56 protein-coding genes (2 of these 56 cut by a window edge) are annotated in these 57,671 nt (G+C 54.4%); 35 read left to right on the top strand and 21 right to left on the bottom strand.

All coding sequences use genetic code 11. The features are described 5' to 3' along the window. Positions 1-441 carry the 5' end (the start) of an MFS transporter gene (locus N1249_RS06990; RefSeq protein WP_259835987.1) on the bottom strand. The gene continues 774 nt to the left of window position 1, outside the view, so the window shows 441 of its 1,215 coding nt (coding positions 1-441); it begins with the start codon at positions 439-441; its stop codon lies off the left edge, out of view. Positions 442-523: 82 nt separating this feature from the next. On the opposite strand from N1249_RS06990, the gene N1249_RS06995 reads away from it, so the two are divergent. Beyond that, on the top strand, positions 524-1,078 hold the full coding sequence (locus N1249_RS06995; RefSeq protein WP_259835990.1) for a TetR/AcrR family transcriptional regulator: 555 nt from the start codon (positions 524-526) through the stop codon (positions 1,076-1,078). 162 nt (positions 1,079-1,240) lie between these two features. Next, the gene (locus tag N1249_RS07000) at positions 1,241-2,722 is read left to right on the top strand and encodes a GGDEF domain-containing protein (RefSeq protein ID WP_259835993.1); all 1,482 of its coding nucleotides are present in this window, start codon (positions 1,241-1,243) and stop codon (positions 2,720-2,722) included. Here N1249_RS07000 and N1249_RS07005 read toward each other — a convergent pair. After that, positions 2,719-3,495, bottom strand: a complete 777-nt coding sequence (locus N1249_RS07005; RefSeq protein ID WP_259835996.1) for an SDR family NAD(P)-dependent oxidoreductase — start codon at positions 3,493-3,495, stop codon at positions 2,719-2,721. The genes N1249_RS07000 and N1249_RS07005 overlap by 4 nt on opposite strands. Positions 3,496-3,733: 238 nt before the next feature. Further along, entirely contained in the window at positions 3,734-5,419 is a 1,686-nt protein-coding gene (locus N1249_RS07010) for an aspartate:alanine antiporter (RefSeq protein ID WP_014069502.1), read from the bottom strand. 274 nt (positions 5,420-5,693) lie between these two features. Between N1249_RS07010 and N1249_RS07015 the strand changes: the two genes are divergently transcribed. Then, a complete protein-coding gene (locus tag N1249_RS07015) occupies positions 5,694-6,068 on the top strand; it encodes an inner membrane protein YbjM (protein ID WP_014069503.1) in 375 nt (124 codons plus the stop codon). Positions 6,069-6,098: 30 nt separating this feature from the next. On the opposite strand, the gene N1249_RS07020 is transcribed toward N1249_RS07015, so the two are convergent. Then, the gene (locus N1249_RS07020) at positions 6,099-6,368 is read right to left on the bottom strand and encodes a GrxA family glutaredoxin (protein WP_014069504.1); all 270 of its coding nucleotides are present in this window, start codon (positions 6,366-6,368) and stop codon (positions 6,099-6,101) included. A 187-nt stretch (positions 6,369-6,555) separates the two neighbouring features. Here N1249_RS07020 and nfsA point away from each other — a divergent pair, with 187 nt between their 5' ends. From nfsA to N1249_RS07075, 11 genes are all read left to right on the top strand, one after another. Next, a complete protein-coding gene (gene nfsA / locus N1249_RS07025; protein ID WP_259836002.1) occupies positions 6,556-7,278 on the top strand; it encodes a nitroreductase NfsA in 723 nt (240 codons plus the stop codon). Positions 7,279-7,399: 121 nt separating this feature from the next. Continuing rightward, on the top strand, positions 7,400-8,302 hold the full coding sequence (gene rimK, locus N1249_RS07030; protein ID WP_259836005.1) for a 30S ribosomal protein S6--L-glutamate ligase: 903 nt from the start codon (positions 7,400-7,402) through the stop codon (positions 8,300-8,302). A 63-nt stretch (positions 8,303-8,365) separates the two neighbouring features. Next, positions 8,366-8,842, top strand: a complete 477-nt coding sequence (locus N1249_RS07035) for a YbjN domain-containing protein (protein WP_259836008.1) — start codon at positions 8,366-8,368, stop codon at positions 8,840-8,842. 351 nt (positions 8,843-9,193) lie between these two features. Beyond that, on the top strand, positions 9,194-10,306 hold the full coding sequence (gene potF / locus N1249_RS07040) for a spermidine/putrescine ABC transporter substrate-binding protein PotF (protein ID WP_259836011.1): 1,113 nt from the start codon (positions 9,194-9,196) through the stop codon (positions 10,304-10,306). A gap of 143 nt (positions 10,307-10,449) precedes the next feature. After that, positions 10,450-11,583: a putrescine ABC transporter ATP-binding subunit PotG gene (gene potG, locus N1249_RS07045; RefSeq protein WP_014069509.1), complete on the top strand. Its 1,134-nt coding sequence runs from the start codon at positions 10,450-10,452 to the stop codon at positions 11,581-11,583. A gap of 10 nt (positions 11,584-11,593) precedes the next feature. Beyond that, positions 11,594-12,547, top strand: a complete 954-nt coding sequence (potH, locus tag N1249_RS07050; RefSeq protein ID WP_166717117.1) for a putrescine ABC transporter permease PotH — start codon at positions 11,594-11,596, stop codon at positions 12,545-12,547. Next, positions 12,544-13,389: a putrescine ABC transporter permease PotI gene (gene potI / locus N1249_RS07055; protein ID WP_182060167.1), complete on the top strand. Its 846-nt coding sequence runs from the start codon at positions 12,544-12,546 to the stop codon at positions 13,387-13,389. The genes potH and potI overlap by 4 nt, the downstream gene beginning before the upstream one ends. A gap of 42 nt (positions 13,390-13,431) precedes the next feature. Continuing rightward, the gene (locus N1249_RS07060; RefSeq protein WP_259838019.1) at positions 13,432-13,929 is read left to right on the top strand and encodes a YbjO family protein; all 498 of its coding nucleotides are present in this window, start codon (positions 13,432-13,434) and stop codon (positions 13,927-13,929) included. Positions 13,930-13,969: 40 nt separating this feature from the next. Beyond that, positions 13,970-15,097: a 23S rRNA (uracil(747)-C(5))-methyltransferase RlmC gene (gene rlmC, locus N1249_RS07065; RefSeq protein WP_259836017.1), complete on the top strand. Its 1,128-nt coding sequence runs from the start codon at positions 13,970-13,972 to the stop codon at positions 15,095-15,097. Between the two features lie 71 nt (positions 15,098-15,168). Then, positions 15,169-15,876 (top strand): response regulator transcription factor, encoded by a 708-nt coding sequence (locus N1249_RS07070; RefSeq protein ID WP_259836020.1) that lies wholly within the window; start codon positions 15,169-15,171, stop codon positions 15,874-15,876. Beyond that, positions 15,860-17,329, top strand: coding sequence for an ATP-binding protein (locus N1249_RS07075; RefSeq protein WP_259836024.1), 1,470 nt, complete (start codon positions 15,860-15,862; stop codon positions 17,327-17,329). The genes N1249_RS07070 and N1249_RS07075 overlap by 17 nt, the downstream gene beginning before the upstream one ends. 84 nt (positions 17,330-17,413) lie before the next feature. Here the strand turns inward: N1249_RS07075 and artJ are convergent, their stop codons facing one another. The 6 genes from artJ to N1249_RS07105 all read right to left on the bottom strand — a co-directional run bounded on the left by artJ (position 17,414) and on the right by N1249_RS07105 (position 21,937). Then, on the bottom strand, positions 17,414-18,145 hold the full coding sequence (gene artJ, locus N1249_RS07080) for an arginine ABC transporter substrate-binding protein ArtJ (protein ID WP_259836027.1): 732 nt from the start codon (positions 18,143-18,145) through the stop codon (positions 17,414-17,416). A 177-nt stretch (positions 18,146-18,322) separates the two neighbouring features. Continuing rightward, positions 18,323-18,991 (bottom strand): arginine ABC transporter permease ArtM, encoded by a 669-nt coding sequence (artM, locus tag N1249_RS07085; protein ID WP_259836031.1) that lies wholly within the window; start codon positions 18,989-18,991, stop codon positions 18,323-18,325. Beyond that, complete coding sequence (artQ, locus tag N1249_RS07090; RefSeq protein WP_182060174.1) at positions 18,991-19,707, bottom strand: arginine ABC transporter permease ArtQ; 717 nt, start codon at positions 19,705-19,707, stop codon at positions 18,991-18,993. Before artQ ends, artM begins: the two co-directional genes overlap by 1 nt. Before the next feature lie 6 nt (positions 19,708-19,713). Next, the gene (gene artI, locus N1249_RS07095; protein WP_259836036.1) at positions 19,714-20,445 is read right to left on the bottom strand and encodes an arginine ABC transporter substrate-binding protein ArtI; all 732 of its coding nucleotides are present in this window, start codon (positions 20,443-20,445) and stop codon (positions 19,714-19,716) included. 18 nt (positions 20,446-20,463) lie between these two features. Further along, positions 20,464-21,192 (bottom strand): arginine ABC transporter ATP-binding protein ArtP, encoded by a 729-nt coding sequence (artP, locus tag N1249_RS07100; protein ID WP_014069520.1) that lies wholly within the window; start codon positions 21,190-21,192, stop codon positions 20,464-20,466. Positions 21,193-21,418: 226 nt separating this feature from the next. After that, on the bottom strand, positions 21,419-21,937 hold the full coding sequence (locus N1249_RS07105; RefSeq protein ID WP_259836039.1) for a lipoprotein: 519 nt from the start codon (positions 21,935-21,937) through the stop codon (positions 21,419-21,421). Positions 21,938-22,044: 107 nt separating this feature from the next. Between N1249_RS07105 and N1249_RS07110 the strand changes: the two genes are divergently transcribed. The 3 genes from N1249_RS07110 (at position 22,045) to N1249_RS07120 (ending at position 24,093) form a co-directional block, all read left to right on the top strand. Further along, positions 22,045-22,368, top strand: a complete 324-nt coding sequence (locus tag N1249_RS07110; RefSeq protein WP_112012253.1) for a heavy metal-binding domain-containing protein — start codon at positions 22,045-22,047, stop codon at positions 22,366-22,368. Further along, complete coding sequence (locus N1249_RS07115; protein ID WP_259836044.1) at positions 22,365-23,195, top strand: N-acetylmuramoyl-L-alanine amidase; 831 nt, start codon at positions 22,365-22,367, stop codon at positions 23,193-23,195. The genes N1249_RS07110 and N1249_RS07115 overlap by 4 nt, the downstream gene beginning before the upstream one ends. A 274-nt stretch (positions 23,196-23,469) precedes the next feature. After that, entirely contained in the window at positions 23,470-24,093 is a 624-nt protein-coding gene (locus N1249_RS07120) for a helix-turn-helix domain-containing protein (RefSeq protein WP_259836047.1), read from the top strand. Here N1249_RS07120 and N1249_RS07125 read toward each other — a convergent pair whose 3' ends face one another. After that, positions 24,094-24,726 carry a hypothetical protein gene (locus N1249_RS07125; RefSeq protein ID WP_259836049.1) on the bottom strand — a complete coding sequence of 211 codons (633 nt, stop codon included), beginning with the start codon at positions 24,724-24,726 and terminating at the stop codon, positions 24,094-24,096. Then, positions 24,726-26,303 carry a peptidoglycan-binding protein gene (locus N1249_RS07130; RefSeq protein ID WP_259836057.1) on the bottom strand — a complete coding sequence of 526 codons (1,578 nt, stop codon included), beginning with the start codon at positions 26,301-26,303 and terminating at the stop codon, positions 24,726-24,728. The genes N1249_RS07125 and N1249_RS07130 overlap by 1 nt, the downstream gene beginning before the upstream one ends. 300 nt (positions 26,304-26,603) lie before the next feature. Between N1249_RS07130 and gspC the strand changes: the two genes are divergently transcribed. From gspC to N1249_RS07205, 15 genes are all read left to right on the top strand, one after another. Next, entirely contained in the window at positions 26,604-27,335 is a 732-nt protein-coding gene (gspC, locus tag N1249_RS07135) for a type II secretion system protein GspC (RefSeq protein WP_259836059.1), read from the top strand. A 13-nt stretch (positions 27,336-27,348) separates the two neighbouring features. Continuing rightward, the gene (gene gspD, locus N1249_RS07140) at positions 27,349-29,268 is read left to right on the top strand and encodes a type II secretion system secretin GspD (protein WP_259836070.1); all 1,920 of its coding nucleotides are present in this window, start codon (positions 27,349-27,351) and stop codon (positions 29,266-29,268) included. A gap of 12 nt (positions 29,269-29,280) precedes the next feature. After that, positions 29,281-30,759: a type II secretion system ATPase GspE gene (gene gspE / locus N1249_RS07145; protein ID WP_311202539.1), complete on the top strand. Its 1,479-nt coding sequence runs from the start codon at positions 29,281-29,283 to the stop codon at positions 30,757-30,759. Then, the gene (gspF, locus tag N1249_RS07150) at positions 30,759-31,967 is read left to right on the top strand and encodes a type II secretion system inner membrane protein GspF (protein ID WP_259836073.1); all 1,209 of its coding nucleotides are present in this window, start codon (positions 30,759-30,761) and stop codon (positions 31,965-31,967) included. The genes gspE and gspF overlap by 1 nt, the downstream gene beginning before the upstream one ends. 4 nt (positions 31,968-31,971) lie before the next feature. Further along, complete coding sequence (gene gspG, locus N1249_RS07155) at positions 31,972-32,421, top strand: type II secretion system major pseudopilin GspG (RefSeq protein WP_259836076.1); 450 nt, start codon at positions 31,972-31,974, stop codon at positions 32,419-32,421. Further along, positions 32,421-32,906 (top strand): type II secretion system minor pseudopilin GspH, encoded by a 486-nt coding sequence (gene gspH, locus N1249_RS07160; protein ID WP_259836099.1) that lies wholly within the window; start codon positions 32,421-32,423, stop codon positions 32,904-32,906. The genes gspG and gspH overlap by 1 nt, the downstream gene beginning before the upstream one ends. Beyond that, complete coding sequence (gene gspI, locus N1249_RS07165; protein WP_259836101.1) at positions 32,899-33,279, top strand: type II secretion system minor pseudopilin GspI; 381 nt, start codon at positions 32,899-32,901, stop codon at positions 33,277-33,279. The genes gspH and gspI overlap by 8 nt, the downstream gene beginning before the upstream one ends. Further along, positions 33,276-33,938 carry a type II secretion system minor pseudopilin GspJ gene (gene gspJ / locus N1249_RS07170; protein WP_259836104.1) on the top strand — a complete coding sequence of 221 codons (663 nt, stop codon included), beginning with the start codon at positions 33,276-33,278 and terminating at the stop codon, positions 33,936-33,938. The genes gspI and gspJ overlap by 4 nt, the downstream gene beginning before the upstream one ends. Then, on the top strand, positions 33,935-34,945 hold the full coding sequence (gene gspK / locus N1249_RS07175; protein WP_259836107.1) for a type II secretion system minor pseudopilin GspK: 1,011 nt from the start codon (positions 33,935-33,937) through the stop codon (positions 34,943-34,945). Before gspJ ends, gspK begins: the two co-directional genes overlap by 4 nt. A gap of 15 nt (positions 34,946-34,960) precedes the next feature. After that, positions 34,961-36,106 carry a type II secretion system protein GspL gene (gspL, locus tag N1249_RS07180; RefSeq protein ID WP_259836110.1) on the top strand — a complete coding sequence of 382 codons (1,146 nt, stop codon included), beginning with the start codon at positions 34,961-34,963 and terminating at the stop codon, positions 36,104-36,106. After that, positions 36,103-36,588 carry a type II secretion system protein M gene (locus tag N1249_RS07185; RefSeq protein ID WP_259836113.1) on the top strand — a complete coding sequence of 162 codons (486 nt, stop codon included), beginning with the start codon at positions 36,103-36,105 and terminating at the stop codon, positions 36,586-36,588. Before gspL ends, N1249_RS07185 begins: the two co-directional genes overlap by 4 nt. Beyond that, on the top strand, positions 36,585-37,382 hold the full coding sequence (locus N1249_RS07190) for an A24 family peptidase (RefSeq protein WP_259836116.1): 798 nt from the start codon (positions 36,585-36,587) through the stop codon (positions 37,380-37,382). Before N1249_RS07185 ends, N1249_RS07190 begins: the two co-directional genes overlap by 4 nt. Positions 37,383-37,641: 259 nt before the next feature. After that, complete coding sequence (locus N1249_RS07195) at positions 37,642-40,371, top strand: glycosyl hydrolase family 18 protein (RefSeq protein ID WP_259836118.1); 2,730 nt, start codon at positions 37,642-37,644, stop codon at positions 40,369-40,371. 130 nt (positions 40,372-40,501) lie between these two features. Continuing rightward, the gene (iagB, locus tag N1249_RS07200) at positions 40,502-40,942 is read left to right on the top strand and encodes a type III secretion system invasion protein IagB (protein ID WP_259836121.1); all 441 of its coding nucleotides are present in this window, start codon (positions 40,502-40,504) and stop codon (positions 40,940-40,942) included. A 140-nt stretch (positions 40,943-41,082) separates the two neighbouring features. Continuing rightward, complete coding sequence (locus N1249_RS07205) at positions 41,083-42,915, top strand: chitinase (protein ID WP_259836122.1); 1,833 nt, start codon at positions 41,083-41,085, stop codon at positions 42,913-42,915. Positions 42,916-42,999: 84 nt separating this feature from the next. On the opposite strand, the gene N1249_RS07210 is transcribed toward N1249_RS07205, so the two are convergent. The 4 genes from N1249_RS07210 to poxB all read right to left on the bottom strand — a co-directional run bounded on the left by N1249_RS07210 (position 43,000) and on the right by poxB (position 48,316). Further along, positions 43,000-44,013: an NAD(P)-dependent oxidoreductase gene (locus N1249_RS07210; protein WP_259836125.1), complete on the bottom strand. Its 1,014-nt coding sequence runs from the start codon at positions 44,011-44,013 to the stop codon at positions 43,000-43,002. 93 nt (positions 44,014-44,106) lie between these two features. Next, positions 44,107-45,543 carry an SDR family oxidoreductase gene (locus N1249_RS07215; protein ID WP_259836128.1) on the bottom strand — a complete coding sequence of 479 codons (1,437 nt, stop codon included), beginning with the start codon at positions 45,541-45,543 and terminating at the stop codon, positions 44,107-44,109. A gap of 14 nt (positions 45,544-45,557) precedes the next feature. Continuing rightward, positions 45,558-46,559, bottom strand: coding sequence for a low-specificity L-threonine aldolase (gene ltaE / locus N1249_RS07220; protein WP_259836130.1), 1,002 nt, complete (start codon positions 46,557-46,559; stop codon positions 45,558-45,560). Positions 46,560-46,597: 38 nt separating this feature from the next. Continuing rightward, positions 46,598-48,316: a ubiquinone-dependent pyruvate dehydrogenase gene (poxB, locus tag N1249_RS07225; protein WP_259836133.1), complete on the bottom strand. Its 1,719-nt coding sequence runs from the start codon at positions 48,314-48,316 to the stop codon at positions 46,598-46,600. Between the two features lie 152 nt (positions 48,317-48,468). Between poxB and N1249_RS07230 the strand changes: the two genes are divergently transcribed. Beyond that, positions 48,469-48,903, top strand: coding sequence for a DoxX family protein (locus N1249_RS07230; protein ID WP_259836135.1), 435 nt, complete (start codon positions 48,469-48,471; stop codon positions 48,901-48,903). A gap of 93 nt (positions 48,904-48,996) precedes the next feature. Here the strand turns inward: N1249_RS07230 and hcr are convergent, their stop codons facing one another. From hcr to aqpZ, 4 genes are all read right to left on the bottom strand, one after another. Beyond that, positions 48,997-49,965: an NADH oxidoreductase gene (gene hcr, locus N1249_RS07235; RefSeq protein WP_259836137.1), complete on the bottom strand. Its 969-nt coding sequence runs from the start codon at positions 49,963-49,965 to the stop codon at positions 48,997-48,999. Positions 49,966-49,975: 10 nt separating this feature from the next. After that, positions 49,976-51,628 carry a hydroxylamine reductase gene (hcp, locus tag N1249_RS07240; protein WP_182060204.1) on the bottom strand — a complete coding sequence of 551 codons (1,653 nt, stop codon included), beginning with the start codon at positions 51,626-51,628 and terminating at the stop codon, positions 49,976-49,978. 144 nt (positions 51,629-51,772) lie between these two features. Next, complete coding sequence (locus N1249_RS07245; protein ID WP_259836141.1) at positions 51,773-52,672, bottom strand: lysine exporter LysO family protein; 900 nt, start codon at positions 52,670-52,672, stop codon at positions 51,773-51,775. Positions 52,673-52,842: 170 nt separating this feature from the next. Then, positions 52,843-53,538 (bottom strand): aquaporin Z, encoded by a 696-nt coding sequence (gene aqpZ / locus N1249_RS07250; RefSeq protein WP_014069553.1) that lies wholly within the window; start codon positions 53,536-53,538, stop codon positions 52,843-52,845. Between the two features lie 374 nt (positions 53,539-53,912). Here aqpZ and N1249_RS07255 point away from each other — a divergent pair, with 374 nt between their 5' ends. Continuing rightward, a complete protein-coding gene (locus N1249_RS07255; protein ID WP_259836145.1) occupies positions 53,913-55,571 on the top strand; it encodes an ATP-dependent endonuclease in 1,659 nt (552 codons plus the stop codon). Here N1249_RS07255 and N1249_RS07260 read toward each other — a convergent pair. Then, positions 55,568-56,524 (bottom strand): VirK/YbjX family protein, encoded by a 957-nt coding sequence (locus tag N1249_RS07260; RefSeq protein WP_259836148.1) that lies wholly within the window; start codon positions 56,522-56,524, stop codon positions 55,568-55,570. The two genes, N1249_RS07255 and N1249_RS07260, sit on opposite strands and share 4 nt — an antisense overlap. Before the next feature lie 159 nt (positions 56,525-56,683). On the opposite strand from N1249_RS07260, the gene macA reads away from it, so the two are divergent. After that, positions 56,684-57,671: the 5' portion of a macrolide transporter subunit MacA gene (gene macA, locus N1249_RS07265; RefSeq protein WP_259836151.1), read on the top strand. The gene runs 128 nt beyond the window's last position; 988 of the gene's 1,116 nt are visible here — the first part of the coding sequence; it begins with the start codon at positions 56,684-56,686; the stop codon falls past the right edge of the window.

Genomic DNA, 57,671 nt, shown 5'->3' on the forward strand with positions numbered 1-57,671 from the left:
GTAAAAGCCATGCATCATGGGCAGCACGGTTTTGTTCATCTCGCGCTCAACGGCCGCCCCTTCAACGTTTATTGCCACTTCAGCAGCACCAAAACTGCCGCCAAACACCGTCAGACCCAGGGCAAACAGAACAGGGGAGGCGAACCACAACGCCAGGCTCAGGACCATCATCCCGAATACCGCGCAGCACATGGTGGTGCGAATAACTGCGCGGGTACCAAAACGCTTCACCAGCCATGCGGAGCAGAGAATACCGCTCATTGAGCCTACCGACAGGCCAAACAGCACAATGCCCATTTCCGCGGTGGATACCGACAAAATGTCGCGGATGGCGGGCGTGCGCGTTGCCCAGGAGGCCATAAGCAGCCCGGGAATAAAGAAGAACATAAAGAGTGCCCACATGCGTAGTCGCAGGGCTTTACGGGGTGAGGTTAGCGTCATTGAGGTAAGCACCAGAAGTACAACAATAGCGACAACACTACCAAGTTTGTGTACATTTGTACACAAACGAGATGAGGATTTTATGAGCAGACCACCGAACGATCCTAACCGCCGGGAGAAGATCCTCCAGGCCACGCTGGATACCATTGCTGAACATGGGATCCATGCGGTTACGCACCGTAAAATTGCCAGTTGTGCAGGCGTGCCGCTGGGATCGATGACCTACTATTTCGACGGTAAGGAATCGCTGCTTGAAGAGGCGTTCACGTGGTTTACGCGGCAGATGTCGCAGCAGTATCGTGAGTACTTTGCCGGCGTTAACGGCCCGGAAATGGCCTGTGAGTCTATCACCACCCTGATCCACAGTTCTGAAGTCACCACGCCGCACAATATGGAGCTGATGTATCAACTGTATGCTTTTATGAACCGCAGCCCGGCGCTCAAAACGGTGATGCAGGACTGGATGAAAATGAGCCAGAACACGCTTGAGCAATGGTTTGACCCGGTGACTGCCCGCGCGCTGGATGCGTTTATTGAAGGCATGACCCTGCACTTCGTGACAGACCGACAGCCGCTATCCCGGGAAGAGATCCGCATGATGGTGGGAAGGATTGCGGGTATTCATAACGACGGATAATCAGTTTTTTATTATAAAATAATTTATATTTTTCAATGTGTTATTGATTTTTGCGATATTGACAACCTTGGGTGCGTGAAGGAATAATCGATACGTTGGTTATTTACCGTGCAGCAATCGGGGTGGATGTTGGGTGGAAAAGTCAGTGCCTGGTTTGTGCAGGTGAGTTTGGCAAAAAAGAGATGTCTGCTGGTGCTGATTATCCTGGTTCAGGCCGGACTGCTTCTCGGGCACTTGTTCTATCAGCGGAGCTATATCGAAAATAATGCCGCGCGTATTCTGCGCAATACCGCTTTACTTCAGTCTCAGCAGTTTGAAACCAGCCTTGATGCAATGCGCTACCAGATGCGTGTTATCGGCAATGCTTTCCTTCTGAATCACACCGTTACCCCTGATAATGCCCAGCCTTTCCTGCAAGAGGAGCTGAAACGTGTCTGGCTTGATGGCGTGATTGTCTTTAATGAGCAGGGGGATTTTGTCGCGAGCCGCGCTTTATTTCCGCTTGAGCACGCATTAAGTGCCACCACGCTTGCGCAGGCAAGCTTCCGGGAGCGTCCGTTGTTTAAGGATTTGCGGAGGGATGAGGTCAGTGAAGACCTGATTTCCTGGCAGAGTAACGGTACGGATAAAAATCTGTTCGGATTTGTTATGTATCGCGCAGTGCGTGACGCCAGCGGGCGCTATCTCGGCGGCATTGTCGGCTTTTTTAATAGTCAGTCGATGAACGCCATCTTTCGTAAGATGGAGAGCCAGGGGTTTGATCTCGGTCCTGGTGGGGCGATGGCGGTACTGGATCGCGACAATGCCCTTCAGCTTGCCCGGATGGGTGCAAATGATTTAACGCGTACAACTCAATCTGACCCCCGGCTGGTAAAACTGCTGGAGTATGCCAATGACTCTGCGCAGGTTCACCAGTATGTATCACCGCTTGATGGCGTCCCTCGCTTCGGGGTGTTTCTTAATCTGAACCAGCGAAAGTGGGTGCTTGCAGTGGGGCTGGCCAGAGATGATGTTTTCCATGGCTGGTATATTCAGGCTGGCTGGACGGCGCTTGCCATACTGATTATCTCTGTCAGTCAGTGGCTGTTACTCCATTACATGCATACTAATGCTTTGCAGAGAGAACGATTTGCACAAGAAGCGCGGCATGACCCGCTGACCGGGCTTTCAAACCGTCGACAGTTTGATGAGTGGTCGAAGCGCGCCTGTAATCTGGCCCGACGCCACCAGCAACCGCTGTGCGTGATGAGTCTGGATCTGGATTTCTTCAAACAGATAAACGATACCTGGGGCCATGATGGCGGCGACGCGGTACTGCGGCATATCGGGCAATTACTGCCTGCGCTGGTGAGAGGCGGTGATATCGTCGCCCGTTTTGGTGGGGAAGAATTCGTGGTGGCGATGCCGCAGACCATGATAGAGACCGCCGCTGAGATTGCCGAGCGCGTGCGGGCCAGCTTTGCCCGCCAGCAGCTGGAGTTCGGTGGAGATATTATCCACTTCACCACCAGCATCGGCATAACCCGTATGACGCCGGATGAACTGGAAGTCAGCAATGGGATGCAGTCAGCGCTCGCCCGCGCAGACCAGGCGCTTTACCAGGCTAAACAGGAAGGGCGAAACCGCGTCTGCGTGATGGTTTAACTGGTGGTTGCCCCGGCCGTCATATTCACCACCGTACCCGTCATCGCATTGGCCTCATCCGAGGCCAGAAACGCGATGGTATTTGCCACCTGCGCCAGCGTCGGCAGGCGTTTTAGCATGGTGCTTTGCGCCGCGCCGCCTAAAAACGCATCCACCGAAATGCCCATGCCCTTTGCCTTAAGGGCAAACAATTCACCCACATACGAGCCCGCCTGAACCGCATCGGCAATGGCGTGGGAGCGTACGCACAGCACCCGGATATTTTTCGGCCCCAGCTCACCGGCAAGCGCCCGTGTAAAAGCCTCTGTTCCCGCACACCCCACGATATGCCCGAGGTGACCCGGCATGGCCATATTCGCCGCCGGTGCGACGACAGTGATGATACAACCTGCACGCTCAGCGCCCATTTTCGGTGAAACGGCTTTTGCGATATTGAAGTACGCGGTGAGGAAAGGATCGAACCCCTGTCTGAATTCGGACAGGGTTAATTCATCGATGCGTTTACCCTGGTCGTGCATAAAACCGGTGGCGTTAACCACCACGTCGATGCTGGTGAGGGCCGGAAGCGGGTCAGAGCCGCGGAGGGCATCGAAGATAAACGTACTGGCCGTGCCGCCCGCGGCGCGGATACTTTCTGCAGTGGCGTCCAGTCTGGCCTGGTCACGCGCGCCGAGGTAAACGTGCGCGCCGTCGCGTGCCAGAGCGTGCGCCACCGCGCTGCCGATTGCACCGCTGCCGCCGAAGATGAGCGCGGTCTGGTGTTTGAGTTGCATGTGTCCACCTTTGTCAGTTCGGGTGAACCAAAAGTATGTGCGATGGGCGGGGAATTGACGAGGGACGGGGAATTTCAGGCAACAAAAAACCCATCAACCTTGAACCAAAACGGCGGGGTTGATGGGCTCCACAAATTGGGGACATCAAAGAAAAGCAGTGGCACTAATTATGACTACCCCCTGAAAGAAAAGTTCTGCGCATATCTAAAATATTTTCGACTATGCGCTAATTTTCTTTTTATCCCAGTCCTGGCCAGATTATGATGATGAGTGTACCGGCGAGTGTCAGCAGGACGTTGGCGATAGCGTAGGTGCCCGCGTAGCCCAGCGCCGGGATGTTGCTGCGCGCGGTGTCGCTGATAATTTCCATCGCCGGAGCACAGGTACGCGCCCCCATCATGGCGCCGAACAGCAGGGCGCGGTTCATGCGCAGTACATAGGCGCCAAACAGGAAACAAATCACGACCGGCACCAGGCTGACGATAAGTCCGGAAACCAACATTTGCCAGCCGACGGCACCCAGGCTGTGGCCAATGCCGCTACCGGCGCTTAAACCTACTCCAGCCATAAACACCATCAGACCAAACTCTTTCACCATGTTCAGCGCACCCTGCGGGATATAACCGAAGGTTGGGTGGTTGGCTCGCAGGAAGCCAAGCATAATCCCGGCGAACAGCAGACCGGCAGCGTTACCGATGCCAAAACTAAAGTTGCTGAACTGGAAGGTGATCATCCCGATCATCAGGCCAACAATAAAGAAGGCGCAAAATGCCAGCAGGTCGGTCACCTGGCTGTGAATGGAGATAAAGCCGATGCGGTCAGCAACGGTTTTCACGCGGCGCGCGTCACCGCTCACTTGCAGCACATCACCTTTGTTCAGTACCACGTTATCGTCGATTGGCATCTCAATCTGGCTGCGGATCACGCGGTTTAAGAAACAACCGTGATCGGTCAGCTTCAGCTGCGCCAGGCGGCGGCCGACGGCGTTATGGTTTTTCACCACAATCTCTTCGGTGACGATACGCATGTCGAGCAGATCGCGGTCGAACACCTCTTTACCGTTACGGAAGCTGGGGTCGAGGCGGGCGTGGGCATCAGGGTAGCCCACCAGTGCGATATCATCGCCCATCTGCAATACGGCATCGCCGTCCGGGTTTGCCAGAATGCCGTTACGGCGGATACGTTCGATGTAACAACCTGTCTGGCGATAAATGCCCAGCTCGCGCAGATTTTTACCATCGGCCCAGGCAACCAGCTCTGGCCCCACTCGATAGGCGCGAATAACCGGGAGATAGACTTTGCGTTTGCTGTCGGTGTCCAGGCCGCGCTCGCGGGCAATTTGCTGCGCGCTGGTCTGCAAATCCTGGTGCTGGAGTTTTGGCAGGTAACGCGCGCCAACAATCAGGCTCACCAGACCAATCAGATAGGTCAGGGCATAACCCAGGCTCAGGTGATCGAGTGCAGTTGAAAGGGAATCGCCTGCCATACCGGAGTGGCGAAGGGTGTCGCCCGCGCCAACCAGCACCGGCGTGGAGGTCATGGAGCCTGCCAGCATCCCGGCCGTTAAGCCGATATCCCAGCCAAACAGTTTACCCAGCCCCAACGCTATCAGCAGCGCGCTGCCGACCATCACCAGGGCCAGCATCAGGTAGTTTTTGCCGTCACGGAAGAAAATTGAAAAAAAGTTCGGGCCCGCTTCCACGCCAACACAAAAAATAAACAGCATAAAACCTAAGTTGAGCGCGTCCGTGTTAATGCTGAAATGCTGCTGACCTAATAATAAAGAAACGACTAAAACGCCAATCGAATTACCAAGTTGAACTGAACCCAGGCGTAATTTACCCAGACAAAGGCCCAGTGCCAGTACCACAAATAATAACAGGATGTAATTCCCGTTTAACAAGTCTGCGACGTTTATATTCACGGAGGCTAACTTCTTGTTTACCAGTAAGTTGTTGAATGAAGGGGCTATTTGGGCTACTGTTTTGGGCGTCAGGGAAAAATCCTAAATCCCATACACCCTTAATTAATTCAGTAAAACAATCGCCGCGGGTTAGTTTAATCGTATTAGCGATCGGCGGCTACCTATTATCGCATTACCCTGTGCGGGCTTCGGCAAGGATTGCCACACTGCTTTATCTGACTGGGCGTCCACTGGACGAAAGTGTATTTGATAGAGAAGAAGTCAGGAGGATAGTTTGAACATTAAACGAAACTGGGCGGGCGTGATCAGCTGCTTTTTGCTGTTCACGGTGGTTTGCCTGTCTTTGGCCTTTAATGTGAAAGGGGCATTCAGGGCCTCAGGCCATCCGGAACTGGGGTTACTCTTCTTCACACTTCCGGGGGCGGCGGCCAGTTTTCTCTCTCGCCGGGGAGAGGTGGTCAGGCCGTTGTTAGGGGCAATGCTGGCAGCGCCATTGTGTCTGTTGCTGATGCGTCTGCTGTTTGTCACGACAAGAAGCTTCTGGCAGGAGCTGGCCTGGTTACTGAGCGGGGTTTTCTGGTGTGCGTTGGGCGCGCTGTGTTTCTTGTTCGTTCGTAGTCTGATGCGCCAGCGGCGTCACCACAAATAAAAACGCCCTCGCGTTGAGGGCATCTTACCATTACTGAGCGGCGAACAGGCCCAGGTTTTCTTTGGCATAGGCTTCAAAATCAGTGCAGCCGCCAATGTGTTTCTGATCGAGGAAAATCTGCGGTACGGTTTCAACCGGTTTACCCACGGTTTTTTCCAGATCGGCTTTGCTGATCCCTTCCGCATGGATATCCACATAACGGAAGTTGAAGTCATCACGCTCTTCGGTCAGTTTTTCTGCCAGTTCTTTAGCGCGCACACAGTAAGGGCATCCTGGACGACCAAAAATTACTGCAAACATTTCTCTCTCCTCAAAAAACAAGCCTGACGGCGAATGACGCTTATATTGCACGATAACCAGCCGGAATGAAAAGAAGGTTTCACCTGTCGCTTTAATATCTTCAGGCTATGTTTGGCCAATTACATGCCCGGCATCTTTGCCTATACTGGCTGCCATACCGCGTACAGACCGACCAAAGAGAGACACTATGACGCCAACGATTGACCTGCTGCGTTCCCACCGTTCAATTCGCCATTTCACTGATGAACCTATTACTCAGGCGCAGCGCGAGGCGATCCTCGACAGCGCAAGAGGCACCTCAAGCTCCAGTTTTTTGCAGTGCTCCAGCATTATCCGCATCACCGACGCACAACTGCGTGAGCAGCTGGTCACGCTGACGGGCGGGCAGAAGCACGTCGCCCAGGCAGCGGAATTCTGGGTTTTCTGCGCTGACTTTAACCGCCACCTGCAAATCTGCCCGGAGGCCGAGCTGGGCCTTGCTGAACAACTGTTGCTGGGCGTGGTCGATACCGCGCTGATGGCGCAAAACGCGCTGACGGCGGCAGAGTCTTTGGGGCTTGGTGGCGTGTATATCGGTGGCCTGCGTAATAACATTGAGGCCGTCACTGAACTGCTGCATCTGCCAAAACATGTGTTGCCACTGTTTGGCCTGTGCCTTGGCTGGCCGGCTGATAACCCGGATGTGAAGCCGCGTTTGCCTGCGGCGATGATCATGCATGAAAACCGCTACCAGCCTGTCGATCAGGGCGTGCTGGCGCAATACGATGAAGAGCTGGCGCACTACTACATGACGCGCGGCAGCAATACGCGTCGTGATACCTGGAGCGACCACATTCGCCGTACGATCATCAAAGAAAACCGCCCGTTTATTCTCGATTATTTACATAAACAGGGTTGGGCGACGCGCTAGCACATTTATCCTGCGCCTCTCTGCTGTTATACACGTCATCCTTCAGGCTGCCTTGATTCAACTTGGATGATTTTGTGTATATGATACGCAGGCTTTTCCCATGTCTTTAGAGAGGTGCAGGGTGAAAATTGCCATTTTGTCCCGGGATGGAACGCTCTATTCATGTAAACGCCTGCGAGAAGCAGCGTCAACGCGCGGCCATCAGGTTGAAATCCTCGATCCGCTGTCCTGTTATATGAACATCGATCCGGCAGCGTCGTCCATTCACTATAAAGGCCGACAGCTCCCGCTTTTCGATGCGGTGATCCCGCGCATTGGATCTCAGATTACCTATTACGGCACCGCGGCGCTTCGCCAGTTCGAAATGCTCGGCAGCTATCCGCTTAACGAATCCGTCGCGATTTCCCGCGCCCGCGATAAGCTGCGCTCCCTGCAACTGCTGGCCCGTCAGGGCATCGATCTGCCCGTTACCGGGATTGCCCACTCGCCGGACGATACCAGCGATCTGATCGACATGGTGGGCGGCGCGCCGCTGGTGATCAAGCTGGTGGAAGGCACGCAGGGTATTGGCGTGGTGCTGGCCGAAACGCGGCAGGCGGCGGAAAGCGTGATTGATGCGTTTCGCGGCCTCAATGCGCATATCCTGGTGCAGGAATATATTGAAGAAGCCAAAGGTTGCGATATCCGCTGTCTGGTGGTGGGGGATGAAGTGGTTGCGGCCATTGAGCGCCAGGCGAAAAACGGGGACTTCCGTTCTAACCTGCACCGTGGCGGCGTGGCGCGGGTCGCCAGCATCAGCGAACGCGAGCGTGAAATAGCCGTGAAAGCGGCGCAGACGTTAGGCCTGGACGTGGCGGGCGTCGATATTCTGCGCGCATCCCGCGGCCCGCTGGTGATGGAAGTGAATGCTTCTCCTGGGCTTGAAGGCATTGAGAAAACCACAGGCATTGATATCGCAGGGAAAATGATCGCCTGGATCGAACTCCACGCGACCCCTGGGTTTTGCCTGAAAACGGGCGGTTAAATGGATTAGCACGCGCTTTTTGCGTACTCTATGCGAAGTTATTTTTTAAGAGGCTGCACAGCTATGGATTTACAGGTCGTTCCTACACTGGATACGTTACGTCAATGGCTTGATGATGCGGGTATCACCTACTTTGAGTGCGATTCTTGCCAGGCGCTGCATCTGCCGCATATGCAAAATTTCGACGGCGTGTTCGATGCCAAAATCGATCTGATCAACGACGTGATCCTTTTCTCGGCCCTTGCTGAAGTTAAACCTTCTGCGCTGCTGGCGCTGGCCTCCGATCTTTCTGCGATCAATGCCAGTTCTTTGACGGTGAAAGCATTTCTCGATATTCAGGATGATAATCTGCCAAAACTGGTCGTTTGCCAGTCTTTATTCGCCGGGGCAGGGGTCTCCTTCAAACAATTTTCCTGGTTTATGCGCCTGAGCGAAGAGCAGATTTCAATGGTTATGCTGGAAGCCAGTGCACATCATCTGCTCTTTAGCAGTGAAGAGGAATCAGAGAATAATGATGCATCTCCCAATTTTCTCCACTAGTGCTGTCTGACTTTTGCGCAGTCGCTGCCAGAGCGGCTGCATAACACCATTTTTTCTGCTGCCATTAACCTTTCTTTAAAGAATATTTCACCTCCCCGAAGGCCATTTCGGCTTATCACGTAGACATAACCTGCATAAAAAATTGATAAAAGGCGTTTTTTCGTCTGGGCTATAGCCGGAGACACGGGCTACAGTTATTCTTGCGATGCTTAAAAAAGCGAGCGGAAGCTGCCGGGTAAAGAGGTTTCCTTTTATTTTGGGCAGAGCGACAAACTATGCATGATTATTGCATATCTTCAGATTGCACAGTTTTAGTTCGTTTGTTAACGAGCTTTCAGAAGGAATAAAGATATGATCGCCTTGAATAAAAAATGGTTATCGGGTCTGGTTGCGGGTGCTCTGATGGCCGTCTCTGCCGGCACGCTCGCTGCGGAACAAAAAACGCTGCACGTTTACAACTGGTCTGACTATATTGCGCCAGACACGGTCGCAAATTTTGAAAAAGAGACCGGCATTAAAGTGGTCTACGACGTTTTCGATTCCAACGAGGTGCTGGAAGGAAAACTGATGGCGGGCAGCACCGGTTTTGACCTGGTGGTCCCTTCCGCCAGCTTCCTGGAGCGTCAGCTTACGGCAGGCGTCTTCCAGCCGCTGGATAAGAGCAAATTATCGAACTGGAAAAATCTCGATCCAGAAGTCCTGAAGCTGGTGGCCAAACACGATCCGGACAACAAATACGCGATGCCGTATCTGTGGGCGACCACCGGTATCGGTTTCAACGTTGATAAAGTCAAAGCGGCGCTGGGCCCGGACGTCAAGCTGGACAGCTGGGACGTTGTGCTGAAGCCGGAAAACCTTGAGAAGCTGAAAAGCTGCGGCGTTTCTTTCCTCGATGCGCCGGAAGAGATTTTCGCCACCGTCCTGAACTATCTGGGCAAAGATCCTAACAGCAACAAAGCTGATGACTACACAGGCCCGGCGACCGATCTGCTACTGAAACTGCGTCCAAATATTCGCTACTTCCACTCCTCTCAGTACATTAACGACCTGGCAAACGGCGACATCTGCGTCGCGATTGGCTGGGCAGGCGATGTCTGGCAGGCGGCTAACCGCGCGAAAGAGGCGAAAAACGGTGTGAACGTGTCGTACTTCATTCCGAAAGAGGGGGCGCTGGCCTTCTTTGACGTCTTCGCGATGCCGGCTGATGCCAAAAACAAAGACGAAGCGTATCAGTTCCTCAACTACCTGATGCGTCCTGATGTGATTGCTCACATCAGCGACCACGTATACTACGCGAACGGTAATAAGGCCTCCGTGCCGCTGGTGAGCGAAGAGATCCGCAATAACCCGGCTATCTATCCGCCAGCGGATGTGTTCGCCAAGCTCTTCACCCTGAAAGTCCAGGATCCAAAAATTGACCGCGTACGTACCCGTGCGTGGACCAAGGTGAAAAGCGGTAAATAACGGCGTTTGGTATTGTTGCCCGGTGGCGCTTGCGCTTACCGGGCCTACACAACCCGTAGGCCGGGCAAGCGTAAGTACCGCCCGGCGATGCGCACCCTGAAGGTGCGTTTGCACCAGTATTGATCTATGCCGGAGAACACCCCGTGAATGACGCTACCCCCCGCCCGCAGGCGAAAGTCCGTAAAGCGCTGACCCCGCTTCTTGAAATCCGCAACCTCACCAAATCCTTTGATGGCCAACATGCCGTAGACGATGTCAGCCTGACTATCTATAAAGGCGAAATTTTTGCCCTGCTTGGTGCATCTGGCTGCGGTAAATCCACGCTGCTGCGAATGCTGGCGGGCTTTGAGCAACCCACCGCCGGGCAGATTGTGCTCGATGGTGTCGACCTCTCCAGCGTGCCGCCGTATCAGCGTCCGATCAACATGATGTTCCAGTCTTACGCCCTGTTCCCGCATATGACGGTAGAGCAGAACATCGCGTTTGGCCTGAAGCAGGACAAACTGCCGAAAGCCGAAATTACCGCGCGTGTGGCCGAAATGCTGAGCCTTGTTCACATGCAGGAGTTCGCGAAGCGTAAACCGCATCAGCTCTCTGGCGGGCAACGTCAGCGTGTGGCGCTGGCGCGAAGCCTGGCGAAACGCCCGAAACTGCTGCTGCTTGACGAACCGATGGGTGCGCTGGATAAAAAACTGCGCGACCGGATGCAGCTCGAAGTGGTGGATATCCTTGAGCGCGTGGGCGTGACCTGCGTGATGGTGACCCACGACCAGGAAGAGGCGATGACCATGGCCGGACGTATCGCGATCATGAATCGCGGTAAATTCGTGCAGATTGGCGAGCCGGAAGAGATTTATGAACACCCGACCACCCGCTACAGCGCGGAGTTTATCGGTTCTGTCAACGTCTTCGAAGGGCTGCTGAAAGAGCGCCAGGAAGACGGGCTGGTGATTGAATCCCCGGGGCTGGTGCACCCGATTAAGGTCGACCCGGATAACTCCGTGGTGGACAACGTGCCGGTGTATATCGCGCTACGTCCTGAGAAAATCATGCTCTGTGAAGATCCGCCAGCCGATGGCTATAACTTTGCCGTGGGGGAAGTGGTGCACATTGCTTATCTGGGTGACCTCTCTATCTACCATGTCCGTCTGAAAAGTGGACAGATGCTCAGCGCCCAGTTGCAAAACGAACATCGCTATCGCAAAGGGTTGCCGACCTGGGGCGATGAAGTGCGTCTTTGCTGGGATGCGGATAGCTGCGTCGTACTGACGGTATAAGGAGCGGACAATGAGTACACTTGAACCTCCAGCCCGCGTACAAAAACCGGGTGGTTTTGCGCACGGACTGACGCGCTTTAAGATGGCGCACGGACGCAAGCTGGTGATCGCCATGCCTTATATCTGGCTGATCCTGCTGTTCCTGATGCCGTTTTTGATCGTTTTCAAAATCAGCCTGGCAGAGATGGCGCGGGCGATCCCGCCGTATACCAACCTGATGGATTGGGCCGACGGACAGCTGACCCTGACGCTGAATCTGGGTAACTTCCTGCAACTTACCGACGATCCGCTCTATTTTGAGGCCTATTTGCAGTCATTGCAGGTGGCGGCGATCTCGACGATCTGTTGTCTGCTGTTGGGTTATCCGCTCGCGTGGGCGGTGGCGCACAGTAAGCCATCGACGCGTAATATTCTGCTGCTGCTGGTGATTTTGCCGTCGTGGACCTCGTTCCTGATCCGTGTGTATGCGTGGATGGGGATCCTGAAAAATAACGGCGTGCTGAATAACGTCCTGATGTGGCTTGGGGTTATCGATCAGCCGCTGACGATCCTGCATACCAACCTCGCGGTCTATATCGGCATTGTGTATGCCTATCTGCCGTTTATGGTGCTGCCAATTTATACGGCGCTGACGCGTATTGATTACTCGCTGGTGGAAGCCTCCCTTGATTTGGGCGCTCGTCCGTTGAAAACCTTCTTTAGCGTGATTGTACCGCTCACCAAAGGCGGGATTATTGCCGGTTCGATGCTGGTGTTTATCCCGGCGGTAGGGGAGTTTGTTATCCCTGAACTGCTCGGCGGCCCGGACAGCATCATGATTGGCCGCGTGCTGTGGCAGGAGTTCTTCAACAACCGCGACTGGCCGGTGGCGTCTGCGGTGGCGATTGTGATGTTGCTGCTGCTGATCGTGCCGATCATGTGGTTCCACAAGTACCAGCAAAAACAGATGGGGGATCACGGATGAACAACTTACCGGTAGTGCGCTCCCCGTGGCGCATTCTGATCCTGGTGCTCGGGTTTACCTTCCTGTATGCGCCGATGCTGATGCTGGTTATCTACTCCTTTAACAGCTCGAAGCTGGTGACGGTGTGGGCGGGCTGGTCAACGCGCTGGTACAGCGAATTGTTCCACGATGATGCAATGATGAGCGCGGTGGGGCTGAGCCTGACCATTGCGGCGTGCGCCGCCACCATGGCATCGATCCTCGGTACCATTGCGGCAATGGTGATGGTGCGTTTTGGTCGTTTCCGCGGGTCTAACGGTTTTGCGTTTATGATCACCGCGCCGCTGGTTATGCCGGATGTGATAACCGGTCTGTCGCTGTTACTGCTGTTTGTGGCGCTGGCTCATGCGATTGGCTGGCCTGCGGACCGCGGGATGCTGACCATCTGGCTGGCTCATGTCACCTTCTGTACCGCCTACGTGGCCGTAGTGATCTCCTCGCGCCTGCGGGAACTGGATCATTCTATTGAAGAGGCCGCCATGGATCTTGGCGCCACGCCGCTGAAGGTGTTTTTCATCATTACCCTGCCGATGATTATGCCTGCGGTGATCTCCGGCTGGCTGCTGGCGTTTACCCTGTCTCTGGACGATCTGGTGATTGCCAGCTTCGTGTCTGGCCCGGGGGCGACAACCCTGCCGATGCTGGTCTTCTCCAGCGTGCGTATGGGGGTTAACCCTGAGATTAACGCCCTGGCCTCTATCATCCTTGGTGTGGTCGGCGTTGTCGGTTTTATCGCCTGGTATCTGATGGCGCGTGCTGAAAAACAACGCGTGCGTGATATCCAGCGTGCAAGACGCGGCTGAAGCATTTAAAATTTCCAGTGAAGTGCCGCGCGTGTCGCGGCACTGTTTTTCAGGGAAGCAAAAACATTGGGATTCTTTAAAAAATCACGTCAAACGCACGCCCGTCTGAACGTACCTGCGCTGGTGCAGGTGGCGGCGCTCGCCATTATTATGATCCGCTGTCTTGATGTGCTGATGATTCTGAATACGCTGGGTGCGCGGGGTATCGGTGAATTCATCCACCGCAGCGTGCAGACGTGGAATCTGACGCTGGTTTTTTTGAGTAGCCTGGTGCTGGTGTTTGTTGAAATTTACTGTGCGTTTTCTCTGGTTAAAGGGCGTAACTGGGCGCGCTGGGTTTACCTGCTTACGCAGGTTGTGGCCACGGGTTACCTGTGGGCAGCCTCTCTGGGTTATGGCTACCCGGAGCTGTTCAGCATTGCAGGGGAATCTAAACGTGAGATTTTGCGCGCGCTGTTTATGCAAAAACTGCCGGATATGCTGGTTCTGTTCCTGCTTTTTATCCCCGCTTCCAGCCGGAGATTCTTCCGTCTGCAATAATGTGTATAATCGCAGCCCTCGTTATTCTTAAGGTTTTCATATGCAGTGCGCACTCTATGACGCGGGTCGCTGCCGCTCCTGTCAGTGGATAGAACAGCCCGTCTCGCAACAACTCACCGCCAAAATGGCCGACCTGCAACAGCTGCTGGCTGAACACGCGGTGGGGGAGTGGTGCGCACCTGTCAGTGGGCCGGAGCAGGGTTTTCGCAATAAAGCCAAAATGGTGGTCAGCGGCAGCGTGGAAAAACCGCTGCTGGGGATGCTGCACCGCGACGGCACGCCGGAAGATTTAACCGATTGCCCGCTCTATCCTGCTTCGTTTGAACCGGTTTTCGCCGCGCTGAAGCCTTTTATCGCCCGCGCCGGGTTAACGCCCTATAACGTGGCCCGCAAACGCGGCGAGCTGAAATACCTCTTACTCACCGAAAGCCAGCGCGATGGCGGCATGATGCTGCGTTTTGTGTTGCGCTCAGAAGCCAAGCTGGAACAGCTGCGCGCGGCACTGCCGTGGCTTCAGGAACAGTTACCGCAGCTTAAGGTGATTACGGCAAATATTCAGCCGGTGCATATGGCAATCATGGAAGGGGACCAGGAAATCTTCTTCACCGGGCAGCACGCACTGGGCGAAAGCTTTAACGATGTGCCGCTGTGGATCCGCCCGCAGAGCTTCTTCCAGACTAACCCGGTAGTGGCGAGCGCCCTGTACGCCACCGCCCGCGACTGGGTGCGGGCGCTGAACATCAAGCATATGTGGGATCTGTTCTGCGGCGTGGGCGGGTTTGGCCTGCACTGCGCCACGCCAGAGATGCAGCTCACCGGAATTGAGATCTCCGCCGAGGCTATCGCCTGCGCAACGCAATCGGCGGCCGAGCTTGGGTTAACGAATCTTCATTTCCAGGCGCTGGACTCCACGCAGTTTGCCACCGGCCAGGGCAAGGTGCCGGAGCTGGTGCTGGTGAATCCTCCGCGTCGTGGCATCGGTAAAGCGCTGTGCGACTACCTGAGCCAGATGGCGCCGGATTACATTGTCTATTCCAGCTGCAACGCGCAGACCATGGCGAAAGATATCGCTAACCTGCCTGGCTACCGCATTGAACGCGTGCAGCTTTTCGATATGTTCCCGCATACCGCGCATTATGAAGTGCTGACGTTGCTCGTTAAATATTAAACAAAATGTGAACTCTTCCACCCCGTGAAATCAGGTAAGCTTACGTCATAAGAAATGAATAAGGCTTACCCATGAAGCAGATCCTGCTGGTGGAAGACGACCACGACATCGCGGCGCTTCTGCGACTCAATTTAGAAGATGAAGGCTACGCCATCACCCACGAGCCCGACGGGGGCAACGCCCTGCAGCGTCTTGAAAAACAGCCGTGGGATGCGGTGATCCTCGACCTGATGCTGCCCAACGTTGACGGGCTGGAGATTTGCCGCCGCATCCGTCAGATGACGCGCTACCTGCCGGTCATTATTATCAGCGCCCGCAGCAGCGAAACCGACCGTATTACCGGGCTGGAAACCGGCGCCGATGATTATCTGGCTAAGCCGTTCTCGGTGCAGGAGCTGATTGCGCGCATTAAAGCGCTGTTTCGCCGCCAGCAGGCTATGGGGCAGGCGCAAACCGACGGTCAAATTCAGGCTCACGGGCTGACTATCGACCCACTTGCGCGCAGCGTGCTGCTTCACGGCCAGGTAGTGGATCTCACGCCGCGTGAATTCGAGCTGCTGTACTTCTTTGCCCGTCATCCCGGCGAGGTGTTTTCCCGGTTAGCGCTGCTGGAGCAGGTCTGGGGCTATCAGCACGAAGGCTATGAGCACACCGTTAACACCCACATCAATCGCCTGCGCATCAAGATTGAGAAGGACGCCGCCGAGCCGGAGATTATTCGCACCGTCTGGGGCAAGGGCTATAAATTTGCGGAGCCAAATCATGATGCGACGCTTTAGCCTGAGCCAGCGCCTGACGCTGCTGTTCATCCTGCTGATGATGCTCTGCGCCACCGTCGCCTGCGCGGTACAGCTCTACAGCAGCACGCAGTACGGTAACGCGATGGTGCAGCGGCTGTCGGGCGGGCTGGCGCAGCAGATCGTCCAGCGCGAACCGATTCTGGACGCGCAGGGCAGGGTCGACCGAACGTCACTCAAGCCGCTGTTTGACCGGCTGATGACCTTTAATCCGAGCGTTGAGCTGTACGTCGTCTCCCCGGATGGTGATATCCTGGCCGATGCCGCACCGCCGGGGCATATTCAGCGGCAAAAAATCGACCTGGCGCCGGTTCAGACCTTCCTGAGCGGTACCGCTATACCGATCCTGGGCGACGATCCGCGCAGCCAGAATAAAAAAGTCTTTAGCGCCACGCCGCTGCGGCAGGACGGCGAGCTAAAAGGCTATCTGTACATTATTTTGCAGGGCGAGGAGTCGAACGCGCTGGCGGAGATGGCCTGGCATAAGGCGCTGTGGAGCACGGTGCTGTGGTCATTGCTGTGGGTCGCGCTGTTTGGCCTGCTGGCGGGCCTGCTGATCTGGTACTGGGTCACGCGCCCGGTAAAACAGCTGACGGTCGAAGTCGCCGGGCTGGATCGGGACAGCATGAGCGCAATCAGGCAGCTGGCGGTAGAAATGCCTGACGCGACGGCAAAGGATGAAGTGGCGCTCCTGCGCAACAGCTTTATCGAGCTGGCGCGCAAAATCACCTCCCAGTGGGATCAGCTGGCTGACAGCGATCGCCAGCGCCGGGAATTTATCGCCAATATCTCTCATGATTTACGCACACCGCTGACCTCGCTCCTGGGCTACCTGGAAACGTTGTCGCTGAAATCCGCCACCCTGACCCCGCAGGAGCATCAGCAGTATCTGACGACTGCGTTGCGCCAGGGGCAAAAAGTACGCCATCTTTCACAGCAGTTGTTTGAGCTGGCGCGCCTGGAGCACGGCGGCATAAAGCCGCAGCGCGAGCGGTTCGCGATGGCGGAACTGATTTCCGACGTGGCGCAGAAGTTTGAGCTCACCGCCCGCACGCGCGAGGTGAATCTGCATATTGACGTGCCGGGACCGCTGCCGCAGGTGTTTGCCGACGTGTCGATGATTGAGCGCGTGGTGACCAATCTGCTGGATAACGCTATCCGCCATACGCCAACTGGTGGAGAAATTCGTCTGGCGGTATGGCAAGAAGGCGAGCAGTTGCAGGTGGAAGTGGCGGATAGCGGCATGGGTGTGGATGCAGCGTTGCGGGACGATCTGTTTGTGCGGCCTTCGGCGTTAAACACGCAGGCGTCGCGGGATAACCGTGGCGGGCTGGGGTTGTTGATTGTGAAGCGGATGCTGGAGCTACACGGCGGTGGGATCAGGCTGATGGAGTCGGTGAGTGGGGCGCGTTTTCGTTTCTTTGTGCCCTTATAGAGTTGCCGGATGGCGTTGCGCTTATCCGGCCTACAATTCCCCCCGTAGGCCGGGTAAGGCGAAGCCGTCACCCGGCAAAAACAATTACTGCGGGAACCACTGATCGCTGATTTTCTGATAGGTGCCGTCAGCTTTAATGGCTTTCAGGGCGCCGTTCAGTTTTTCCAGCAAGGCTTTGTTATCCGGGCGAACCGCGATACCCAGACCGGTACCGAAGTACTGTGGATCGGTGACTTTCCCGGTTGCTGTACCCAGCTGCGGGTTGGTTTTCAGCCACTCGTTCACCACGGCGGTGTCACCGAACACGCCATCAATACGGCCGTTTTTCAGGTCGATAATCGCATTCTGATAGCTGTCATAGGCCACGGTTTTCACTTCCGGATGTTTGTCCTGAAGGTATTTCTGGTGCGTGGTGCCGTTTTCCATACCGATGCGTTTGCCTTTCAGCTCGTCAAAGGATTTATAAGCACCTTTCTTCGCAATCACCACGGCGGAGTTCGCGTAGTACGGGTCGGTGAAGGAAACCTGTTTGCTACGCTCTGGCGTGATATCCATACCGGAGATCACTGCGTCGTATTTTTTGAATTTCAGCGACGGGATCAGGCTGTCAAAGGCGTGGTTGGTGAAAGTGCAGTCGGCCTGCATCTGTTTGCACAGCGCTTTTGCCAGGTCGATATCAAAACCGACGATCTGGTTGCTGGCATCCAGGGATTCAAAAGGTGGGTAAGTGGCAGATACGCCGAAATTGATTTTATCTGCGGCTGCTGCGCCAGCGGCGAAAGTTGCCAGTAATGCGGCCAGAACTAACTTTTTCATTTTAATGCTCCCGTCTGTCAATCTGTCTTATGCGCCGTGTCTGCGGCATGGACGTACAATGCCAGTGATTGAATTTATATGCAATAAAAATGATTAAATATTACTTAATAAATAAAAAAAGACGGGCAGTGTTTAGACTTGCCCGTCTTCGTAATTTGTGATTATGCAAATGCTGATTTAATTACGGCGTTCAAACGCCAGCGCTTTACGCTCGATTAAACGCATCATCAGCGTCAGCAAACCATTCACTACCAGATACACCAGGCCCGCTGCGCCAAACACCATGACATCGTAGGTGCGTCCATACAGAAGCTGCCCGTGGCCCATCACTTCCATCAGCGTAATGGTGTAGGCCAGAGAGGTACTCTTGAACACCAGCACCACTTCGTTGGAATACGATGAGAGCGCACGTTTAAACGCATACGGCAGCAGGATCGCCAGCGTGTCTTTCTTGCTCATCCCCAGCGCGCCGCAGGACTGCCATTGTCCTTGCGGGATCGCGCGGATCGCACCGTAAAACAGCTGCGTGGTATAGGCCGCGCTGTTCAGCGAGAGAGCAATCAGGGCACACAGCCACGGCTCGGAGAGCAGGTGCCAGATAACCGGGTAGTTCTGCAAAGACGGGAACTGCCCAGGCCCGTAGTAAATCAGGAAGATCTGCACCAGCAGCGGCGTACCGGTAAACAGGGTGATATAGCCGCGCACAATCCACACCAGCACCGGCGTTTTCAGCGTCAGGATGATGGTAAAAATGAGTGCCAGGATCAGCGCCACGATGATGGACGCCACGGTCAGCGTCAGGCTGGTGTGCAGCCCTTTCATCAGCTCGGGTAAATACTCAAGCATCAGCCTGGTCTCCGTTCAAAACGCGTTGCACGCAGGTCAATACGCTTAAGGATGTACTGACTCAGCAACGTGATCACCAGGTAGATAGCCGCAGCCACAATGTACCAGGTAAATGGCTCCTGGGTGCGGGTCGCGATACTTTTGGTTTGCAGCATCAGGTCGTTCACGCTGATAAGGCTCACCAGAGCCGTATCTTTCAGCAGAACCAGCCACTGATTGCCCAGCCCCGGCAGGGCATGTCGCCACATCTGTGGCATCACCAGACGGAAGAAGATCGCTGATTTCGACAACCCCAGCGCCTGGCCGGATTCCCACTGCCCCTGAGGCACCGCTTTTAGCGCGCCGCGCAGCGTCTGCGACGCATAGGCGGAATAGAGCAGGGAGAGCGCGATCACGCCACACAGGAACGGGCTGACGTCAAAATTCTCAATCTGCATCTGAATCGGGATCTGTACCACACCAAGATTGATGGTGAAGCCGTCAGACAGCATTAGCAGCAGCTGCGAGGAGCCGAAATAGATGAACAGGACTACCAGAATTTCGGGTAGCCCACGCAGCACGGTGACCAGCGCTGAGCCCGTCCAGGCGACGGGGAACCATTTAGCCGATTCCCACACCGCGAAGAACATCGCCAGCACCAGGCCGATAATGAGTGCACAAACGGCAAGGCCGACGGTCATCCCAGCGGCGCTTGCTAAAGGAAAAATTTCATTCATCAGGAATTACTTCTGGAACCATTTTTTGTAGATGGTTTCGTAGGTGCCGTCTTTCTTCACTTTTTCCAGCGCAGCGTTGAATTTCTGCTGCAGCTCAGTGTTGCCCTGACGAACGGCAATCCCCAGACCTGTGCCGAAGTAGTCCTTATCGGTCACTTTGTCGCCCACAGCGGCCAGTTTATCGTTGGCTTTCAGCCATTCGGTCACCACGGCGGTATCACCAAATACGCCATCGATACGGCCGTTCTGCAGATCCAGCTTCGCATTCTGATAGCTGTCGTAAGGAACGGTGGTGATTTCCGGATGTTTATCCATGATGAATTTCTGGTGCGTGGTGCCGTTCTGTACGCCCACTTTCTTGCCTTTCAGCTGATCAACAGAGGTGTACTTCCCTTTCTGACCAATGAACAGGGCAGAGTTGTCATAGTAAGGGGTAGTGAACAGAACCTGTTTTTCACGCTCAGGGGTGATGTCCATACCCGCCATGACGGCGTCAATACGGCGGAACTTCAGGCTTGGGATCAGGCTGTCGAACGCCTGGTTGCTGAAGGTACAGGTGGCATCGATCTCTTTACACAGGGCGTTAGCCAGATCGACATCGAAGCCAACAATTTTGTTGTTCGCATCGATGGATTCAAACGGAGGATAAGACGCTTCGGTAGCGAAACGAATAGTCTGGGCTGCGGTAGCGGAAAGGCTGACGCTCGCAAGCAGTGCTGCAATCAATACTTTTTTCATTATCATTTCCCTAACACATCAGTGAGATAAGTAATTTTTAAAGGCATCGGTTTGCGGATTTGTGAAGCAGCTTGCATCGCCTTGCTCGACGATAAATCCGTTTTCCATGTAGACCACGCGGCTGGCGGTTTTACGCGCCACTTCCACTTCATGGGTTACGATAACCTGCGTAATGTTGGTTTCCGCCAGCTCACGAATAATGCTTACGATCTGGGCGGTGATTTCCGGGTCGAGTGCCGCCGTCGGCTCATCAAACAGCAGTACGGCCGGTTCCATCATCAGGGCGCGGGCAATGGCCACACGCTGCTGCTGACCACCGGAAAGGTGCAGTGGATAACGATCGCTGTAAGGCTTAAGACGCAGACGTTCCAGCAGTTTTTCGGCACGAGCCATCGCCTGATCTTTGCTTAAACCGAGCACACGACAAGGCGCTTCAATCAGGTTTTGCAGTACGGTCAGGTGCGGCCAAAGATTGTATTGCTGAAATACCATGCCCACGTTCTGACGCAGTTCGCGAATGGCTTTATCAGACGGCGTTTTCGCGAAATCAAAGTGGTTACCGGCAATCGCCAGCGTACCTGAACGAGGCATTTCAAGCAGATTGAGGACACGCAGAAGGGAGCTTTTGCCTGCGCCGCTTGGGCCGAGCAAAACCAGCGTTTCGCCCTCGGGGCAGTTCAGCGTGATGTCGAACAGCGCCTGGTGTGCGCCGTAGAAGCAGTTAATGCCGTTTAGTTTAATACTCATCGGGGCAGTCTTTACTCATCCAGGCAATCTATAGCAATTGAGGCCGCAGATAGTACCGTTGACAGAATAGTTATGCAATATTTATGCGTTAAAAGTTAAATATAACCCGTAATACCTTCTAAACATAGCACAAAATAGCGAAGGGCAATGGCGGCGAGTATAAATGTCGGCATTCCGCATGAAATGCCGCACATTTTACGGGGTTAACAATTTTGTAACGGATGGTTTAGCGGTTCTCAATCGACTGGCGCAGTGTGCCTGCCGGGGCATGAACACTGCCTCCCACGTAGCGTACATCGTCGATAGCCCAGCACTGCCCTTCGCGGATCATCAGCACTTCATCCTGCCAGGATTGGGTTCCCTGGGTCAGTTTCACGCGCAGAGGAATGTTTCGCGCATCGGTATTAGGAATGGTGGATGCGCTGGCAACTTCGGCGCTGTCAGGGAGTGTTGTGCGGCTGGAGAACGGATCGTCTTTCAGCAACGTATTATGCTGCGGATCGCGACTTGCATCGTTCAGCAGTTTCGCCAGACCATCGCTCAGATACGGGCGCAGCGCGGTAATGTCGTTACTGCGGTGCTGAATACGATAATCATAGAACTGCTGCGCCACGGCATCCGGGCCACCGTCTATGCAGGGGCCGCTGCGCGTTCCGATATCCTTAAAAGCCGGCGTAACCGTCGTGGTGCAGGCGCTGAGCACCAGCGCGCATGGCACTAAAAGCGTTAAAGCAGAGTAGCGCATGTTGATTTCCTTATTTATTAACTATCCTTTCAATCATAGCGTAACGAACCGATAATGCTGGCTGAGTTGCACGCTAAGGCATTGAACGCTAAAGAAGGAGAGAAACGATGCAGTTTTCAACAACGCCAACCCTGGAAGGGCAGCCGATCATCGAGTATTGCGGTGTGGTAACGGGCGAAGCCATCCTGGGCGCGAATATCTTCCGCGACTTTTTTGCCGGGATCCGCGACATCGTCGGCGGGCGCTCTGGCGCGTATGAAAAAGAGCTGCGTAAAGCGCGCGAAATCGCGTTCAAAGAGCTGGGCGAGCAGGCCAAAGCCCTGGGCGCTGATGCGGTTGTCGGGATTGATATCGACTACGAAACGGTGGGCAAAGATGCCAGTATGCTGATGGTGAGCGTCAGCGGCACGGCGGTGAAAACCCGTCGATGAAGCGTTTGCTCTCCACGCTCCTGCTGGCGCTGTTGCTGGCAGGGTGTGCCGCTGAAAAAGGCATTGTCGATAAAGGCGCGTACGAGCTGGATACCCGTCATCAGGCGCAGGCGGCATACCCGCGTATAAAGGTGCTGGTTATTCACTACACCGCCGATGATTTTGACAGCTCGCTGGCAACACTGACGGATAAAAACGTCAGCTCTCATTATTTGATCCCCGCACAACCCCCCACACCTGACGGTAAACCGCGCATCTGGCAACTGGTGCCGGAGAGTGAGCTTGCCTGGCACGCGGGCATCAGCTTCTGGCGTGGCACGAACCGTATAAATGATACCTCTGTGGGGATTGAGCTGGAAAACCGCGGCTGGCAAAAAACGGGCGGAGACAAAATGTTCACGCCGTTTGAACCGGCGCAAATTGCCGCGCTTATCCCGCTTGCCAAAGACATTATTGCCCGTTACCACATCAAACCGGAAAACGTGGTCGCGCATTCCGATATCGCCCCACAGCGCAAAGACGATCCTGGCCCGCTGTTCCCGTGGCGTGAGCTTGCGCAGCAGGGAATTGGCGCATGGCCCGATCCGGCGCGCGTCGCGTTCTATATCAATGGCCGACCGCCCTATCAGCCGGTGGAAACTGCCGCATTGCTGGATTTACTCGCGCGTTACGGTTATGAGCTCCCGGAAAATAGTACCGAGGCTCAGCAAAAGCGGGTGATTACGGTATTTCAGATGCATTTCCGCCCACAACGCTGGAATGGTGTTGCTGATATAGAAACAATGGCAATTGCCGAAGCACTTTTAGAGAAATACGGGCAGGGGTGATCCTTCGGTATCCCCCGAATGCCTGGGCTTTCCCATGTTTTTCTTGAGATTAATCTTAAGTTCAAACTCAATTAATTTATAGTTAATTGACTTAAAATTACCCGCGTTTAATATAGACGTATAGCTTGCTAAGCATCTTCAGGGATTATGTTAATACTGCTTATCTATATTCAGTAACTGATCCTGGTTTTGATTCAACAATGCGCCGGATAATTTAATTAACGGGCGTATGTTCTCTATATTATTAATTTAATCATCTTAAACGGGTATAACAATGTTAAGCATTTATGGTAAAAAACTGCGTCCGCACGATGAAATGGAAGCCATTATTTCAGCAACATCAGGGTACAAAGAAAAAACGTTAAAAAAATGGCAAAAAATCTCAACGGCAGATTCTGAGTATATTCATATTATCGTCAGCGGTGAAATTGAGTTCCGCCGTGTATCTGACGAGTTGTGCGTGTTTACCTTACAAGGGCAGTGCATTTTTGGTCTGTCAGCTATTTTCTATAACTCTTCTCATATGTACGCTCTGGTGCGTGCAAACACGGTGGTACGCTCTATCAAAAAAGACGATTTTGCGCGCCTGATGACAGAGAAAAACCTGTGGCCTGAGCTGACCAAAGTGCTGTCATGGTATATCTGCCTGCTGAGCAAGCGCGATGACGTGCTGGTTGCCCGCAGTGCTTATTCCGTTGTCCGCGAATTTTTACTTGAGATCAATGAACTGATTGTACACCATCAACGTGATATTAACGTTTATGATTACATTCAGGAATACACCAACCTGGCGCGTAGTACCATTATTAAAATTCTCTCCGACCTGAAAAAAGGTCAGTATATTGTTGTCGAAAAGGGTCGCCTGATTAATATGACAACATTGCCGGAAAAATATTGATTATTCCAGCTGGTCTCCTTTCCTGGCTAAAGGAGACTCTTTAATTCCCTGGTGAATACTGTGTGATTGTGAAATATCCTGCGTTTCGTCAACGGGCGGCGCGGGAATTTTCCCCTGCGAGTAATCCTGCTGTTGTTCCTGCAATGCCTGCTTAAATAATTCTTTTAAAGATGAATCGTTATTATCCGTACTGTCGGAGGCATTCTCATGCGCATCTGTTCCTGGCAAGGTATCCCGTGAAGTGTCATGCGCAACATTACCCTCCGGTGCTTGTTGCCAGTCGGTATCATCGCTATTGAGCGGCAGATCCTGCATGGCGGGAAGATGTGCACTCTCATGCTGAGGCACCGGTTTCGGTTGCGGGTGCGGGAACGGTTTGCTCACGTACACATAATGCATATCTGAAAGCTGGGTTTCCGGTCTTGCGATACTCACTTTTACCGGCTCTGGCGCCGGGTGTCGCAGGTTCCAGTAAATGTGGGCATACACCCCGGCAATCAGCATGGCGCACAAACCTGCCATCCATAACAGGAACAGGCCGACGATCTTGTTAAATCCGGGAAAACGATACGAAAACCAGACGGCTTCCCCGGTGGTGTAGCTGCGCTGGGCTGCAAGACATATCGTGGACATTATGATTTTTTCTCCTGCGTTTTCGCCCCGGCCGCTGCCTGGGATGCCTGGATAAGAACGCTTGGGGTGGTGTTGGTCACCCGCATCAGCTGCATCAGGGTGTCTTCACCTGGAATACCATCCACATGCAGGTTCATTTGTTGCTGGAATATACGGGTGCGTTGCATTAATTCCGCCGTCCAGCTCTGGGCCTGCGTTTCCGGCCGGGAAAGCGCCTGGCTCAGCTGACTGTCGAGCCACGCAATATCTTTATTGCTGCTGGCGGCGCTGATCTCATCTTTACCCGCGGGCGTCAGACGATGCAGCTGGGTGTAATTCCCGGTGGCATGTTGGTTGAACCAGCTGCGGCTCACCTGCCAGGTGCGGTTATTCATTAACAGATCCATAGAGTCACTCCCGGCGCGGGCAACAACGGCATAGTTAAGATGATTGCCGGTTTTCAGTTCACTCACCCACGGGTAACCTTCCTGTGCCAGCTCTGCCACCGTGGCACGACCTTGTTTGCACATCAGGTTCACCTTCGCCGCGTTCTGGCACAGCGCATCCTCCGCCGAGGCATCGTAACCCCACATGAGATACAGCTGATGCATGGCATCCGGCTGATTAACCATTTCGTCATCAATAGCGGGGATCACCGGCGCCTTCACCTGCGGTTTTTGCTGTTTCCAGCTCGCCGGAACCGGCAGCTGAACAGGCAGTGTTGCGCTAAGGGTGGAGGTCAGATACCAGCCACAGGCGGCGAAGAGTACAGAGGCAAATAAGCCGACGGTAGCCAGCCGCTGGCGATGGCTGACCGGCGGAAGAACTTCGCCTGCCGCGAGGCGTAAATGACGCGGCCCAACCACCGGCGCGCGCTCTGTCCATGCGGCCAGCATCGAAAGATGGGCAAGCTCATTCAGTTTACTGAAGTTGCCTTTGGTCAGGGCGTGGAGTTTACGCACGCGGGCAGGGGCCAGAGGGGATGTTTCAGCGCCATGCGCTTCACACTGAGCCTGCACATAACTGAGAAATTCGCGGCAGGTCAGCGCCCGGATAGTGTGGTGCGTATGCACATATTCCCGAAGACCGGACTGCGCCAGCAGGTGAGCTTCCTGTTCGGCTGCGCCCATCAGTACCACTGACAATGAAATCTCAAGCTCCTGAGCGCGGGTCAGCAACATGGCGAGCAGGTCATGGCAGCTCTCTTTCATCGCTTCGATATGCGAAATCACCAGCACCTGATGCGTTACTTTGCGTGAGGGGTACGCCTTCTGCCAGTGGCCCAGTACCGTATCAATCGCCTGAATACGGGACGCACTCTCTTTGGTTCCTGGGTGGAGTTTATACAGCAGGCTGCTGGCGCTCAGTTTCGGGAAGGCGTTAATGGCCAGGACTGTCTGGTCGCCTTTCTTTAAGGCATCACTAAACTGACGGGTCAGTTGGGCATCGTTGCAAAAGAGTCCGGTTACCCCCGCCTGCCGGGTTTTTTCTTTCAGCAGGTTAAAGACATCCTGGTGATAGGGAACGAAAAAGTCGCCTGACAGGCGAGTGACTTTTCTGAATGGCGGAGTGTGAAAGTTGAAATGACTCTGATACATAACGTCTTACCGGCTCTTTATATGAATAGCAATGGTGCGAAAAGTAAGATAAGCCAGGAGTTTGGGCAATTAATAACCAGGGTAAAAATAACCTCCCGGCATGTCCTAACATCAGTTTATTTAACGGTCAATATTTTTCTGTATGAAAGTTAATGGCAAAGCCTGTGGTCGATACAAAACCGCCTGACTATTATTTTCATCACATATTGGCGCAGCACGCTGCTGCTTATTTTTGCTTTGCTAAAGGCCAGATGAATAATGAGGTTCTCATTTCTTTCCCGGTTGATTACGCCCTGTATTATGTTTGTATTGCTGATTTTTTGTGGTCAGCAAGGGTATGTCATCATTAAAGATTATAAAAAAGTTACCACTAAGTTAGCTAATGCTGATAAGCAGCCGAAAAAAAGTCGCCGTGAAGAGAAAGACTTTGCCCTTTTTACGGCCGCGGTACGTCAGGTTAACCAGCCGCAAGCGGTTAAAGCACCATTGGCCGCAGAGGTTGAAGGCATCGTAAGCAGTGACGACGCCTGGCTTTCCTTTGCCATGATCAAGACCTCTGGCGGGCAAAAAAGCTACCGCGAAGGGGAAGCCCTGACCGGGTTTAACGATGCGTTTATCGAAGAGATTAATAAAGATAATGTGGTGGTTAATTACGAAGGTACTACGCAGGTATTGGCATTAAAGAAACCTGATTATTTTAAAGGGGGCGTGGAGAGCGGCCCGGTAACCAAATCGACAAAAGATGCTGGCGCTGACAGCCTGCATCTTGATGATTATCTGGTGTTAAAGCCGTTAATCGAAAAAGGCCAACTGGAAGGCTATAACCTTAATCCACGGAATGCATCTTCTTTCTTCAGCCATTCCGGGCTGGAAAAGGGCGATGTGGCGGTGAAAATTAATTCAGTCGATATGACCGAAGCGTCACAGGCGAAAAATATTATTGCTAACTGGTCGAAAATGAAAGAGGCGGAGGTCGTCGTCAGGCGTCATGCGCACCTTGAAAATATTCGGGTTAATGTTCTAAACAATTAACAAGTGTACAGACATGAAGAAATTTCCATGGGCGTGCGTGGCGCTTACCGCATTGTCGTTATATTCCGGTTCGCTGTTTGCAGCAAACTTTAGCGCCAGTTTTAAAAATACCGATATTCGTGAGTTTATCGATACGGTAGGCCGTAATTTAAATAAAACCATTCTGGTCGATCCTTCCGTTCAGGGAACGGTATCGGTCAGAACCTATAACGTGCTGACGGAAGACGAATATTATCAGTTCTTCCTGAGCGTGCTGGATCTGTACGGTTTGTCGGTGATCCCGATGGATAACGGTATGGTGAAAGTGGTGCGTTCAAGCGTGGCGCGTACCGCAGGGGCCCCGATTGCCGACAGTAAAAATCCGGGCAAAGGGGATGAAATTATCACCCGCGTGGTGCGTATGGAGAACGTCCCCGTGCGTGAACTGGCTCCGCTTCTGCGCCAGCTCAACGATGCCTCGGGCATTGGCAACGTGGTGCATTTCGAGCCGTCTAACGTGCTGTTATTAACCGGTAAAGCCTCGGTGGTAAACCGTCTGGTAGACCTGGTTGAGCGCGTCGATCGCTCCGGGATGCAGCGCCGTGAAATCGTCCCGTTGCGCTATGCCTCCGCCAAAGAGCTTTCCGATATGTTGAACAACCTCAACAACGAAGAGCAGAAAGGGCAGAACGCACCGCAGCTGGCAACCAAAGTGGTGGCGGATGACGAAACCAACAGTCTGGTGATCAGCGGGTCGGAAGATGCGCGGGCGCGTACCCGCTCGCTTATCGGTCAGCTGGATCGTGAGCAGAATAACGAAGGCAACACCCGCGTGTTCTACCTCAAGTATGCCAGCGCCACCAAAGTGGTTCCGGTCTTAACCGGGATTGGCGAACAGCTGAAAGACAAAGCGGGTGCGGCAAAAGCGAAAACCGCCACTACCGCAACCGACCTGAATATTACGGCGGATGAATCCACCAACTCGCTGGTGATCACCGCCCAGCCAAACGTCATGAGCTCGCTGGAGAAGGTTATCGACAAGCTCGATATTCGTCGTCCGCAGGTGCTGGTGGAGGCGATCATTGCTGAGGTCCAGGACGGAAACGGACTGGATCTCGGTGTGCAGTGGACGGGTAAACACGGTGGGGTGCAGTTTGGTGCCACCGGATTACCGATTAGCCAGGTGAAGGATGGCACCCTGAAAGGGGCGAGTTTCACCGGGATGGCGACCGGCTTCTTTAACGGCGATTTCGGTGCGCTGATGACGGCGCTCTCGACCGAAGGCAAAAACGACATTCTCTCCACGCCGAGCGTGGTGACGCTGGATAACAAAGAGGCCTCGTTCAACGTGGGCCAGGATGTGCCGGTGCTCTCCGGCTCGCAAACCACCAGTGGCGATAATGTCTTTAACTCCGTAGAGCGTAAAACGGTGGGGACGAAGCTGAAGATTGTTCCGCAGATCAACGACGGCGACATGATCCATCTGAAGATTGAACAGGAAGTCTCCAGCGTGGATAACAGCGCCACGGAAGACGCCAGCCTCGGCCCGACCTTCAACACGCGCACCATTAATAACGAAGTGATGGTGCACAGTGGCCAGACGGTTGTGCTGGGTGGTCTGATGGAAAACGTCACCAAACAGTCGGTATCGAAAGTGCCGCTGCTGGGCGATATCCCGCTGGTGGGGCAGCTTTTCCGCTACACCTCGCAGGATACATCTAAACGCAACCTGATGGTCTTCATTCATACCACCGTGTTGCGTGATGACGATAACTACAGCGCGGCAACCAAAGAGCGTTACGACCAGATGCGTGCGCGCCAGCAGCAGCGTATTGAAGAGAAGAAACTGGGCATTCTTGCCCCCACGGATAATGCCGTGTTGCCTTCCTTCCCTGCACAGAACGGTGCGGCACCGGTGAAAGCCAGCGCCACACGCAATCCGTTCAAAGAGTAGCGGGGGTGTAACGTGGACGAACTGAGTAAATTTCTGTGCAGCGGCAGCTACGCGAAAGATAACGGCATCCTGTTTTACAGCGACGATGTCTATGTCCGTGACGATGTTCCGGCGTTTGCGCTGCTGGAGATGCGCCGGGTGCTGGGACGCTCATTCGTTCCCGTCACCCTGACAGCGGAAGCGTTTGAAGAGATGCTGGCGAAAATCTGGCAACAGAACAGCGGTGTCTCGCAACAGCTGGTTGACGACATGGATGCGGATATCGATCTGATGGCGTTAACCGAGGAGATCCCCGATAACGAGAATCTGCTGGATAACGACGAAAACTCTCCGGTGATCCGCCTGATCAACGCCATTCTTGGCGAGGCGGTAAAAGAGGGCGCGTCGGATATTCATATCGAAACCTTCGAACGCACGCTGAGTATCCGTTTTCGTGTCGACGGCGTGCTGCGACCGGTGCTGCAACCCGCGCGTAAACTCGCGCCGTTGCTGGTATCGCGTATCAAGGTGATGTCAAAACTCGATATCGCGGAAAAACGCCTGCCGCAGGATGGCCGTATTTCGCTGCGCATTGGCCGCAAGGCTATCGACGTGCGTGTGTCCACCATTCCATCGCAGTATGGCGAGCGCGTGGTCATGCGTTTGCTCGATAAAAGTAACCTCAAGCCGGATATCAACAAGCTCGGCCTGATTGATGAAGAGCTGGAAAAGTTAAAGGGGCTGATTGACCGCCCGCACGGCATTATCCTGGTCACCGGGCCGACAGGCTCCGGTAAAAGTACCACCCTGTACGCCATTCTTTCGGCGCTTAATGGCCATGAACGCAACATTCTGACCGTAGAAGACCCGATTGAGTATGAGCTGGAAGGGGTGGGACAGACACAGGTTAACCCGCGCGTGGACATGACCTTTGCCCGCGGGCTGCGCGCGATCCTGCGCCAGGACCCGGATGTGGTGATGATCGGGGAAATTCGTGACGGTGAAACCGCGCAAATTGCGGTGCAGGCGTCGCTAACCGGTCACCTGGTCATGTCTACGCTTCACACCAACAGCGCCGCGGGGGCGATTACGCGTCTGCGGGATATGGGGCTGGAATCGTTTTTAATTGGTTCATCGTTGCTCGGTGTCATTGCCCAGCGTCTGGTGCGTCGGCTGTGTACTCACTGCCGTACGACCAGTCCGCTGGACGACAATGAAAAAGTGCTGTTCAGCTTTATGGACACTCCGCCAAAAGCAATTTATCGCGCCGTGGGGTGCGAATATTGCCGCCAGAGCGGCTATCAGGGACGTGCGGGCATTCATGAATTCCTGGTGGTAGACAGCACCATGCGTCGCGCCATTCATGAAAATAAAGATGAAATGTCCATCGAAACGCAGCTTTTTAAGCAGGCCTATAGCCTGCGGGAAAACGGTCTGCTGAAGGTGATTAGCGGCGTCACATCACTTGAAGAGGTGATGCGAGTCACTGCCGAACGTGGAGGCGATGACTGATGGCCTTCTACGCATGGACGGCAACGGACGCCGCGGGGAAAACCCGGCGCGGCACGTTGCAGGCCGAGGGGCAAAAGCAGGTTCGCCAGATACTGCGCGAACAGAAGCTGATGCCGGTCAGCATTACCGAAACCCGCGAGAAGGCGGCGGCGGGGAAAGCCGCAACCGGCGCCAGGCTCTCCACGCCGGTGCTGTCGATGTTTACCCGCCAGCTCTCGACGCTGGTCAACGCCGCCTTGCCGCTGGAAAGCGCGCTCAAGGCGATTTCGAAACAGACGGAAGACAAAAAGCTGGCATCGATGGTGGTGGAGATCCGCGAAAAAGTGGTGGAAGGGCATACGCTGTTTGACGCTTTTAGCCAGTTTCCGCGCACCTTCGACAAGCTCTACTGCACGCTGGTGATGGCGGGTGAGAAAACCGGGCACCTGGGCGATGTGCTGGAAAAGCTGGCGGAATACAACGAACAGCGCCAGAAAATGAAAAGTAAGCTGACGCAGGCGATGGTCTACCCGATCACCCTGACGGTGGTGGCGATTGCGGTGATCAGCATTCTGCTGGTGGCGGTGGTTCCGCAGGTGATTGAACAGTTCACCCATATGAAACAGCAACTGCCGATAACCACCCGTACGCTTATCGCCGTGAGTGATTTCTTGCAGGCCTATGGGATTTACATCGCCGGTAGCCTGGCGGGCGCGTTTGTCGGGTTCAAAACCTGGATCAGAAACGGCAAAAACCGTTTTCGCTGGCACAGCTGGCTGGTAAACGGTTCGCCGATTAAAAAGCTGGTGTGCGCCATTAACAGCGCCCGCTACATCCGCACCCTGAGTATTTTGCAGGCGAGCAGTGTCCCGCTGCTGGAAGGGATGTATATCGCGATGGACGGTATCGAAAACCTCTGTGCGCGACAGGTCCTGGAGCAGGCGGCTGATACCGTTCGCCAGGGGGCGTCATTATATGCGGCACTGGAACAGGCGAAACTCTTCCCGCCAACCATGCTGTATATGATTGCTTCCGGTGAAGAGAGCGGTGAATTAGGCAACTTAATGGATCGCGCGGCAGAAAACCAGGAATCCGCGTTACAGCACCGCATTACATTAACACTGTCGGTTTTTGAACCGGCGCTGGTGGTACCAATGGCGACGATAGTTTTATTTATCGTGTTGTCAATATTACAACCGCTTCTGCAACTTAATAACATGGTAGGTTAATTAAATGGCTATAAAACGTAAAAACCTGGCTCGCCAGGCGGGCTTCACATTGCTCGAATTAATGGTGGTAATTGTTATTCTCGGCGTTCTGGCGAGTATGGTCGTACCCAACCTGATGGGCAATAAAGAAAAAGCGGATGCCCAGAAAGCCACCAGCGATATTGTTGCGCTCGAAGGTTCACTCGATATGTATAAGCTGGATAACCACCGTTATCCCACCACCGAACAAGGCTTGCAGGCGCTGGTGACAAAGCCTGAGATTGCGCCAATCCCGAATGGATACCGCGCGGATGGCTATATTCGCCGCCTGCCGCAAGACCCATGGGGAAATGATTATCTGCTGGTTAGCCCAGGCGAACACGGTGCTGTAGACGTATTTTCTGCAGGCCCCGACGGTGAAGCGAATACTGCGGATGACATCACCAACTGGTCACTCGACAAACAAGCAAAATAATGAAAAAGCAACGTGGCTTTACATTGCTGGAAATTATTCTGGCGCTGGTGATATTTGCCAGTTGCGCCATGATGGTGGTGTCAACAATACCGTCACGCAGTGGTGCGGACATATTTGGCCAGCAATTAAAAGCCCTTGTGGATTATGGTTCCGATCGTGCAGTGATGGACGGAAATATCGTCGGGCTGGTTATTACGGCTGAAAAATATCAGCTGGTGACGCTTGAAGATAAAAATGGCGAGCGGCACTGGGTGCCATTATCTGCCGGGCGAATTACCACCCGCGGGGATTTTCCCGAAGAGATGCACGTTTCGCTTTCCCCGCAGCGACTGGCCGCCACGACAGATGCCGAACCACAAATCGTCTTTCTGCCTGACGGGGAGATCGGCCGTTTTACGCTTGCGTTGCAAAGCTACGACAAACAGCACCATTTCCGCGTTGTGTCGCAGGGCGCGGCGCCCGTCTCGGTGGAAAACGATGACTAAACGCAGAACGACGCAAAAAGGCATGACGTTGCTGGAGGTGATGGTCGCCCTGGTTATCTTTTCCACCGCTGCGCTGGCGCTGATGAACTCCGTCTCCCTTAACGTGCGTTTCACCCACGGCCTTGCCGAAACATTGCAGGCCAGCTGGGTGGCCGAAAATCAGCTGGCGGAGGCACAGCTCAGCAAAAGTGACTTCCCGGATGCGGAAGAACAGGGCACAGAGCTGATGGGCGGGCGCAGCTGGAACTGGCACAAGCAGCGGGTAAAAACCGCCAGCAACGTCTGGGCCAATGAAATTCGGGTCTATGCCGAAGGTGATGAAAGCCAGCCGGTGATTGCGCTGAGCATTATTCCGCCAGGAGAGAGCAAGTGAAGAACACGCAACGCCAGCGCGGTTTCACCCTGCTGGAGATCATGATTGCGCTCACCATTTTTGCGGTGATCAGCACGCTCGCCTGGCAAATTCTGGACGGCGCGATGCGTACCAGCTCGGCAACAGATGCCAGCGCGGCAAAGCTTAACCAGCTCCAGCGCGCCTGGAGCCTGATGGAGCGTGATTTCTTTCAGCTTCAGGCGCGCGCGCCGCGTAATGAACCGGATGTGTTTCGCCAGGATGAGAATGCCATCGAACTGACCACGCTCAATGGCGTGAGCGGAACGGTGCAGCTGGAGCGTGTGCGCTGGCGGCTGGAAGAGGGGGTTTTGTACCGCGATGTCTGGCCCGCTATCGATGGCCCGGAAACGATAAAACCGGATGAAGTGCCCGTCGTGCGCGAGGTGAAATCGATGCAGTGGCGTTTTTACCTGAAGGGCTGGCAGAAAAGCTGGACGGATAACACCCATCAGCCCGAAGGCGTTGAGCTGAGCCTGACGATGGATAATGGCGATACCTGGCGCTGGGTATTCACCACTCCCGGAGATGTGCCTGAGGTTGCGGCTGCTCCGGAGAAAAAAGATCAACAAGCACCGGCAGCGCCGGACGCAGCGCCCGCACCAGCGGCGCTGCAGAATACCACAGGAGCGCAACCATGAGCAGGGGGAACAAACAGCGGGGCGTTGCCCTGCTGGTGGTGCTGATCCTGCTGGTGATGATGTCGGCGCTGGCGGCCAAAATCAGTCAGCAGTTCTGCCGCAATCTGCAAAAAACGCACTACCAGGTGAGTCAGCAGCAGTTGCGCTGGGCCATGCTGGCGCAGGAAAAGGTGGTGAAAGACACCCTGCAAACCGATGCCAGCGGTGAAAGCAAAGCCCTGGCACCCGAGGGTGACTGGCATCAGCCGCTGGAGACCCAGGGCGATAACTACACGGTGGTGAGCCAGGTTGAGGATGCGCAGGACTGTTTCAACGTCAACAACCTGCTGGCTGCCGATCAATCCGCTCCGGTGCAAAACGCGCCTGCCGTGGCGGAAAAGCCGCGCAAAGAGCAGATTGTTGAGCAAATCCTGACCGATAGCGGTATCAGCCAGACCACCGCCGAAGAGGTCTATCTCCAGCTGGTGGATTACCTCGATGGCGACAGCACCACGGTAAAAGAGGGTGCCGAAAGTGACGCCTGGGCAGGAGTTGTCCCGGCGCGGCAGCCCGCGAATCAGATGATGCGCAATATTGCTGAAATCAAGCTGTTGCCTGCGTTTCCCGTATCGGCGTATCCGAAAGTCAGCGCGCTATTATGCGCGCTGCCGGACATGGCCACGAAGGTGGATGTGAACACCCTCAAGCCGGAGAACGCGTCCGTACTGGCGGCGCTGTTCCCGGGGAAGTTAACCAAAGATGACGCCGTCCGGCTGCTTGATGCTCGTCCCGAAGGGGGTTTTGAAAGCGTGGAGGCGTTCAGCAAAGCGCTGGAGCAAAACTACCCGCAGTTAAAAGACGATTTGCCGCAGGTTGCAGAGCTGATAGCCATCAATAGCCGCTATTTTCGCGTCAACTATACCGGCAACACTGACGATTTAACGCTTCGCGTGGTCAGCCAGCTTCAGGTGAATAACGAAGCCGGCGAGATTGTGACGTGGCAACGTCGTTACCGAATGATTGAATAACAAAAGTCGATATCTATGAAACAGGTCCTTTTTATTCGTCCCGACAGCCGCGAGGACGGGAAATTATGGTGGTGCGGATCCGGTAGCCAGCAGGTTGAAGCGCTGGATAACCTGGCGGCACTCAGTGCACTTGCCAGCCATCCGCTGGCCGAACGCGTATGCTTGTTGCTCCCGGCGAGCGACATGATCTTCCGTCACTTTACTCTGCCTAAAAAAGGCATGACATCGCCAGCCACGGCGTTCTCATGGATGGCGGAAGAGACATTAATTGGCGAGGTGGACAACCTTCACTGGACGGTGCTTAACAAAAAAGGCCGTGAAGTGGACGCTGTGGCGATCGATGCCACGCGTCTGCGTCAGTGGTTAGCCTGTTTTCGTGAGGCGGGCTTAAACGTCATTCAGGCGTTACCGGATGCCTGGCTGCTGCCTTGCGCCACGGGCGGCAGCACGCTTGTTGCACTGGAAGATAACTACTGGCTGCGTCTGGCACCGGCTTCGGCCTGTGAGGTGGACGGCGCACTGCTCCCGATGCTAATGCAGAAAGCCGGAGAAGGTGAAGTGCGTTGTTACGGTGATGTTCCGCACGGGATTGAGGTGGATGAAACGTTGCCCTGGCAGCACCCGCTGGCGCTGATCCAGCCCCAGTGGCAGACGTGTAAAATCAATGTGTTGCACGGCGAGTTCAGCTCGCGTGGCGCGCAGAAAGGGGTAACGAAAGGCGTAAAGGCGATGATCGTTGCCGCCGGTTTGCTGTCGCTCGGCTTGCTGTTAGGCCCGCGTGTGGCGATGGCCTGGATGCTGGTGCAGGAAGAAAACCAGGTTCAGCAGGAGATTGTGCAGGTTTATCAGCACCACTTCCCCAGTATGCGCCAGCAGACCAACATCAAATACCATTTTGGCCAGAACATTAAGAAACAGCGCAAAGGGATCTTCCTGCAACTGGATGAGCTTGAAAAAGCGAAACAGGCCGTGCCGACGATGGAAATTGAGTCACTGGAATATGATGCATCGCAAGGCGTACTGACCCTGAGCGTCAGTGCACAAACCCCGCAGGCATCACAGGAATTCGTTAACCAGACGCACGCTAATTTTGATTTTGCGTTACAGCCCGTTTCAAAAGAGGCGCCTTATACCGCGATGATCACAGGGAAATATAGATGAAAGAGAGAATTGCTCAGCTGAAATCGCGTTATCAGAATTACAGCGCCAGAGAAAAAATAATCTTAAAAGTATGTGCCGCCGCAATAAGCTGCGCGGTGGTGTATTACGCCGGGGTGATCCCGCTGGATAATATGATTCAAAGCAGTAAATCAACGCTGACACGGCAAACGGAAACCCTGAACTGGATGCGTGAGGAAATTGATAAAAACCATCTTCAGATGCTTCAGGTTAAAACGAATAACCCGCGCAGCGTGGTAGAAAATAGTGCTCACGAGATTCATTTAGCGCTGAGTGATTTACGCCAGGATGGGCAGACATTATCGTTCGTGGTTAACCGGGTTAATGTATATGAATTAAAAAACTGGTTACGCGAAATCAACCAGACGTCGGGGATCCGCTTGCAGAAAATGAACCTTACGCCTGTTGACCATATCAGCGATGTTAAAGCCGAAATTCAACTGACCTGGATGAAAATAGCATGAATACCTTCGCACTGATCCGGGAGGCATACCCTGTTGTATTTCCCGTCATGAGTGTGGTGTTAGGCGCAATAACGGGCAGTTTTCTGGGAGTTGTGGCAGAGCGCGTACCGGCAATGGTGATGGAAGAGGAGGGATGCGGCAATTTGCTGTTCCCCGGCTCGCAATGTCCGGGATGTCAGCATTCGCTGCGGGTATGGGAGAACATTCCGCTGCTGAGCTGGCTTTTTCTGCGCGGGCGTTGCAGCCAGTGCCGCACGGCGATCCCACTGCGTATCTTCCTGATTGAGCTTTTCACCGCGCTATTTTTTGGCACAACGGCCTGGTGTGTGCCGGATATGCAGGCGCTGCTCGCGCTCTGGCTGCTGGCTGCATTTCTCCTGCCGCTGGCAATGATTGACGCGCAGCATCAGTTACTGCCCGATTGCCTGACGCAGCCGCTGCTGTGGGCAGGGCTTCTCTTTCATACGTTCGATCATTCTCTGCCATTGCGCGATGCGCTTTTTGGCGCAGTGGCGGGGTATCTTTCGCTGTGGCTGGTGTACTGGGCTTTTCGCCTGGCAACCGGGCGTGAAGGGCTGGGTTACGGTGATTTTAAGCTGCTGGCAGCATTGGGGGCATGGTGCGGCTGGCAGGCATTACCTTCTGTTGAACTGATTGCGGCATTAAGTGGGATTGTTGGTTATTTCATATTTAATAATTTAAATAAAAATAACCAAACTATTTCTTTTGGTCCTTATTTATCTGTTGCTGGCATGGTTGTTTTTATCGGGAAGATATTCGCTGTCACATTCTGAACGCGCAGGTCAAGGTTTTTTGAAATTTTTTTCGACGGGGAAATGAAAGGCATCTGCTTTTTCTTCCCTGTATCGTAATAAATATAGAATAGATGGAATGGGAGTTTGTCTCTTTTTTGCAGAGGAATTGTTCAGGTAGTAAATAGTTATGGTAATACCCCGCTCGTTATAGTGTTTTAGCTATTACATGCAGAAAACTCCATGTCTTAAAGGAAAGCATGGGTCATTTAATTACGAATAAATTTATCAGGAAACAAAAATGAAATTTATGAAGCCTAAATATCTGGCACTTTTTGTTGCAGCGGCATCCGGCTCTGTATTTGCCGCCGCGCCAGGTACGCCTTCAATCAGCAGTGGCAATGATAAGTTTGCTATTGTTGAAGTTGACCAGGCCGCACAGGATTACGGTTCTCTCGTTAAAGTGCACAATGATGGTGTGGATGTGAAGGTCGAGTGGAACGTCTGGAGTGGCGATGCGCCGACCAGCGGCAAAGTTCTGCTGGACGGCCAGACCGTATGGTCTGGTGCAGCCGGAGCCTCTGGCTCTGCAACCTTTAAAGTCAAAAAAGGTGGCCGCTACCAGGAGCAGGTTGAACTCTGTAATGCCAGCGGGTGTTCCAAAAGCGCAAGCAAGCTGATCATCGTTGCCGATACTGACGGCAGCCACCTGCTGCCGCTGAATGCTCCTCTGAGAGAGAACAACAAAACCTTCGCGCAACATACCGATAAAGTCGTGGGCGCATACTTCCCTGAATGGGGCGTGTACGGCCGTGAATTCCCGGTCGACAAAATCCCGGCAGCTAACCTCAACCACATCCTGTACGGCTTCATTCCAATCTGTGGCGGCGACGGCATCAACGACGGTCTGAAAACCGTTGAAAATGGCAACAGCTTCGCGGCACTTCAGCGCGCCTGTGCGGGCCGCCAGGACTTCACCGTGGCCATCCACGATCCGTGGGCTGCCCTGCAAAAACCGCAGTCGGGTGTGACTAACTGGGACGACCCGTACAAAGGTAACTTTGGCCAGCTGATGGCGCTGAAAAAAGCCCATCCGGATCTGAAAGTGCTGCCATCCATCGGCGGCTGGACCATGTCCGATCCATTCTACAAAATGAACGATACCGCCATCCGCGCACGCTTCGTGGCCTCGGTTAAAGACTTCCTGAAAACCTGGAAATTCTTCGACGGCGTGGATATCGACTGGGAATTCCCGGGCGGCGGCGGCGTGAACGAAACCCTGGGTAATCCTCAGCAGGATAAAGCCACCTACACTGCATTAATGCACGACCTGCGCACCATGCTGAACGAATTGTCAGCAGAAACCGGCCGTACCTATGAGCTGACCACCGCAATTGGTTCCGGTAAAGATAAGATCGAAGACGTTGACTACAACACGGTACAACAGTACCTCGACCATATCTTCCTGATGAGCTATGACTTCTACGGCGCGTGGAGCAATACCGAGCTGGGTCACCAGGCGGCGCTGCACGCACCAGCATGGCGTCCGGACACCAACTACACCACCTCTAACGGCGTCGACGCGTTGCTGGGGCAGGGTGTACAGCCGGGTAAAATCGTGGTGGGTGCGGGCATGTATGGCCGCGGATGGACTGGTGTACATGGTTACACTGGCGACAACCCGTTCACCGGTACTGCAACGGGCGCAGTGAAAGGCACCTGGGAGCCTGGCGTAGTTGACTATCGTCAGATTGTGAACGAATACAAAGGCAAACCGGGCTGGGAATACGGTTATGACGCGGATGCGGAAGCGCCATACGTCTTTAACAAATCCACCGGCGACCTGATCTCCTATGAAGATGCCCGTTCGACTACCGCGAAAGGTAAATACGTACTGGCGAAAAACCTCGGCGGCCTGTTCTCCTGGTCTATCGACTCTGATAACGGCGACATCCTGAATGCGATGAACGAAAGCCTGATGGGTGGCTCAACGCCTGTTGAACCTGTCGTCACCAACCATGCGCCAGTGGCAGCGGCAGCGGATCAGTCCGTGACCGGCCCGGTAACGGTAACTCTGGATGGCTCTGCATCCACCGATCCAGATGGCGATGCAATCACCTACAAATGGACGCAGATTTCTGGCTCCAGCGTCACCCTGACCAACAGCAACAAAGCGAAAGCGAGCTTCACCGTTGGTGCTGTGACCAGCAACCAGACCCTGGCGTTCCGCCTGACCGTGACTGATGCCAAAGGTCTGAGCAGCACCGCCGACGTTCAGGTTCTGAACAAAGCGCCGAAAGCTAACCAGGCACCGGTTGTTAACCAGATGCAGACGGTGAACCTGGAAGCAGGCCAGTCTTACGCGCTGAATGTTCAGGCTGCGGATCCAGATGGCGATGCCCTGACCTATGCGTGGAGCGTTCCTGCTGATATGAACGCGACCGGTACTGACACCGCGAACGTGAGCATCACTGCGCCGGAAGTTACCTCTGATTCTTCCTACACCCTGAGCGTGGTGGTGAGCGATGGTAAAACCAGCGTTCAGTCCAACGTACAGGTTAACGTGACGCCGAAAGCGACCCCGGTCGTTCCATCTGACGAAGGCACTACGCCGTCTGACGAAGGCACCACTCCGGCAGATGAAGGCACTACCCCTGCAGACGAAGGTACCAAACCGTCTGATGAAGGTACTGCGACCGGCAGCTGTGATACCCCGGTTGATGCCAACGCCAGCAAATATCCTGCGTGGAGCGCCAGCAAAGTCTACAACAGCGGTGATACCGTCAGCACCGATAACCTGGTGTGGAAAGCGAAGTACTGGACTCAGGGCAATAAACCTGGTTTCGATGCCGACGCATGGGAACTGGTAAGTCAGGTGAAATTCAACTGGCGTTCTGATGTGGTTTATAACGGCGGCGACACCACCACTTTCGAAGGTAATGTATACCGTGCGAAATGGTGGACCAAAGGCGATAAACCATCCAACAGCGATGTATGGGTTAAAGAAGGCGCGTCAGCCGACTGCAAATAATCTTTATCACCTGAAATTACGGGCGTGATATCCACCCGTAATGGTTAGCCACACCCCGCTTCGGGTGTGGCTAACATCTCAAAATAATGTGCGCAAGGAGAGAACCGTAATTCAGTAAGCAGGAAAGAAGATGAAATACATAATTCTGTTGTTATTGATGGTGAGCCAGAGTGTATTCGCAAATTGCTGGGATAAAGCAGCTCATTATTATCATGTCGACCCGTATTTATTATTTGCGATTGCGAAAGTTGAATCCGGTATGAATCCATATGCCGTGGGCTGGAACCACGATGGTTCACGCGACGTTGGCCTGATGCAGATTAACAGCTCACATTTGAAGGCGCTGAAACGCCAGGGGATTGATGAGTATCGCTTAATGACAGAGCCATGTACCTCCATCATGGTCGGGGCATCGATATTATCGAACATGATTAAAGTTTATGGCTATAACTGGGAAGCGGTAGGCGCATATAACGCCGGGCTGAAAAAAGAAAATTATCCACAACGTATGATCTATGCGCATAAAGTTTGGGCACAATATCAGGAAATAAAATCAAAGCAGTCTTATTAGTCGTGGGTTTTATTTTTTGAAGAGTACCGGAAGGTGTTCTTCAAAAAATGAAAAGCAGCTGTCTGGAATTTATTTATTAATGGATTAATAAATAAATTGGGATTTTATTTTAAATCATCGAATTAACAGGAATAACTGAAATGAATAAAAGGACATTACTGAGCGTGTTAATTGCGGGTGCGTGCATTGCACCTGTTATGGCTCAGGCCACCATGCTGAAGGCAGAAAGCAGCGAGCCTTACACCATGAAAGCCAGCGATCTGGCGAAAAAAGAGAAAGAACTGACGGATTTCCCGCTGATGCAGTCCGTGAAGGATACTATCCGTACGCTGGACAACGCTTCAGTTGAGCAGATTGAGCCAGGCCGTGCTTCCAACCCGGCTAACGTGAAACGTGTTGAAGGGATCCTGAAAGAGAGCGACTGGGAATATCTGTTCCCGCTGCGCGCCAAAGATTACAGCTACAGCAACTTCCTGAAAGCCGTAGGTAAATTCCCGGCGCTCTGCGACACCTACAAAGATGGCCGTGACAGCGATGCAATTTGCCGTAAAGAGCTGGCAACCATGTTTGCTCACTTTGCCCAGGAAACGGGCGGCCATGAAAGCTGGCGTCCTGAAGCCGAATGGCGCCAGGCGCTGGTTTACGTGCGCGAAATGGGCTGGAGCGAAGGCCAGAAGGGCGGTTACAACGGCGAATGTAATACCGATGTCTGGCAGGGGCAAACCTGGCCATGCGGGAAAGACAAAGACGGTGATTTCCTGAGCTACTTTGGCCGTGGCGCGAAACAGCTCTCCTACAACTACAACTATGGTCCATTCTCTGAAGCGATGTTCGGCGATGTCCGTACGCTGCTCGACAAACCAGAGCTGGTGGCGGATACCTGGCTGAACCTGGCGAGCGCCATCTTCTTCTTCGCCTACCCACAGCCGCCAAAACCAAGCATGTTGCAGGTGATCGACGGTACCTGGCAGCCAAACGATCACGATAAAGCCAATGGCCTGGTTCCTGGCTTCGGCGTGACGACCCAAATCATCAACGGCGGCGTTGAGTGCGGCGGTCCGACTGAGATTGCCCAGTCTCAGAACCGTATCAAGTACTACAAAGAGTTTGCCAACTATCTCAAGGTGCCGGTCCCGGCAAATGAAGTGCTGGGCTGTGCCAACATGAAGCAATTCGATGAAGGCGGCGCGGGCGCACTGAAGATTTACTGGGAACAGGACTGGGGATGGAGCGCAGATACACCAGACGGTAAGACCTATTCCTGCCAGCTGGTGGGTTACCAGACACCATTCAGTGCGTTCAAAGACGGCGACTACACCAGGTGTGTGCAGAAGTTCTATAACGTGAACATCGTGAATGATGACGGTTCAGCGACCACACCGGATGAAACACCGGTTACGCCGACCCCAACGCCTTCTGAAGATGAAACACCGGTCACTCCAACGCCAACACCTGACGAAACGCCGGCAGAACCGGCAGCCGTTAACCACGCGCCAGTGGCGCAGATTGCGGGTCCAATTGGTGCCGTTGAAGCGGGTGCGCAGGTTTCTCTGAGTGCAGAAGGGTCTACCGACGAAGACGGTAACAAACTGACTTACACCTGGCGTTCCCAGGATGGCCAGACCGTAACCGGCGAAGACAAAGCGGTTGTCACCTTCAATGCACCTGAAGCCACGACGGCTCAGCAGTATGAGATCAGCCTGACCGTCAGCGATGGTGAGCTGAGCAGCACCACGTCCTACCTGCTGAACGTGAAGGCGAAAGCGGCAACGCCATCGCAGGATGAAGGAACCTCTGGCTCTTATCCGGCGTGGAGCGCGAACAGCAAGTACAAGGCAGGTGATATCGTGAATAACCACGGTAAACTGTTCCAGTGCAAACCGTTCCCGTACAGTGGCTGGTGTAACAACGCCCCGGCATACTATGAACCAGGCGCAGGTCTGGCATGGTCTGAAGCCTGGACGGCTCTGTAAAAAACAAACGGCAACCTTTAGGTTGCCGTTTTAGTGTTTGTACCCTCTCCCCGTGGGAGAGGGCATCAGGCCGCACCCGTTTAACTACCGGTGTAACTTCCCGTGATCCCGCAGCCATGCCGCCGTGCGGGTAATCCCTTCATCCAGCGTCACAATCGGCTTATAACCCAGCTCAGTCTCCGCCCGCGAAATATCCAGCGTGAAATCAAAGTTCAGCTTCGACACGCCGTAATGCGTCAGGGCAGGCTCTTTGGCGGATTTATTGCCAAAACGCTCCATACTGCGGGCAATCATATCCAGCATCGGGTACGGCACGGAACGAATGCGGCAGTCGATCTGCAGCTCGTCGATCAGGCGCTGCACAATGCTGCGAAGCGTGCAGGGCTCGCCGTTTGTGATGTTGTAGGCGCGACCGGAGATCAGCTTATCGCAGCCCGGCTGGCTTGCCAGCCACATGGCGTGTATGGCGTTTTCGTAGTAGGTCATGTCCACCAGCGCATCGCCACCGCGTGGCAGCAACACGCTGCCGTAGTGGTGCATCATCTGCGCCAGGCGAGGGATAAACACTTTGTCGTGCGGTCCGAACAGACTTTGTGGGCGCAGTACGGTAAACCGCGTGTGCGGGTTAGACTGCGCCAGCAGGTCGATCACCTCTTCACTGGCCGCTTTGCTGCGGGCAAACTCACAGGCAAAACGGGCCGGACGGAAATCTTCCTGAATATCGCGATGATGGTGATAATCGAAATAAAGCGATGGCGAAGAGATGTGAATAAAGTTACGCACGCCCCAGGCAACGGCCCATTCTCCCAGACGACGCGTGGCGCGCACGTTGGCAAGATCAAAGGCCTCCTGGGTACCCCACGGAGAGGTAAAACTGGAGCAGTGCCACAGCGTATCGATACCGGCGAGCATCACTTTCGCCTGTGAGGAAACCAGTTCCGTCAGGTCGGCATGAACAAATTCTGCGCCCATTTTTTGCAGCAGCTTGCCCATCGCCTCGTTGCGGCCGGTAGCTCTGACGCTAACGCCTTTGTTGCGCAGAAACTCGACCGCGTTTCGGCCTAAGCCGCTGGTTGCACCGGTAACCAGTACCTTCATATCGATCCACTGTATTGAAAAAGAATTTCGTGCGCATTCTTCCGTGAATTACGCCTGTATGCAATGGGAAAGGTGAAAGAATAAGACTTTTATTTAGATCTTTTCCTTCTTTTGTTCTGCAAGTTGCGCAATGCGTTTTGCCATTCCCCGGAAGATAAACAGGTGCGCCGGGATCATCAGCAGCCAGTAGAACAGGCCCGGCATTCCGTGCGGATGCCACCAGGCCCGAACGTCAAGTTCACGGTGGCTGCCTTTATCTTTCAGGGTAAAACAGAGCCGCCCAAGCCCGGGCGCTTTCATGCCAAACAGCAGCGCCAGCTGCTTTTCGGGTTCAACGATGATTACCTTCCAGCTGTCCACGGTATCGCCCACGTTAAGGTACGGATGAGCAGGGCGGCCTTTCGCGAGCTTATGCCCAATCAGCAGATCCATGGCGCCGCGGGTTTGCCAGAGGATATTGCCAAAGAAATAGCGCTCTTTGCCGCCAATCTGGTTAATCACTTCCCAAAGGGCTTCCAGGCTGGCGGCGGTTTTCACCGTGCAGCCGGCCTGTTTCGGGTAGTAGCCATACTCCGGGCGCCAGCGGGCGAAGGCCTGGGCGTCGTAACCCCAGTCGCTGGAGTTCACCAGTTTCTCTTCTTCTTTGAGTGTGTTACGTACCGCGTCATCAAAAGGGATCAACGTTTGCGGGATCAGCGCGCGAAGCTCGCGATCGTCGGCCAGCAGATCGTGTTTTAGCCCCTGGATCAGCGCTTTTGCGGTGGTTGGCGGCACCGAGGTAATGACATTCAAAAACCACACGGAGATCCAGCGGGTCGGGAAGGGGACAGGGATCAGCCAGCGATGGCGGCTGCTGACCTGCATGAAATGTTCGAATTGTTCCTGATAGCTCAACACTTCCGGGCCTGCGGCTTCCAGCACCCGATGCTGGTCCGAGGGGTGCGCCAGCAGTGCCACCAGATAATGCAGCAGGTTTTCCAGCGCAATGGGCGTGGTACGTGAACGTACCCAGCGCGGGGGCGTCAGCACCGGCAGGTTATAGACCATATCGCGCATCACTTCGAAGGCGGCTGAACCGGCGCCGACGATGATCCCGGCCCGCAGTTCGGTGACGGGGATCCCGGCGCTGCGCAATGTTTCCGCAGTCAGCTGACGCGCGCGCAGGTGATCGGACTGCTCATGAGCAGGCGCCTGGAGCGAGCTTAAGAAAATCACCTGTTTAACCGGCGTTTGCAGCAGGGCATCGCGAACGTTCATCGCCACCTGGCGCTCGTGGGCGATAAAATCACCGCCTTCGCCCATGCTGTGCACCAGATAATAGAGCGTGTCGACACCTTCCAGCAGCGTGGACAAACCTTGCGGCCAGTTTAAATCTACGCTGTGGCAGGTAACGTTTGGCAGGTTTTGCTTTTGCAGGCGTTCAATACTGCGTGCCGCAGCCAGCACCTGATGGCCCTGCTGGCTTAATACCGTCGTCAGGTGCTGGCCGATATAGCCACTGGCACCCAGCACCAGAATACGTTGCGGCACGTTACGCTCCTTTGTTAACGCTGTAAAAATGCCTGCCAGTGGCTCACCACCTCGGCAAGTTGCTCACGACTGACATCAAGATGCATCACCAGACGCACAACAGGGGAGGCGTTCAGCAGGACGCCGCGCGCCTTCATAAATTCGCCCAGCGCGGCTGCGTTATCTTCACCCACACGAACAAACAGCATGTTGGTGTCATGACGCATCACGTCTGCGCCAATTTCACGCAGTTGCGATGCCATCCAGGCCGCATTGTCGTGGTCATCTTTCAGACGCGCAACGTTATTTTTCAGGGCATACAAGCCTGCGGCTGCGAGGATCCCGGCCTGACGCATTCCGCCGCCGGTCATTTTACGCCAGCGATTTGCACGCTTGATGTAATCCGCATCACCCACCAACAGTGAACCCACCGGCGTGCCCAGACCTTTGGAGAGGCAGATAGTGAACGAGTCGCAATACTGCACGACCTCTTTCAGTTCGCAGCCATACTCCACAATGGCGTTAAAAATACGCGCGCCATCAACGTGCAGGCCGAGCTTGCGCTCGCGGGTAAATTCCCACGCCGCTTTCAGGTATTCACGCGGCAGGACTTTGCCGTTATGGGTATTTTCCAGGCTGAGCAGTTTTGTGCGCGCGAAGTGGATGTCGTCGGCTTTGATTTTTGCCGCGACTTTATCGAGCGGCAGGGAGCCGTCAGGGGCAGCGTCGATCGGCTGCGGCTGAATGCTGCCGAGCACCGCCGCACCGCCTGCTTCATAAAGGTAGTTATGCGCGCCCTGGCCGACGATATACTCTTCACCGCGCTCGCAGTGGCTCAGCAGCGCCACCAGGTTTGCCTGAGTGCCGGTTGGCAGAAACAGCGCGGCCTCTTTACCGCTTAACTCCGCCGCGTAGCGTTGAAGTTCGTTTACCGTCGGGTCATCGCCGTACACATCGTCCCCGACCGGGGCGGCCATCATCTTTTCTAGCATGGCGCGCGTCGGACGGGTAACGGTATCACTGCGTAAATCAATCATGGCAAGTCCTTATATTTAAACGGGCGATGCCAGATGTTTTACCTGAGCCAGTTAGTTTTTGCCAGTTCGATTACCTCGTCACCACGGCCATTAATGATGGCGCGCAGCATATAGAGACTAAATCCTTTGGCCTGCTCCAGCTTGATCTGCGGCGGAATAGCCAGCTCCTCTTTGGCGACCACCACATCCACCAGCACAGGGCCATCGAGGGAAAATGCTCGTTGCAGCGCTTCGTCCACGTCGGCGGCTTTTTCCACCCGAATACCGGTAATGCCACAGGCTTCGGCGATGCGGGCGAAATTGGTATCGTGCAGTTCAGTGCCATCCGTCAGATAGCCACCGGCTTTCATCTCCATTGCCACAAAGCCCAGCACGCTGTTGTTAAAGACCACAATTTTGAGCGGCAGCTTCATCTGCACCACTGACAGGAAATCCCCCATCAACATGCTGAACCCACCGTCGCCGCACATCGCCACCACCTGACGCTCCGGCGCGGTGGCTTTGGCGCCAAGCGCCTGTGGCATGGCGTTGGCCATCGAGCCGTGGTTAAACGAGCCCAGCAGACGCCGTTTGCCGTTCATTTTCAGGTAGCGCGCGGCCCAGACGGTAGGCGTGCCCACGTCGCAGGTAAAGATGGCATCGTCGCTGGCGAAATGACTGATCTGCTGCGCCAGATACTGCGGATGAATGGCTTTGTCGCTCGGTTTTGCCAGGTCGTCCAGCCCTTTACGCGCATCGCGATAATCGCTCAGGGCTTTATCAAGGAACTTACGATCGGTTTTTTCTTCCAGATGGGGTAGCAGCGCGGTAAGCGTCGATTTGATATCGCCCACCAGCGCCATATCCACCTTGCTGTGCGCGCCAATACTTGCCGGGTTGATATCAATCTGAATGATTTTGGCATCCGCCGGATAGAACGGACGGTAAGGGAACTGGGTGCCCAGCAAAATCAGCGTATCGGCGTTCATCATGGTGTGGAAACCGCTGGAAAAACCAATCAGCCCGGTCATGCCCACATCGTACGGGTTATCGTACTCCACGTGCTCTTTGCCGCGCAGGGCGTGGACAATCGGCGCCTTAAGTTTGCCGGCAAATTCCAGCAGCTCTTTGTGCGCGCCTGCACAGCCGCTGCCGCACATCAGGGCAATATTGCTGGAGTAACGCAGCAGTTGAGCCAGCTTTTTCAGCTCTTCTTCTGTAGGGGTTACGACAGGCTGCGGTGCGTGATACCAGTGGGTGCTGGCGCTTTCAGGCGCGGCTTTTAGCGCAACGTCACCAGGTAAAACCACCACAGAAACTCCGCGGTTCAGCACCGCTTTGCGCATGGCTATCGCCAGCACCTGAGGGATCTGTTCCGGGGTGGAGACCAGCTCGCAGTAGTGGCTGCATTCACGGAACAGCTCCTGAGGATGCGTCTCCTGAAAATAGCCGCTGCCAATCTCTGTGGACGGAATGTGTGCGGCAATCGCCAGCACCGGAACATGGTTACGATGACAGTCAAACAGACCGTTAATCAGATGCAGGTTTCCCGGCCCGCAGGAGCCCGCGCAAACGGCAAGCTCGCCGGTGAGTTGTGCCTCTGCGCCTGCGGCAAACGCCGCCACTTCTTCATGACGGGTCGGCATCCATTCAATGGTTTTCATCTTATTCAGGCTATCGCTCAACCCATTCAGGGAATCCCCGGTGACACCCCAGATACGTTTTACGCCAGCCTGTTCAAGGGTTTTTGCGATGTATGCAGCCACAGTTTGTTTCATGGTGATCCTTCTCCTGTTTGTGATACCGCTTACAAGCTTAGATGAAACTCGCCGCAACGCCCGGTGGATCCCCCTCATTAAAAGGTGCTTTTCATTGGTTACTATTCGTCATAATCTGATGATGCCTCGGGTAAAAACAGGAATAATTTCAAATGGTTAAAACATTGTTAATTGCTGTTAATAAAAAGCTAGCGTGCGACGATCTCGGCAAACTCTTGTTACGACTTGCCGTGGGTGGGCTGATGCTGTTTCACGGCCTGCATAAGCTGTTTGGTGGTGTGGGATTCATTAGCGGGATGCTGGTGGAAAAAGGGTTACCAGGGTTTATCGCCTATGGCGTGTTGATTGGCGAAGTGGTGGCGCCTATCCTGATTGTTCTGGGTCTTTTCACGCGTCCGGCGGCACTGGTGCTGGCGTTTACGATGGTGATTGCGTGGCTGATGGTGGGTACGGGTAAAACCTTCGCACTGGATGCGGTGGGCGCATGGGCCATTGAAAGTCTGGTGTATTTCTTTATCGGCGCACTGGCAGTGGCATTTTTAGGGGCAGGGCGTTACGCAGTAGGGAAAGATCCCGCGTGGCGGTAATGTCGATGTAGGTCGGGTAAACGCAGTGCCACCCGACAAAAAAGCCCGGTGGCGCTGACGCTTACCGGGCCTACAAGTGAACGTTTTACCGTTTCATGCGAGAACCAGATCACCCTGCGGATGACACGAGCACGCCAGCACGTAACCTTCGGCGATTTCCGCGTCCGTTAACGTCATGGTGCTGGTGACGGTGTAGTTGCCATCCACCACTTTCGTTTTGCAGCAACCACACACGCCAGCGCGACAGGCGGCAACAACGGGGACGTTGTTGCTTTCCAGCGCTTCCAGCAGCGTAGTGCCTACGCGGCCGAAGAAGGTTTGAGCCGGTTGCAGCTTCGTGAACTTCACGCCACTGGTCGCGGCTTCCGCCACCGGGGTAAAGAACTGCTCTTTAAAGAAGCGGGTCACGCCCAGCGCTTTCACTTCCTCTTCCACGATATCCATGTACGGCGCAGGGCCGCAGGTCATCACGGTGCGGGACGCGATATCCGGCACGCTTTGCAGCAGCTCGCGGCTCAGGCGACCGGCAACAAAACCCTGTGTCGCGTTGTTTTCAGCCACCAGCGTTACCGGGTAGTTGCGCCATTCGTCGGCAAAAATCACATCTTCCGGCGAACGCACGCTAAAGATCACCTGCACATCGGCCTGCGGACGATTTTTTGCCAGCCAGCGGCGCATCGACATCACCGGCGTAACCCCACAACCCGCCGCCAGCAACAGGAATTTATCTTCCGTCTTATCATCACAGGTGAAATCACCCTGTGCATCAGACAGCCAGATATAATCCCCGCGCTTCACATCACGGGTCAGCCACTGTGAACCCACGCCGTCATCAATCCGACGGATGGTGAGCGTAATGTATTCGCTCACACCCGGCGTAGAGGAGATGGTGTAGGCGCGCAGGGTGTCTGTGGAATTGCGGACACTGACCAGCGCATACTGACCTGCACGGTACGGATAGTAGTCATGGCACAGCAGTGACAGCGTCCACACATCCGGCGTCTCCTGATGGATGTGATGAACCTGCATCCGCCACGGACATTGTGAGGTTGGCATCGTCATGAATCGCTCCTTATGCGCTCAGCAGCTGCTGCATATCTTCTTCAACGGTGGTGACCGAACGCAGACCGAATTTCTCGTTCAGCACGGCCAGCAGGTCTGGCGTCAGGAAGCCTGGCGCAGTCGGGCCGGTCACGATGTTGGTCACACCCAGAGAAAGCAGCGTCAGCAGGATGACAATCGCTTTCTGTTCGAACCAGGAGAGCACCAGTGACAGCGGCAGGTCGTTCACGCCACAGCCCAGTTTTTCCGCCAGGGTTACCGCCAGAATGATGGCAGAGTAAGCATCGTTACACTGACCGGCATCGACCAGACGCGGCAGGCCTTCGATGTTGCCGAAGTCCAGCTTGTTGAAACGGTATTTCCCGCACGCCAGGGTCAGGATCAGGCAGTCTTGTGGAACGCTGGTGGCGAAATCGGTGAAGTAGTTACGCTCACCGCGTGCGCCGTCGCAGCCGCCAATCAGGAAGATGTGGCGCAGTTTTTCACGGCTGACCAGATCAATCAGGGAATCGGCTGCACCCAACAGAGTTTCGCGGCCAAAGCCGACGGTGATCAGGTGTTCGATTTCGCTGTACGGGAAGCCGGCCATCTGCTGTGCCTGGGCGATAACGGGCGCAAAATCGTCACCTTCGAGGTGGCTCACACCCGGCCAGCCGACGATGCTCCGGGTCCAGATACGGTCATCATACGCGCCAACGGTTGGGTCGATGATGCAGTTAGAGGTCATCACGATTGGGCCAGGGAAGCGGGCAAATTCAACCTGCTGGTTCTGCCAGCCGCTGCCGTAGTTGCCGATCAGATGTTTGAATTTACGCAGTTCCGGGTAGCCGTGTGCAGGCAGCATTTCACCATGGGTGTAGACGTTCACGCCGGTGCCTTCAGTCTGCTTCAGCAGGTTGTACAGGTCTTTCAGGTCATGGCCAGAGATCAGGATACATTTGCCTTCGGTGGCTTTGACATTGACCTGGGTTGGGGTTGGGTGACCGTAAGTGCTGGTTTCACCGGCATCCAGAATGCTCATCACTTTGAAGTTCATCTGGCCGATTTCCATTGAGCACTCCAGCAGAGCGTTCATATCGGAAGGCCAGGTGCCGAGCCATGCCATGATTTTGTGGTACTGGGCATAGATATCGTTGTCGTACTGGCCGAGTACGTGTGCGTGTTCCATATAGGCCGCAGCACCTTTCAGGCCGTACAGGCACAGCAGACGCAGGCCGAGAATGTTCTCGCCAATCGCCGCTTTGTCTTTGTTCGGGGTAAATTCTGCCGCCTGACGCTGCAAATCGCCCAGGTCGTCGCTCACCAGCTGCAGGCTGGCCATTGGGTTATCAACACGGGCATTCGCGTCTGCATTCAGGGATTGTGCTTTCAGCGCTTCACGCAGGGCGATGGCTTCACGGGCATAACCAACAATGCGCGGGGAATCAAAGTTGACATTCGTCAACGTGGAGAAAAATGCGCGAGGTGCAAAACTGTCTACGTAGTGGTCGATAATGCCGTATTCACGGGCTTTAAACGCCCATGCAGAGAGGCCTTGCAGGGCAGCAATCAGCAGGTCCTGGAGGTCTGACGTTTCTGCCGTTTTGCCGCACATACCCTGCGCGTAGGAGCAGCCATTGCCTGCCGGGGTACGGATGGTTTGTTCACATTGCACACAAAACATAATCACACCTGTTAAAGTTATATTTGATATACATGTTTAAGATTATGCTTGTGCCAGAACGGTGAAAAGTTCTTTCTGCTACAAAATAGAGGGATATTGATTTAGCGCAATTTTGGCGGCAGACAGGCTACCGCCAAAGAAGTATCAGGCGGAGAAGAACGCCATCAGAACAGGAACCAGCAGGCTTAAAATAAAGCCGTGGACGATGGCGGCAGGCACCATCTCCAGCCCGCCCGAACGCTGTAATACCGGCAGGGTAAAGTCCATCGAAGTTGCGCCGCACAAACCCAGTGCAGTGGAGCGACTACGACGCACAAGGCCTGGGATCAGCATAATGGCGATCAACTCGCGCGCCAGGTCATTAAAGAAAGCGGCGCTGCCAATGACCGGACCGAAAGATTCAGTGAGCAGGATCCCCGACAGCGAATACCAGCCAAACCCGGAAGCCATCGCAAGGCCTGTTTTCAGCGGCAGGTCGAGAATAAAGGCATTAATAGCGCCTGCGACCATTGAGCTGGCAATCACCACCACGGCAACCATCATTCCGCGGCGATTAAGGACAATCTGCTTCAGCGTCATGCCATTATTTCGCAGCTGAATGCCGATCAGGAACAGGAGGAATATCAGGGTATATTCGCTGGCTTCGGTGGCGTGTTGTAAAAATGCCCATCCGGTTAATCCCAGCAGGAAACCCAGTACTACTACGCCGCACAGTTTTAATGATTCCAGCGCCATTGCAATTCGTGAAGGCAACTTTTCCTGATGGTGATGATTTTTCCACGGAATAGTCCGTTCGAGCCAGAACAAGGCCGCGATATTGCACAGCAAAATAACCACAACAGTGACGATGGAATAATGAAGGATGGCCAGCAGATTGACGGCCAGGTTATCCAGGAAAGCCAGGCTAATTCCCATAAAGAATAGAATGACGTAGACAATCCAGCTGAGGAAGCGATTGATGAGCCTTAATGCGGATTCACGATGAAGCGGAATAAGGTAGCCCACAATCAGGGGCAGCAGAATGATTAAGAGTCCTGAAAACATGAACAGCCGGGTCCTTATGGGTATCTGTTGAGCGCCAGAGACACTACCCAATAAAGGCTGCCCAGTAAAGCGGCAAAAGAAAGCCGGGTGGCGCTAACGCTTACCCGGCCTACAAATGGCACTGTGACGTAGGTCGGGAAAGCGTTCGCGCCACCCGACACCACACTCAGTTAATCGCGTTTTTCCAGCAGAGTGCGGTAAAGCACGCCGCCCAGAATACCGCCGATGATTGGCATCACCCAGAACAGCCACAGCTGCTCAAGCGCCCAGCCGCCCTGGAAAATCGCCACAGCGGTACTACGCGCAGGGTTGACCGAGGTGTTGGTGACTGGAATAGAGATCAGGTGGATAAGCGTCAGCGCCAGACCAATGGCAATGGGCGCGAAACCGGCTGGTGCATGTTTGTCTGTTGCACCGTGAATAACCAGCAGGAAGCCTGCGGTCAGCACAATTTCAATCACGATGGCAGACATCATGGAGTAGCCGCCCGGAGAGTGCTCACCAAAGCCGTTGGACGCAAAGCCGCTGGCTGCTGCATCAAAGCCTGCTTTACCGCTGGCAATAACATACAGAACGCCCGCCGCAATAATGCCGCCAATAACCTGAGCAACAATATAGCCAATAACGTCTTTTGCCGGGAAGCGACCACCCGCCCACAGACCTAATGTCACTGCCGGGTTAAAATGACCGCCAGAAATATGGCCTACTGCGAACGCCATGGTTAATACGGTTAAGCCAAATGCCAGAGCGACACCGACAAAACCAATCCCTAATTCTGGAAATGCTGCTGCCAGAACTGCGCTACCGCAGCCACCAAACACCAGCCAGAATGTACCAAAACATTCTGCCGCTAATTTTCTGAACATAACCACCTCAATAATAAATTTCCGCACACTTTCCCGCGCACGGGTTATATCGCCATAAAGGGATGACGACTCAAAGAGTCATTATTTTAGAAACCAACAACACCCCTTCGCCACTTAAATAAATTCGATAAATTTGATTTAAGGCAATGTGATGTCAATCCTTGTTCAAACTGGAGGTTAATACAGCATAGTCCAATTCTCGGGCGCTAGTATCTTGTCTGGTTATCCCTATTTCAAACAAAACATTGCGGTGAAATTCTGATTTTTTCGTGCGGCTTCGGAATAACCGAGGTGTATTCCTGTGTTATGCAGGGCTTGCGCCCGCTATACTGCTGATAACTTGAAGGAAAAAGCGACCTTTTCGCGGGGGATTTATGCTTCTCGAACGTGTGGAGATTGTGGGATTTCGCGGTATTAACCGCCTGTCGCTGACGCTTGAGCAGAACAACGTTCTGATAGGCGAGAACGCCTGGGGTAAGTCCAGCCTGCTGGATGCGCTTACGTTGCTGCTGTCACCGGAAGATGATCTGTACCACTTTGTGCATGATGACTTCTGGTTTCCGCCGGGCGACGTGATGGGGCGCGAAAAACATCTGCATATTATTCTGACGTTTCGCGAGTCTGAGCCGGGCCGACACCGTGTGCGCCGCTTCCGCCCGATGTCGCCGTGCTGGGTCCCCTGTGATGACGATTTCCACCGCATCTTCTACCGTCTGGAAGGTGAGCTGGGTGAAAATGATAGCGTGTTAACCCTGCGTGAGTTCCTGGATGAGAAAGGCAACCCCATTCCTCTGGACAACATCGACGAACTGGCCCGCCACCTTATTCGTCTGATGCCGGTGCTGCGTTTGCGCGATGCGCGATTTATGCGCCGTATCCGTAACGGCACTGTACCGAATATGCCGGAAGCCGAAGTCACCGCGCGTGAACTGGATTTTCTGGCGCGCGAACTGGTTTCTCGCCCGCAAAATTTAACCGACGGTCAGATCCGCCAGGGGCTTTCGGCAATGGTACAGTTGCTGGAACACTACTTTTCCGAGCAGGGGACATCCCAATCCCGTAACCGCCTGATGCGTCGCCGCTCTCATGATGAACAGCGAAGCTGGCGGTATCTCGACATCATCAACCGGATGATCGACAGACCCGGCGGGCGCAGCCACCGGGTGATCCTGCTGGGGCTGTTTTCCACACTGTTGCAGGCGAAGGGGACTGTCCGGCTGGACAGGGACGCCCGCCCGTTGCTATTGGTGGAAGATCCTGAAACCCGTCTGCACCCCATTATGCTTTCTGTTGCCTGGCATTTACTGAACCTGCTGCCGCTGCAACGGATAACGACCACCAACTCCGGGGAACTGCTGTCGCTCACCCCCGTTGAGTACGTCTGCCGTCTGGTGCGCGAATCCTCTCGCGTTTCTGCTTATCGGTTAGGGCCGGGGGGATTAAATGCGGAAGATGGCCGCCGCATCGCATTTCATATCCGCTTTAATCGCGCCTCATCGCTCTTTGCGCGCTGCTGGCTGCTGGTGGAAGGGGAAACGGAGACCTGGGTCATTAACGAGCTGGCGCGTCAGTGTGGGCACCATTTCGATGCCGAGGGCATTAAGGTGATTGAGTTTGCCCAGTCGGGGTTAAAGCCGCTCATCAAGTTTGCCCGTCGCATGGGAATTGAATGGTACGTTCTGGTGGACGGTGACGAAGCGGGGAAAAAATACGCCGCCACCGTTCGCAGCCTGCTGAATAACGAGCGGGAAGAAGAACGCGACCATTTGACCATGCTCCCGGCCATGGACATGGAACACTTTATGTACCGTCAGGGATTTGATGACGTTTTTCACCGTGTCGCCATGGTGCCGGTCGATGTGCCGATGAATTTGCGCCGGGTGATCGCAAAGGCGATTCATCGTTCGTCAAAACCGGATTTAGCCATTGAAGTGGCGGCAGAGGCGGGAAGAAGGGGCGTGGAGTCGGTGCCGACGTTACTGCGGAAAATGTTCTCCCGCGTGCTGTGGCTGGCACGCGGGAGAGCCGATTAACTGCGGGTTGCCTGGGTAACCTGAGCGATCAGGCTATCCAGCAGTTCATAGCGGCGGCGATACTCAGAGCGCTTTTTGCTCGCAATCTCTTCCATCGGTTTGCGCGGCATGGTGAGCGGCAGCACGAAGTTGCCGTTATCACGTTGCTCACCGCCAATGGAAAGCCAGAAACTGTCGTAATCTGCCAGCAGTTTGCCCTCTTTTTTCTTGCGATAACGCCAGCTGCGGTAGATGTGGGTGGCGTTACTCACCGCAACAATCTGCTCAACCGGGAAAGCGGCTCCCAGCGTCATTGCGGCTTCGACCAGCAGACGTTTTGGGAACAGGCCGTGGCAGGCTTTCGTCGCCCCCTGGATCAGCTCGTGAGGAACATGCGCTTTTGCCCCCTGCAATCCGCCAATAAAGAGCGTGGATTTCCCTTCGTACTGACACAGGGTAAAGGTCATCTCTGCCAGCACGGTGTTCTGATGATCGCAAAACGCCAGCGTCGCCTCACCTTCTTTATCAAGGAAGGCATCGGCGCACAAACGCACAGTAAATTGCTGTTCATCTTTGCCTGTTAAGGTCAGCAGCGTCATGCCCGGTTTAGACAAATAACCGTTCATCAGGGTTGCCGGAAGATGGCGGCTCATTGCCTGGTAGTGCCAGTTGAGAGACTCCAGCGCGTGCTGGCGGCTCATATTAACCGTCAGCCATGGGCGATGCAGACGACACGGCAGACCAGGCTGCACCTGTAGCATCTGCATTAAGCGGGGCTGTTTTGCCAGGTTTGCCAGCAGGCGCGCGGTGCTGAATGGCGTTGCCAGCGAACGTAACATGAATTTACGTCGATAAGAGGGGTTTTGCCACGCAAGCCCGGGCGTGAGATTGCCAGACGCCAGGTTTTTGAACAGCTGCCAGCCGGATTTGGGTTGCGGCTGATGTGAAAAGGGTGTGTCGACGATGGAAGACATGATAGATCTCGCTTCTTTTGGCAGACCTTTATTTCAGCAGGAGGTATATCAACATCTCGTAAACAAATTGTGACGATTCCGGGAAACAGGGGTTTCGTTGAGGAGTGGTTTAGTTAGAATCAACAGTTATGATTGCCAGAACATTTATTTGGAATATTTATGAACCTCAAGGGAAAACGCAGAAAGCTGTTGCTGCTGCTGGCGGTGGTCGTGTTAGTGGGCGGGTACTGGTTGTGGCAGGTGCTGAATGCGCCCGTGCCGCAATACCAGACGTTGATCGTACGCCCGGGTGAGCTGCAACAAAACGTCCTGGCGACAGGCAAGCTGGATGCCCTGCGCAAGGTTGATGTCGGGGCTCAGGTCAGCGGACAGCTGAAAACCCTGTCGGTTGAGATTGGCGACAAGGTGAAGAAAGGTCAGCTGCTGGGGGTTATCGATCCTGAGCAGGCTGAAAACCAGATCCGTGAAGTGGAAGCCACGCTGATGGAGCTGCGCGCCCAGCGTAGCCAGGCGCAGGCGGAGCGTAATCTCGCGCAGGTGACGTTAACCCGTCAGCAGGCGCTGGCCAAAACACAGGCCATCTCGAAACAGGATCTGGATACCGCCGCAACCGAGCTTGCAGTCAAACAGGCGCAGATTGGCACCATTGACGCGCAAATCAAGCGCAATCAGGCCTCGCTGGACACGGCAAAAACCAACCTCGATTACACAAAAATCGTGGCACCAATGGCCGGGGAAGTGACGCAAATTACCACCCTCCAGGGACAAACGGTGATCGCCGCGCAACAGGCACCGAATATCCTGACGCTGGCGGATATGAGTACCATGCTGGTTAAAGCACAGGTATCTGAAGCGGATGTTATCCATCTGAAGCCGGGACAAAATGCCTGGTTTACGGTGCTGGGTGACCCGCAAACCCGCTATGAAGGCGTACTGAAAGATATCCTGCCGACGCCGGAAAAAGTGAACGATGCCATCTTCTACTATGCCCGCTTTGAAGTGCCAAACCCGCAGGGTGTGTTGCGTCTGGACATGACCGCACAGGTACACATTCAACTGACCGGGGTGAAAAACGTGCTCACCATTCCGTTGTCCGCCCTGGGGGAATCGGCAGGCGACAGCCGCTATAAAATCAAAGTGCTGCGTG

Source organism: Enterobacter sp. CP102 (assembly GCF_025152625.1).
GTDB classification, from domain to species: Bacteria; Pseudomonadota; Gammaproteobacteria; order Enterobacterales; family Enterobacteriaceae; genus Enterobacter; species Enterobacter soli.

What these genes read in the sequence shown, in the direction of transcription:
- N1249_RS06995 (WP_259835990.1), top strand. Translation starts at nt 524, where the DNA reads ATGAGCAGACCACCGAACGATCCTAACCGCCGGGAGAAGATCCTCCAG.
- N1249_RS07005 (WP_259835996.1), bottom strand. Translation starts at nt 3,495, where the DNA reads ATGCAACTCAAACACCAGACCGCGCTCATCTTCGGCGGCAGCGGTGCA.
- N1249_RS07020 (WP_014069504.1), bottom strand. Translation starts at nt 6,368, where the DNA reads ATGTTTGCAGTAATTTTTGGTCGTCCAGGATGCCCTTACTGTGTGCGC.
- nfsA (WP_259836002.1), top strand. Translation starts at nt 6,556, where the DNA reads ATGACGCCAACGATTGACCTGCTGCGTTCCCACCGTTCAATTCGCCAT.
- N1249_RS07035 (WP_259836008.1), top strand. Translation starts at nt 8,366, where the DNA reads ATGGATTTACAGGTCGTTCCTACACTGGATACGTTACGTCAATGGCTT.
- potF (WP_259836011.1), top strand. Translation starts at nt 9,194, where the DNA reads ATGATCGCCTTGAATAAAAAATGGTTATCGGGTCTGGTTGCGGGTGCT.
- potH (WP_166717117.1), top strand. Translation starts at nt 11,594, where the DNA reads ATGAGTACACTTGAACCTCCAGCCCGCGTACAAAAACCGGGTGGTTTT.
- potI (WP_182060167.1), top strand. Translation starts at nt 12,544, where the DNA reads ATGAACAACTTACCGGTAGTGCGCTCCCCGTGGCGCATTCTGATCCTG.
- rlmC (WP_259836017.1), top strand. Translation starts at nt 13,970, where the DNA reads ATGCAGTGCGCACTCTATGACGCGGGTCGCTGCCGCTCCTGTCAGTGG.
- N1249_RS07070 (WP_259836020.1), top strand. Translation starts at nt 15,169, where the DNA reads ATGAAGCAGATCCTGCTGGTGGAAGACGACCACGACATCGCGGCGCTT.
- N1249_RS07075 (WP_259836024.1), top strand. Translation starts at nt 15,860, where the DNA reads ATGATGCGACGCTTTAGCCTGAGCCAGCGCCTGACGCTGCTGTTCATC.
- artJ (WP_259836027.1), bottom strand. Translation starts at nt 18,145, where the DNA reads ATGAAAAAGTTAGTTCTGGCCGCATTACTGGCAACTTTCGCCGCTGGC.
- artM (WP_259836031.1), bottom strand. Translation starts at nt 18,991, where the DNA reads ATGCTTGAGTATTTACCCGAGCTGATGAAAGGGCTGCACACCAGCCTG.
- artQ (WP_182060174.1), bottom strand. Translation starts at nt 19,707, where the DNA reads ATGAATGAAATTTTTCCTTTAGCAAGCGCCGCTGGGATGACCGTCGGC.
- artI (WP_259836036.1), bottom strand. Translation starts at nt 20,445, where the DNA reads ATGAAAAAAGTATTGATTGCAGCACTGCTTGCGAGCGTCAGCCTTTCC.
- artP (WP_014069520.1), bottom strand. Translation starts at nt 21,192, where the DNA reads ATGAGTATTAAACTAAACGGCATTAACTGCTTCTACGGCGCACACCAG.
- N1249_RS07105 (WP_259836039.1), bottom strand. Translation starts at nt 21,937, where the DNA reads ATGCGCTACTCTGCTTTAACGCTTTTAGTGCCATGCGCGCTGGTGCTC.
- N1249_RS07110 (WP_112012253.1), top strand. Translation starts at nt 22,045, where the DNA reads ATGCAGTTTTCAACAACGCCAACCCTGGAAGGGCAGCCGATCATCGAG.
- N1249_RS07115 (WP_259836044.1), top strand. Translation starts at nt 22,365, where the DNA reads ATGAAGCGTTTGCTCTCCACGCTCCTGCTGGCGCTGTTGCTGGCAGGG.
- N1249_RS07120 (WP_259836047.1), top strand. Translation starts at nt 23,470, where the DNA reads ATGTTAAGCATTTATGGTAAAAAACTGCGTCCGCACGATGAAATGGAA.
- N1249_RS07125 (WP_259836049.1), bottom strand. Translation starts at nt 24,726, where the DNA reads ATGTCCACGATATGTCTTGCAGCCCAGCGCAGCTACACCACCGGGGAA.
- N1249_RS07130 (WP_259836057.1), bottom strand. Translation starts at nt 26,303, where the DNA reads ATGTATCAGAGTCATTTCAACTTTCACACTCCGCCATTCAGAAAAGTC.
- gspC (WP_259836059.1), top strand. Translation starts at nt 26,604, where the DNA reads ATGTTTGTATTGCTGATTTTTTGTGGTCAGCAAGGGTATGTCATCATT.
- gspD (WP_259836070.1), top strand. Translation starts at nt 27,349, where the DNA reads ATGAAGAAATTTCCATGGGCGTGCGTGGCGCTTACCGCATTGTCGTTA.
- gspF (WP_259836073.1), top strand. Translation starts at nt 30,759, where the DNA reads ATGGCCTTCTACGCATGGACGGCAACGGACGCCGCGGGGAAAACCCGG.
- gspG (WP_259836076.1), top strand. Translation starts at nt 31,972, where the DNA reads ATGGCTATAAAACGTAAAAACCTGGCTCGCCAGGCGGGCTTCACATTG.
- gspH (WP_259836099.1), top strand. Translation starts at nt 32,421, where the DNA reads ATGAAAAAGCAACGTGGCTTTACATTGCTGGAAATTATTCTGGCGCTG.
- gspI (WP_259836101.1), top strand. Translation starts at nt 32,899, where the DNA reads ATGACTAAACGCAGAACGACGCAAAAAGGCATGACGTTGCTGGAGGTG.
- gspK (WP_259836107.1), top strand. Translation starts at nt 33,935, where the DNA reads ATGAGCAGGGGGAACAAACAGCGGGGCGTTGCCCTGCTGGTGGTGCTG.
- gspL (WP_259836110.1), top strand. Translation starts at nt 34,961, where the DNA reads ATGAAACAGGTCCTTTTTATTCGTCCCGACAGCCGCGAGGACGGGAAA.
- N1249_RS07185 (WP_259836113.1), top strand. Translation starts at nt 36,103, where the DNA reads ATGAAAGAGAGAATTGCTCAGCTGAAATCGCGTTATCAGAATTACAGC.
- N1249_RS07190 (WP_259836116.1), top strand. Translation starts at nt 36,585, where the DNA reads ATGAATACCTTCGCACTGATCCGGGAGGCATACCCTGTTGTATTTCCC.
- N1249_RS07195 (WP_259836118.1), top strand. Translation starts at nt 37,642, where the DNA reads ATGAAATTTATGAAGCCTAAATATCTGGCACTTTTTGTTGCAGCGGCA.
- iagB (WP_259836121.1), top strand. Translation starts at nt 40,502, where the DNA reads ATGAAATACATAATTCTGTTGTTATTGATGGTGAGCCAGAGTGTATTC.
- N1249_RS07205 (WP_259836122.1), top strand. Translation starts at nt 41,083, where the DNA reads ATGAATAAAAGGACATTACTGAGCGTGTTAATTGCGGGTGCGTGCATT.
- N1249_RS07210 (WP_259836125.1), bottom strand. Translation starts at nt 44,013, where the DNA reads ATGAAGGTACTGGTTACCGGTGCAACCAGCGGCTTAGGCCGAAACGCG.
- ltaE (WP_259836130.1), bottom strand. Translation starts at nt 46,559, where the DNA reads ATGATTGATTTACGCAGTGATACCGTTACCCGTCCGACGCGCGCCATG.
- poxB (WP_259836133.1), bottom strand. Translation starts at nt 48,316, where the DNA reads ATGAAACAAACTGTGGCTGCATACATCGCAAAAACCCTTGAACAGGCT.
- N1249_RS07230 (WP_259836135.1), top strand. Translation starts at nt 48,469, where the DNA reads ATGGTTAAAACATTGTTAATTGCTGTTAATAAAAAGCTAGCGTGCGAC.
- hcr (WP_259836137.1), bottom strand. Translation starts at nt 49,965, where the DNA reads ATGACGATGCCAACCTCACAATGTCCGTGGCGGATGCAGGTTCATCAC.
- hcp (WP_182060204.1), bottom strand. Translation starts at nt 51,628, where the DNA reads ATGTTTTGTGTGCAATGTGAACAAACCATCCGTACCCCGGCAGGCAAT.
- N1249_RS07245 (WP_259836141.1), bottom strand. Translation starts at nt 52,672, where the DNA reads ATGTTTTCAGGACTCTTAATCATTCTGCTGCCCCTGATTGTGGGCTAC.
- aqpZ (WP_014069553.1), bottom strand. Translation starts at nt 53,538, where the DNA reads ATGTTCAGAAAATTAGCGGCAGAATGTTTTGGTACATTCTGGCTGGTG.
- N1249_RS07255 (WP_259836145.1), top strand. Translation starts at nt 53,913, where the DNA reads ATGCTTCTCGAACGTGTGGAGATTGTGGGATTTCGCGGTATTAACCGC.
- N1249_RS07260 (WP_259836148.1), bottom strand. Translation starts at nt 56,524, where the DNA reads ATGTCTTCCATCGTCGACACACCCTTTTCACATCAGCCGCAACCCAAA.